The sequence below is a fragment of the Pseudomonas paraversuta genome (assembly GCF_904063065.1).
Taxonomy (GTDB): domain Bacteria; phylum Pseudomonadota; class Gammaproteobacteria; order Pseudomonadales; family Pseudomonadaceae; genus Aquipseudomonas; species Aquipseudomonas paraversuta.
The window spans coordinates 458936-515972 of record NZ_CAJFCL010000004.1; the positions used below are offsets into that span (position 1 = coordinate 458936).

Genomic DNA, 57037 nt, shown 5'->3' on the forward strand with positions numbered 1-57037 from the left:
CCACCTCCGGCGTCGACCCCGCCGCGCGGGATGACTTCTGGCGCCTGTTGATCGAACTGTCCCGCGAGCAGGGGGTGACGATCTTTCTGTCCACCCACTTTATGAACGAGGCGCAACGCTGTGACCGGATTTCGCTGATGCACGCGGGCAAGGTACTGGCCTGCGACACCCCGGATGCGCTGCAAAAACAGTTCCACGGCGACACCCTGGAGGCGGCATTTGTCACCTGCCTGGAAGAAGCGCAAAACGATCCGGCCGCCAACGTGGCAACCCAAGCCGAGCCGCCACCGGCAGCTGCCGTGAATGCACCACCGCCACCGGGCAAAACCGGCTTCAGCATGGCCCGGCTGATTGCCGTCGCCAGCCGCGAATCCAAAGAATTACTGCGGGACAAGGTGCGCATGGCGTTCGCCCTGCTGGGCGCGGTGTTCATGATGGTCATTTTTGGCTACGGCATTTCCCTGGATGTGGAAAACCTCGCCTTCGCCGTGTACGACCAGGATCAAAGCCCCCAGAGCCGCGCCTACCTTGAAGCCTTTCGCAGTTCGCGTTATTTCGAGGAGCACGCGCCCATCCAGAGCGCAGACCAATTGCACGAACGCCTGCAGCGTTCCGAAATCAAGATCGCCCTGGAAATCCCGCCGGGCTTCGGTCGTGATCTTTACGCCGGACGCCAGCCCACCGTGGCCGCCTGGCTCGACGGCGGCATGCCGTTTCGGGCCGAAACCAGCCGCAACTATGTCGAAGCCGTACACTCGGCCAACCTTGAGCAACTGGCCGCACAAAGCAGCCTGGCGCAAAACAAGCAGGTAATGGCCAGGCTGGAAACCCGGTTCCGCTATAACCAGGACGTGATCAGCGTGAATGCCATCGGCCCCGGGGTGATGGCGCTGATTCTCGCGTTTATCCCGGCGATGCTCACGGCACTGGGCATCGTGCGGGAAAAAGAACTGGGCTCGATCACCAACTTTTACGCCACGCCACTGACCCGGCTGGAATTTCTGCTGGGCAAACAGGCTCCCTACCTGGCGGTGAGCCTGGTCAACCTGGCATTGCTGGTGGCGATGAACCGCTGGCTGTTCGGCGTGCCGTTTAAAGGCAGCGGACTCACACTGGCATTGGGCGGACTCTTGTATGTACTGGCCACCACCAGCATGGGCCTGCTGATCTCCGCATTCACCCGCACCCAGATCGCGGCAATCCTGGGCACCATGATCATCACCAGCCTGCCGACCATTCAGTTCTCCGGGCTGATCGTGCCGCGCTCCTCCCTCGACGGATCTGCGGCGCTGATGGGCATGCTGTTCCCGGCCGGACACTTTCTCGACATAGCCGTAGGCACCTTCACCAAAGCCCTGGACCTTCGCCAGCTGTGGCCGCAATGCCTGGCACTGCTGGGGTTCTTTGTCGTGTTCACCGGACTGAGCCTGATCATGCTCAAGAAGCAGGAGGTTTGATGCACAAGCTCTCGCACATCCTGCGCCTGGGTCTTAAAGAACTCACCAGCCTGCGTCACGACAGTGTCTTGCTCCTGTTTTTGCTCTATGCCTTCACCGTAGCTATCTATATGCCAGCGGCCGGCTCGATCATCGGCGTGCATAACGCCAGCGTGGCCATCGTCGATGAAGACCACAGCCAGTTATCGCGCAAACTGGCGGAGTCGCTGCTACCGCCCGAATTCCAGGCACCGCAGGACTTGCCTTACGATCAGCTGGACCAGTCGATGGACAGCGGCCGCTACACCTTTGTGATCAACCTGCCGGCCAACTTCCAGGCCGACTTGCTGGCCGGACGCGAACCGGGCGTACAGGTCAACGTTGATGCCACGGCCATGAGCCAGGCATTTATGGGGGCGGGGTATATCGGCCGGATCTTCCAGCGCGAACTGCTCAACTACACCGGGCAGGCCGATGCCGCGGCCAATACGCCGGCGCTGCTCAGCAGCCGCGCGTTGTTCAACCCCAACCTGGAGGGCGGCTGGTTTCTGGCGGTGATCCAGATCGTCAACAACATCACCATCCTGGCCATCGTCCTGACCGGCACTGCGCTGCTGCGCGAGCGTGAACACGGCACCCTCGACCACCTGCTGGTCCTGCCACTGACGGCACTGGAAATCATGCTCGCAAAAATCTGGAGCAATATGCTGGTGGTGGTGCTGTGTACCTGGATATCGCTGGAAGTCGTGGTGAAATGGGCCCTGGGCGTGCCGCTGGCGGGGTCGTTGACCCTGTTTTTACTGGTAACGGCACTTTACCTGTTTGCCAGTACCGCACTGGGAATCTTCCTCGCGACCCTGGCCCGCTCAACGCCGCAGTTCGGTTTGCTGGCGATCCCGGTGATCATTCCGATGCTCCTGCTATCGGGCGGGAGCACCCCGCTGGACAGCATGCCCGAATGGTTGCAATGGGTGATGCAGTGCTCGCCCTCGACGCACTTTGTGAGCCTGAGTGCGGCGATATTGTTTCGCGATGCGGGGGTAGAAGTGGTGTGGCCGGACCTGTTGGCACTGACCACTATTGGCCTGGTATTTTTCGCCATTGCCCTTGCGCGGTTTCGCAAGAGCCTGGCGTCTTAGTCATGGGACTGAACACATGCCTGCAGACGCCGGGCCCGGGCACTTACTGAACGATTAAATTGTTAAACAGCAAATCCTCGATCATCGGCTTACCGGTCTCTTCGAGCATCACCTGCTGAATCTGTTTCAAGGCCTCCTGGCGCAGCTTCTCCTTGGCTTCAACACTGCCCAGGCTTGCGCTGGTCTGCTGGGTAAACAAACCCACCAACTGATTACGAATCAACGGATCATTGGCTTTCACCGCCTTGGCCGCCTCGGCTCCGGACACGCGCAACGAAATGTCCGCCTTGTACACCTTGAGCCTGGAACTGCCATCGAGCCCGTAGTTACCCACGAACGGCGGGTTCAGGGTGACATAGCTGACCTTGGCAGCGCCCTCTTCGGCTTCTTCTGCAAGCGCCACCATCGGCCAGGACAGGGCCAGCATCAATAAAATCCACGCTTTCACAATTCGCTCCTTGGTACGGGTTGAAGAAGCAGCCGGGGCTGCTTGCACATCTATTTCTGGTTATCGGCCAGTTAGCGCAAAGCCGTAGGGCTCCGATCCTGGCGTGAGACAGATCCGAATAAACGGACAGACCTGCCCTTTAATTTTTTATCCACAGCCCGTTTCTCCAGGCCTGTGGACAGTTTGACCCGTTGCGTCTGCCAAGCGGGCTGTGGAAGGTTTCACCCCCGGGCAACAGGTTCACAAATGAAAGTGCTCTGTGGGATTTTTCCTATAACAGCAGAAAGTAAGGCCTGTCATTTTCAGTAACGAAAATGTAACGTTCGCGCTCGCTGATATAACAAGAAATTTGGAGCTCTTGAATGTTTGCTTTCTTTCGACCTGCCGCACACCAGGCGCCCCTGCCTGAAGAAAAAATCGACAGTACTTATCGACGTCTGCGCTGGCAGATTTTCGCGGGTATTTTCTTTGGCTACGCGGGTTATTACCTGCTGCGCAAAAACTTCTCGCTGGCCATGCCGTACCTGATTGACGAGGGTTACACCCGGGGTCAACTGGGTCTGGCCATGTCCGCGATTGCCATCGCTTATGGTTTGTCCAAGTTCCTCATGGGGCTGGTGTCCGACCGCTCCAACCCGCGCTTCTTCCTGCCCTTCGGCCTGCTGATTTCAGCAGGCGTGATGTTCATTTTCGGTTTCGCACCCTGGGCCACCTCCAGCGTCACCATGATGTTCATTTTGCTGTTTATCAACGGCTGGGCCCAGGGCATGGGCTGGCCGCCAAGCGGTCGGACCATGGTTCACTGGTGGTCGCAGAAAGAACGCGGCGGTGTAGTGTCAGTCTGGAATGTGGCGCACAACGTTGGCGGAGGCTTGATCGGGCCGCTGTTTTTGCTGGGTATGGCCTGGTTCAACGACTGGCACGCGGCATTCTATGTACCGGCTACCGTTGCCCTGCTGGTCGCGCTGTTTGCGTTTATCACCATGCGCGACACCCCGCAGTCCGTGGGCTTGCCACCGATCGAGCAATACAAGAATGATTACCCGGCCGGTTACGACTCCAGCCACGAAGACGAATTCAGCGCCAAAGAGATTTTCGTCAAATACGTGCTGCGTAACAAAATGCTGTGGTACATCGCCCTGGCTAACGTGTTCGTTTATTTGCTGCGCTACGGCGTCCTGGACTGGGCTCCGACTTACCTCAAGGAAGCCAAGCACTTCACCGTGGACACCACTTCGTGGGCGTACTTCTTCTATGAGTGGGCAGGTATTCCGGGCACGCTGCTGTGCGGCTGGATGTCAGACAAGATCTTCCGCGGCAATCGCGGCCTGACCGGCATTGTGTTCATGTCGCTGGTGACCGTCGCCACGCTGGTTTACTGGCTCAACCCGCCGGGTAACCCGAGCATTGACATGATCGCGCTGTTCTCCATCGGCTTCCTGATTTACGGCCCGGTGATGCTGATCGGCTTGCAGGCCCTGGAACTGGCGCCGAAGAAAGCAGCCGGTACTGCCGCAGGCTTTACCGGGCTGTTCGGCTACCTGGGCGGTTCGGTGGCAGCCAGTGCGGCCATGGGCTATCTGGTTGACCACTTCGGCTGGGATGGCGGCTTTGTACTGCTGATCAGCGCATGCCTGTTGGCGATTGCGTTCATGATCCCGACCCTGCGCCACAAGAATGTCGCCAGTGCCGAGCGGGCAACCGACGCTTAAGACAACGACATGCAACGCTTGAGCCGCGCCTCCAGATTCAGATCTGGCATGGCGTGGCTACGCAGGGCGCTTACGGTCTGCTCGACATAATCGCGAGTAGTGCCGTAACGCCCGTTGGCGTTGGCCAGTACTTGGCTGAGTACACCGTCCGACAGGTTGCCCGCATAGCTGGGTAGATGTCGCTCCAGCACAAACCCCAATGCCTGCACCTGACTGCCATCCTCCAGCCGGCAAGTGAGCCAGTGCGGCCGATAAGACGGCACCGGCATTTCACGCAGCCACAGGGCATAGAGCGAGGCATCGAGGTTGTCTTCAGGCAGCCGATAGGCAAAACCGCTGCACGAACCGCCCCGGTCCAGACCAAACACCAGCCCCGGCCATTGCGGCGTGCCACGATGTTCGTGGGACCACAGATACAGCCCGCGATGATAGCCATGCACCCGCCCGCGCTTGCGCTCGACCGCCGAACACTCGGGGCGCCAGATCAGTGAGCCATAGGCGAATAACCAGACGGGGCCGCCTTGATGACAGGCCATGGTGGCTTGCAAGGATTGCTGAAGTTGTTCTGGGGTCAACGGCGCCCCAAGATCGAGTCGCGGAGGGTAATCCGGGTTTAAACACACAGATTCAATTACAGTCATAACTAAGGCTTTTGGATCCTGCTCGCATTACATGATGTAAACGAAAGTAACGACCTGAATGGTATAGCACTAAAAAGCAAATGACTTGCAGGTCCGGACCTGTGGCAACCTAGAAAAACCGGCCTGGCTTATTACACTTGTGTAAGGCGCAGGTTCAGGTAACTGGCACCACAGATCTCTATAGTGTTGCGCCCCAATATAATGACAGAGGCCACCCTATGAGAAAGTCAGGAATCTGTTGCCTGTTTATGTTGGCTCATGCCAGCTTTGCGCTGGCCCAGGATGACACGCAGCAAAAAGACAAAGACTTCTGGTACGTGCAGACCAGTGTCTATACCAGACACTTTTCGCCAGACCCCGAGCACAATAACAATCAGGATCTGATCGGCCTGGAATATAACGACGCTTCAGGCTGGCTTGCGGGCGGAGCAACTTTTCGCAATTCATTTAGCCAGCGCTCTTATTACGCCTATGCCGGCAAACGCTTTGACAGTGAAAACTACCCGGTCTATTTAAAGCTGACCGGTGGCTTGCTGGAAGGCTATCACGGCGAGTATCAGGACAAGATCCCGCTCAATCGCTTCGGAGTTGCGCCGGTGATTATCCCCTCGGTCGGGGCCTATTACGGGCCCGTGGCGGCCGAGCTGGTGTTGCTCGGTTTCAATGCCGCCATGATCACCGCCGGACTGCGGATCTAAGGCTTAAAAACCTGCAGGAGCGAGCTGTTGGAAGCTCGCTCCTGCACAGATTTCAAGGGCGCGGGCAGTAGGCAAATACATCTGCGCGCATCTGGTGCGGGTCCATCCCGGCATTGACCAGTGCATCGAGGGTTCCATAGATCATCGCCGGGGAACCGCTGGCATAGACATGCACCGCCTTCAGATCGCTGATGTCTTCACACACGGCTTCATGCAACAGACCACAGCGGCCCTCCCAGCCACACAGGTCACTGACGACCTTGTGCAGGAACAGGTTGGGAATCTTCTGCCAGGCGTCCCATTCCTCCAGGGTGTAGAAGTCTTCAGGGCGACGCACCCCCCAATACAAATGCACCGGGTGCTGGAAGCCCTTCTCACGGCAATGCTCGATCAGGCTGTGCATTTGCGCCATGCCGGTACCGGCTGCGATCAGGACCAGCGGGCCGTCCGGCAACTCGGACAGGTGCGTGTCGCCAAAAGGCAGCTCAAGGCGGACCATCCTGTTGCGCTGCAACTGCTCGATCAGGCTGCGGGCGCTGTCTTCGCGCACCAGTACGTGCAGCTCAAGATCACGCCCGGAGTGCGGGGCACTGGCCAGGGAAAAAGCCGATTTCTCGCCATTTTCCCGCTCCAGCATCACGTACTGTCCTGCGTGATAACGCGGCGGTTTGCCCGCCGGCGCACGCAAACGTACGCGCCAGACATCGCCGCCCATATCGACACATTCAATCAACTGACACGCCAGGCTACGCACCGGTAACTCTCCCAACGCAAGCACCCCGTCCCACAACACCACGCAGTCTTCAAGCGGCGCTGCCAGGCAGGTATAAAATTCGCCGTGATCGCGGACTTCTCCCGCCTGCTCCACCTGGCCTTCAACCAGCAAGGCCGCACAGACATGACAATTACCATTGCGGCAACTTTGCGGGCATTCATAGCCCAGGCGTTGCGCCGCATTCAGAATCCGCTCTCCAGGCAAAGTTTCCAGCACCGCGCCTGAAGGCTGCAAGGTTACACGCATCAATCTATTCCTAATTGATTCCAGATGTCATCGATCCGGCGTGTGACCGCCTCATCCTTGACGATGACCCGACCCCATTCACGGGTGGTCTCACCCGGCCATTTGTTGGTTGCATCCAGCCCCATTTTCGAACCCAGACCGGAAACCGGCGAAGCGAAATCGAGGTAATCGATTGGAGTGTTGTCGATCATCACCGTGTCACGCTTGGGATCCATGCGCGTGGTAATGGCCCAGATCACGTCATTCCAGTCCCGGGCATTGATATCGTCGTCTGTCACGATAACGAACTTGGTGTACATGAACTGGCGCAAGAACGACCACACACCCAGCATGACGCGCTTGGCGTGGCCCGGATATTGTTTCTTCATGGTCACAATGGCCATGCGGTACGAACAACCCTCTGGCGGCAGATAGAAATCGGTGATTTCCGGGAACTGCTTTTGCAGAATCGGCACGAACACTTCATTGAGCGCCACACCTAAAATCGCTGGCTCATCCGGTGGCCGGCCAGTGTAAGTGCTGTGGTAGATCGGTTTGATCCGATGGGTGATGCGTTCAACGGTGAACACCGGGAAGCTGTCGACTTCGTTGTAGTAGCCGGTGTGGTCGCCGTAAGGACCTTCGGGGGCCATCTCGCCAGGGTGGATCACGCCTTCAAGGATGATTTCGGCAGTGGCAGGCACTTGCAGATCATTGCCACGGCACTTCACCAGCTCGGTGCGATTGCCCCGCAGCAAGCCTGCAAAGGCGTACTCGGACAGGCTGTCAGGCACCGGTGTTACGGCACCGAGGATGGTCGCCGGGTCTGCACCCAGGGCCACCGCTACCGGGAACGGCTGACCCGGGTGTTTCTCGCACCAGTCACGATAGTCCAGCGCGCCGCCACGATGGCTCAGCCAGCGCATGATGACTTTGTTGCGGCCAATGACCTGCTGGCGATAAATACCCAGATTTTGACGGTCCTTGTTCGGACCCTTGGTCACGGTCAGGCCCCAGGTAATCAGCGGCGCCACGTCGCCCGGCCAGCAATGCTGAACCGGCAGCATGGCAAGGTCGACATCGTCACCTTCAATGACCACTTCCTGACACACCGCGTCCTTGACGACTTTCGGGGCCATGGCAATGATCTTGCGAAAGATAGGGAGCTTGGACCACGCGTCTTTCAGACCTTTAGGCGGCTCAGGCTCTTTGAGGAAGGCCAGCAGCTTGCCAATTTCACGCAACTCGCTGACCGACTCGGCCCCCATGCCCATGGCCACGCGCTCAGGCGTGCCAAACAGGTTGCCGAGTACCGGGATCGTATGTCCTGTCGGGTTTTCGAATAGCAGCGCCGGGCCCTTGGCCCGCAGCGTGCGGTCGCAGATTTCTGTCATCTCCAGCACAGGAGACACGGGAATCTGGATGCGTTTCAACTCTCCGCGCTGCTCTAACTGCTGCACGAAATCCCGAAGATCCTTGAATTTCATTGACGTTGGCACCCTCAAAATAGGCGTACATCCTACCTGCTATGGCGTGAGCTGGCAGCTTATCGCTGCTCAGCGGGCCGTATTCACCTCACTCACGCCGGTCAACTCTTGAGCTGCCGCCTCTTCGAACACCGGCGCCAACACTGGCAGCATTAACCGGGCACCCGCCTCTGACAGATGATTGTCGTCTGTGTACAACGAATGACCATCGCGCTGCGCACGACACAGACCCGAGGCGTCGCAAAGCGCCGGGGTCGGATCCAGCACCATGACACCGGCGTCAGCTGCTGCAATTTGCGCGAACAAGCGGTTAATGAATGCTTTTTGCTTGAGGTGGTCGGCCAATGGAAATCCAACGTCGGCTGTCGGTTTATGCAGCATGGCCAGGCGGCTTAGTCGGTACGGCGGATTGAACGGCTGCAGCGGTACATCTTTCATGAGCCAGACCCGATAGCCGGCCTTGCGCAGCTGCTCCACCCTGGCCCGCACGCCGTCAGCAAGCCTCTGCTCGGCAACGGCTGGGTCATAACGGCCATCGGCACCCTTCAGTGCATGGCCGTGATCGCCCTTGGCGTCGCCATACAGGTACAGGCCCCAGCGGGCCACCAGCAACACGTCCGTGAACGGTTCCGTCTTCAGGGCCTGCTCCACACGACGGTTGTAATTGGCACAGCGCTCGCCATGTTCCAGCCCCTCAAGGGGCAAACAGCCCGCCGAACTGGCCAGCATCACGTTAACCCCGTGCTGCCGGGCGTTGGCGTCCAGCGCCGGAATCAATGCCGTGGCATGACTGTCCCCCCAAACCAGCAACTGCGCGGGCTCGAACCCGGAAGCGCTATTGCCGTAGCGGCAAAAAGGCGTATCGGCGGGGCTCTTGTCGTCGGTGATACAGGCCATCAACTCAGGACGCCAGTGGCTGGCATTGGCGTACTGCAACGCATGCTCGGACAAGCGGGACGGCAAACCGTCAGTCCAGCGCAGCGTTTGCCCGGCCAGCCCCAGTACCAGGATACCCAGACCCGCAGCGAGCAGAATCTGACGCCGCCCTGCCAACAATCGACGCTCACGAAACGGGGTTTCGATGTAGCGCCAGGACAAATATCCAAGTACCAGTGTCAGTGCGATCAACGCACCGGTGAGGACGGGACCTGGCTCATCCACGTCGGCATAGCTGGCGAAAACAAACACCGGCCAATGCCACAGGTACCAGGAATACGAGATCAGGCCGAGCCCTACCAGCAGGCGGGAACTCAAAATACGCCCTACCCAGGTGCTGTGATGCTCATTGGCCCAAATCAGGGCAACCACACCCAGCACCGGCAACAGTGCTGCTGCTCCAGGGAACGGGGTGTTTTTGTCGTAAGCGAAAACCGCGACAAGGATCAGTCCGAGCCCGAGCAAGCTTATGCATTGCGCGGCGGCGGCTGTAAGGCGCGTCTTACTGACCGGTGCGACCGCCAGCATCGCGCCAGCCAACAGCTCCCAGGCCCGCATCGGTAACAGGAAAAAGGCCTTTTCAGGGTGTTGCGCAACAGCCCACACGCTTAATCCGAACGAGATCAGCAACACACCAAACAAGGCCAGACGCCAATGCCTGAAGCGACTGGCCAACAGGGTCAGCAGCAGCGGGAAAACAATATAAAACTGTTCTTCAACCGCCAGCGACCAGGTATGAAGCAGCGGTTTTAAATCGCTGGCCACATCGAAATAGCCATCCTGGCGCATGAACAACAGGTTGGAGGCGAACATCACCTGGTATCGAACTGACTGGCCCAGTTGCTCGTAGTCCTTGGGTGCCATCAAGAACCAGCCCACCGCGAGCACGACTGCAATCATGGCGAACAGTGCGGGCAGGATACGCCGCGCACGCCGGGTCCAGAACTCGACGAAACTGAAGCGCCCGGCCTCGCGCTGGCGCCAGATGATCGAGGTGATCAGATACCCCGAGATCACGAAGAATACGTCGACCCCGACGAACCCGCCGGTCAGCCCCGGCACCCCGAAGTGAAACAAGACGACAGCAATGACGGCAATGGCGCGCAAGCCATCGATGTCCCGGCGATATACAAGAGAGCTCATCAATGTCCAAATCCAGAAATATTGTTTTTATTGACCGGTACCAGCCCAAAAGCTTCCTTTTAAATGCAAAAAAATGGCGCCCCTAGGGACGCCATTTTTTAAGACCCGAAAACGTATTACTTACGCTTCATCGACAAGAAGAACTCATCGTTGGTCTTGGTCTGCTTCAACTTGTCGATCAGGAACTCGATGGCTGCAACTTCGTCCATCGGGTGCAACAGCTTGCGCAGGATCCACATGCGTTGCAACTCGTCATCGGCAGTCAGCAACTCTTCGCGGCGAGTGCCGGAACGGTTGATGTTGATCGCCGGGAAGACGCGCTTTTCAGCGATCTTGCGGTCCAGAGGCAGTTCCATGTTGCCGGTGCCTTTGAACTCTTCGTAGATCACTTCATCCATCTTCGAGCCGGTTTCAACCAGCGCGGTAGCGATGATGGTCAGCGAGCCGCCTTCTTCGATGTTTCGCGCAGCACCGAAGAAACGCTTTGGCTTCTCAAGGGCGTGAGCATCGACACCACCGGTCAGTACCTTGCCGGAGCTAGGGATAACGGTGTTGTAGGCACGAGCCAGACGGGTAATGGAGTCGAGCAGGATCACCACGTCTTTTTTGTGTTCGACCAGGCGCTTGGCCTTCTCGATCACCATTTCAGCAACCTGCACGTGGCGGGTTGGTGGCTCGTCGAACGTGGAAGCAACCACTTCGCCACGAACGGTACGCTGCATTTCGGTAACTTCTTCCGGACGCTCGTCGATCAACAGAACGATCAAGTGCACTTCAGGGTTGTTACGCGAGATGTTGGACGCGATGTTCTGCAGCATGATGGTCTTGCCCGCTTTTGGCGGAGCAACGATCAGACCACGCTGACCTTTACCGATCGGGGCGCACAGGTCGATCACACGACCGGTCAGATCTTCGGTGGAACCGTTACCGATTTCCATCTTCATGCGTACGGTCGGGAACAGCGGGGTCAAGTTCTCGAAGAGAATCTTGTTTTTCGCGTTCTCTGGACGATCGTAGTTGATCGTGTCGACTTTCAGCAGGGCGAAGTACCGCTCGCCTTCTTTTGGCGGACGGATTTTACCGACGATGGTGTCGCCGGTGCGCAAGTTGAAGCGTCGAATCTGGCTTGGCGAGACATAAATATCGTCTGGGCCGGCCAGGTAAGAAGCGTCAGCGGAACGGAGGAAGCCGAAGCCGTCCTGGAGAATCTCCAGCACGCCATCACCGGAGATTTCCTCGCCGCTTTTCGCGTGCTTTTTGAGCAGGGAGAAAATCACGTCCTGCTTGCGCGAACGGGCCATATTTTCTATGCCCATCTGTTCGGCCAATTCGAGCAGTTCGGTAATCGGCTTTTGCTTGAGTTCAGTCAGGTTCATATAGGAATGACGTAATCATTTATGGAGGGGGAAATTAAGCTTTTGGCTTAATGAGGCCGCGCCGCAGAGAAGGCGACAGGATCGCGTACTAATTCGATAAGGAGTGCGTCGGCGACGGCTTGCAGGGGGCAGTGGAGAAACCAGTGCGGGGCCGAATGTACCACTTGAGTTTCATAGCGTCTAGTCCCTGAGCCATGAAAAAGCCCCGCATTTTGCGGGGCTTTTATCGACGCTTAAATGTTGGCGTCGAGGAATGCTGCCAGCTGCGACTTCGACAATGCACCAACCTTGGTGGCTTCGACGTTGCCGTTCTTGAACAACATCAGCGTTGGAATACCACGTACGCCGTGCTTGGCCGGGGTTTCCTGGTTCTCATCGATGTTCAGTTTGGCAATAGTCAACTTGCCTTTGTAAGTCTCGGCGATCTCGTCCAGAACTGGCGCGATCATTTTGCAAGGGCCACACCATTCAGCCCAGTAGTCGACCAGTACAGCGCCTTCAGCCTTGAGAACATCGGCCTCAAAGCTAGCGTCGGTGACGTGTTTAATAAGATCGCTGCTCATGGAAGTCTCCGTGGTTGTAAGCAAAAACGTAGCACATCATAGCTGTCATCACCGCGTTCAGGAAGCTGACCCTTGATTGACTCTTACTATAGAGCTGCTTGAGCAAAGGTATCGCCCGTACCTTTGCCCCGGCGCCATCGACGGGACGGGCCCGATTGCGGCGACCCATGAAATGCGCTTCGCCCGGGAAGTCGGGGACAAACGGGGGGTTTATGCATCAGGGTAAAGCCCACGGAGCTGGCGAATTTCATCGGCACCAACCCGCTGCAGGAACGAGCTTGCTCGCGAGCCGTGCAAAGGGATTAACAGCACGCTTCTACAAAAAAGAAGAATCGCACAGCAAAATACGAACCGGCCGGGAGCAGCTAACGTCATTGCTTACGTGCGCCACATCAATGCATCTGATACTACGCGTTGGCGCGAGCGTTTGATCGTGGCACGATGGCGAAGTTATCGACCGAGACCCTTCAACCATGCCCCAATCCCAAAGCAAGAATCCATCCCTGATCGCCGCTATTGATCTGGGTTCTAACAGCTTTCACATGGTGGTGGCCAAGGCCCAGAACGGAGAAATCCGTATCCTGGAGCGACTTGGTGAGAAGGTTCAATTAGCTGCCGGCATCGACGAAGAACGCAAACTCAACGAAGAATCCATGCAGCGCGGGCTTGATTGCCTGAAGCGCTTTGCGCAACTGATCAACGGCATGCCGTTGGGCGCCGTGAGAATCGTGGGCACCAACGCCCTGCGAGAAGCCCGCAACCGCAACGAATTTATCGTGCGCGCAGAAGAGATCCTGGGGCACACCGTCGAGGTCATTTCTGGCCGAGAAGAAGCGCGCCTCATCTATTTGGGCGTATCGCACACCCTCGCCGATACTCCGGGCAAACGCCTGGTCGCTGACATCGGCGGCGGCAGTACCGAATTCATTATCGGCCAGCGCTTTGAACCGCTGCTGCGCGAAAGCCTGCAAATGGGCTGTGTGAGTTACACCCAGCGCTATTTCCGCGACGGTAAAATCACTCCGGCCCGTTACGCCCAGGCCTATACCGCTGCCCGCCTCGAAATCATGAGTATTGAGCACGCGCTGCACCGCCTGACCTGGGACGAGGCTATCGGCTCCTCCGGCACCATTCGCGCCATCGGCCTGGCCCTCAAGGCTGGCGGACACGGCAACGGTGAAGTCAACGCCGAAGGGCTGGCCTGGCTCAAGCGCAAACTGTTCAAACTGGGCGAAGCGGACAAAATCGACTTTGAAGGCATCAAGCCTGACCGTCGTACCATTTTCCCGGCGGGCCTGGCGATTCTTGAGGCCATCTTTGACTCCCTCGAGCTGCAGCGCATGGACCATTGCGACGGCGCGCTACGTGAGGGCGTGCTGTATGACCTGCTGGGCCGTCATCACCATGAAGACGTGCGTGAGCGCACCCTCAGCTCGCTGATGGACCGCTACCACGTAGATCGCGAACAAGCCGCAAGGGTCGAGCGCAAAGCGCTGCGTGCCTTCGATCAAGTGGCCAAGTCATGGGAGCTCAAGGACGGGATCTGGCGTGAACTGTTGAGTTGGGCGGCCAAGGTGCATGAAGTCGGGCTGGATATCGCCCACTACCACTACCACAAACACGGCGCCTATCTGATCGAGCACTCCGACCTCGCCGGGTTCTCCCGCGAAGACCAGCAAATGCTCGCGCTGCTGGTACGCGGCCATCGCCGTAATATTCCCAAGGACAAATTCGCCGAGTTCGGCGCCGAAGGCATCAAGCTGATTCGCCTGTGCGTGTTGCTGCGCTTTGCGATTTTGTTCTACCACATCCGTGGCAATCAGGAAGCGTCGCAGGTGAAGCTGCGTGCCGAGGGCGACCATCTCGAGGTGATCTTCCCCGAAGGCTGGCTGGAGCAAAACCCCTTGACCCAGGCCGACTTCGAGCAAGAAGCCCAATGGCTGACCCGGGTCGGGATTGTTCTGACAGTGTCCTGATCAAGCAAACACTTCTGCAGAAACCAGCTTGCCTGGCGATGGTATCAACGCGGTGCTCAAGAATAACCGCGGCGTATTCATCGCCAGGCTGGCAGGCTGCTGCAGGGCCGGGGCTTACACCGACGGGCCGGTGCTCACCGTCAACACCGGCAGGCTCAGACGCTCCAGCAGGGTTGCCTGGGCACTGCGCGGGTTTTGATTCCCGGTGGGCGTGTTACGAATGTAACGGCCGTCCGATTGCAGGCTCCAGCTGTGGGTGTTGTCCGTCAGATAGCATTCCAGCTCCTTCTTGACCCGCAGAATCAGCTTTTTGCCCTCCACCGGGAAGCAGGTTTCGACCCGCTTATCCAGGTTGCGCTCCATCCAGTCAGCGCTCGACAGGAACATCTGCTCTTCGCCGCCATTGAGGAAGTAGAACACCCGCGTGTGCTCCAGGAAGCGACCAATGATCGAGCGCACATGAATGTTGTGCGAGACCCCCGGAATACCCGGCCGCAGGCAACACATACCGCGCACTACCAAATCGATCCGCACCCCGGCCTGGCTGGCCTTGTACAGCGCCCGAATGATTTTCGGGTCGGTCAGGGAGTTGAACTTGGCGATGATATGCGCAGGTTTGCCCTCCGACGCGAACTGGGTCTCACGGGCAATCATGTCGAGCATGCCCTTCTTCAGGGTGAAGGGTGCATGCAAGAGCTTTTTCATGCGCAGGGTCTTGCCCATGCCGATCAACTGGCTGAACAACTTGCCGACGTCTTCGCAGAGCGCGTCATCCGATGTCAGCAAGCTGTAGTCGGTGTAGAGCTTGGCGTTGCCCGCGTGGTAGTTACCGGTACCCAGGTGCGCATAACGCACGATCTCCCCCGCCTCACGGCGCAGAATCAGCATCATTTTGGCGTGGGTCTTGAAACCGACCACGCCATAGATCACCACGGCACCGGCAGCTTGCAGGCGGCTGGCCAGCTGCAGGTTGGACTCTTCGTCAAATCGCGCACGCAGCTCCACAACGGCAGTCACTTCTTTGCCGTTACGCGCAGCATCCACCAGCGCATCAACGATTTCAGAGTTGGCACCGCTGCGATACAGGGTCTGGCGCACAGCCAGTACATGCGGGTCTTTGGCGGCCTGACGCAACAAATCAACCACCGGGGTGAACGACTCAAACGGGTGCAGCAGCAAAATATCCTGCTTGCTGACGACGCTGAAAATGTTCTCGCTGTTCTGCAACAGCTTCGGAATCGCCGGAGTGAATGGCGTGTATTGCAGCTCGGGATGGCTGTCCAGACCGGTGATGCTGAACAGGCGCGTGAGGTTTACCGGGCCATTGACCGTATACAGCTCGGTCTCATGCAGGTTGAACTGCTTGAGCAGGTAATCGGACAGATGTTTGGGGCAAGTGTCGGCCACTTCCAGACGCACCGCATCGCCATAGCGACGCGAGAACAACTCGCCACGCAGGGCGCGGGCCAGGTCTTCTACATCTTCAGTGTCCACCGACAGGTCAGCGTTGCGGGTCAGGCGGAACTGGTAGCAGCCCTTGACCTTCATGCCCTGGAACAGGTCATCGGCGTGGGCATGAATCATCGAGGACAGGAACACGTAGTTGTCCCCTGTACCGCCGACGTCTTCAGGCAACTTGATCACCCGCGGCAACAGGCGCGGGGCCGGGATAATTGCCAGACCCGAATCACGGCCGAAGGCGTCGATGCCTTCCAGCTCGACGATAAAGTTCAGGCTCTTGTTGACCAGCAACGGGAAAGGATGCGTCGGATCAAGGCCGATCGGGGTGATGATGGGCGCAATTTCGTCGCGGAAAAACTTGCGCACCCAGGCTTTGATCTTGGTGTTCCAGTGGCGGCGGCGAATGAAGCGCACCTGATGCTTTTCAAGCTCGGGCAACAGGATATCGTTGAGGATCGCGTACTGGCGGTCGACATGGCCATGTACCAGCTCACTGATCCGCGCCAGCGCCTGATGCGGCTGCAGGCCGTCAGCGCCCGCCTGCTCACGGGCGAAGGTAATTTGCTTCTTCAAGCCCGCGACACGAATCTCGAAAAACTCATCCAGGTTGCTGGAGAAAATCAGCAGGAACTTCAATCGCTCCAACAACGGATAGGACTCATCCAGCGCCTGTTCCAGCACGCGAATGTTGAACTGCAACTGCGACAGCTCGCGGTGGATATACAGACTGCTGTCATCCAGACCCGGAATGGCAATCGTCGGGTGCGCCGCAGGCGCCTCAGGCACGACAGCGACGTGACCTTGCGGCACGGGCGGGGTCTGAGCGACCGGTTCAACAACCGGCTCGGCCTCTGTAGCAACGAGTTCTGTCTGTCCTTCGGTATTCATTGAGTGTTCCTGTAAGAGCGGGTTTGACTCTCGTAACAGTTAAGCGGCGCGTGCAATCGAGCTGCCAGAATGCCACCAACGCCAGTGGGTTTAAACCGCTCGAAGTCGCTTTATGCGGGCTGGAGCCGAGTTAGAGGGTGATTTGTCGAAATTGTTCTGAGCTATGGCCGCGATCTTCAGTGAGCCGGCCTGCCAGCGACCGTGACTGCCCGGCGTTGCAGAATCGTGGGCCAGCCAGCCGCCACAGGTTGAGCACTCAAAACAGCTACGCGCGATGGTTATATCCACCCGCCATGAACACTAGATGACAACACCAATGATGTAAGTCAAATACACACCATTTGTAGGAATTGTTAACGCCAAGACACATTTCGATACTTTCCTGAATGTCCCTTAAGGCGTAGGCTGCGCGTTCATTTCGCCAGCATCCAGACAATGCTCCAACAATTTCTTCAAGAGTTTGGCTACTTCGCCCTGTTCCTTGGGACGTTCTTTGAAGGTGAGACCATTCTGGTTCTCGCAGGCTTCCTGGCGTTCCGCGGATACATGGACCTCAAGCTGGTGATGATCGTGGCATTCCTCGGCAGTTATGCCGGCGACCAGCTGTGGTACTTCCTGGGGCGCAAGCACGGCCGCAAATTACTGGCGCGAAAACCGCGCTGGCAACTCATGGGCGACAAGGCACTGGAGCACATTCGCAAGCACCCGGATATCTGGGTCTTGAGTTTCCGCTTCGTCTACGGCCTGCGTACCGTCATGCCTGTAGCCATTGGTCTGTCGGGCTACCCGCCGGGCCGCTACTTGCTGCTCAACGGTATTGGTGCAGCCATTTGGGCCATTGCCCTGGCAACCGCCGCCTACCACTTCGGTGCCGTGCTTGAGGGCCTGCTGGGCAGCGTCAAGAAGTATGAGCTATGGGTGCTGGGCGCCTTGCTGGTACTGGGCCTGGGCTTGTGGGCGCGTCGGCGCTTCAAAAATGCCCGTCTGACCAAAAAGGCTGCTCTCGAAGAAAAAATCCGGGCCGCTGAAGAAGCTAACAACCCGCCAGCTGAGTAACCCGGTTTCTGCACATATAGAGACCGGCCACGCTTAACAGGCTGTAGCTGAACAGGCCGGCCCAGCCCAGTGCGCTGGCCGGCCATAGTCCCGCCCACGGGGCGAGCCACAGCAGTGGCAGGTTCAGCGCCAGGCGCAGCCATTCAAGCTTCAGTGCCCAGGGCCGGTTCTCCAGCCCGGCCCCCAGCACAAACAAACCCAGCCCCATATATCCCCACCCCAAAATCAACGCCGTCGGCGGCAAAGTCTCGCCCAGATTCAGCAGATAACTGCCGAGCGCCACATAGACCACAAATTGCAGCGCGATATACAGCTGCTGGCGAGGCGGCAATGCCACTTCGAATTTCTCGAACTGGCTCAGGTCCGACTTGTGCAGCGGGTACCTCGCGGCGACATCCGCAGGCCGCCAACCGGTGGGCATAAACCAGATACGCAACTTGTCCCGCCAGCGTTGGGTGCGCCGCGCATCCGCCAGCAACTGACCATAGAACTGCCAGTTGGCCCACAGCGGATTCCAGCTCTTGAGCGGTGTCGTGACCCCGAAAATCACTGGCTCGGCGTCGTCCTCTTCCTGAAAGGTGCCAAACAGGCGATCCCAAAAAATGAACACCCCGCCGTAATTGCGATCCATGTAGAGAGCATTTTGCGCATGGTGAGCCCGGTGATTGGACGGCGATACAAAGAACCACTCGAACCAGCCCAACTTGGGGATATGCCGCGTGTGGACCCAGAATTGATAGAGCAGATTGAGGGTCGCCACCGTAACGAACACCAACAATGGCACCCCCAAAACGGCCATTGGCAGGTAGAAAATCCAGCCAAATATAAAGCCGGTGCTGGTTTGGCGCAGGGCCGTGGACAGGTTGTAGTCCTCACTCTGGTGATGCACCGAGTGCGCGGCCCACAGCACGTTGCGCTCATGCCCCAGACGGTGATGCCAGTAGTAACAGAAGTCGTAGAATACAAAGGCAAACAGCCAGACCCACAGGCTGTCTTCAGGCAGTTCGGTAATTGCCAGATATTTCAGGGCGACGCCGTAAGTAACCAGTCCTACACCCTTGGTCAGCAACCCGGTGGTGGTCGACAGCACCCCGGTGCTCAGGCTGTTGATCGTGTCTGCAAGGCGATAGGTAGGCATTGCACGCCAGCGGTCGACCAGCAACTCCACCGCGATCAGCACAAAGAAGAACGGCACTGCATACAGAATCAGCTTCATTGCACACCTCACCCCAAGATCAACCAAGCGTAGGCGTTCCCGGGACAACCCCCTATGGCGTCAAACGCCAAATCAGGCGACATTAACGCCACGAACAAGGAGACCCAACATGACCCACAAAAAAGTTGCCGTGATTCTCTCTGGCTGCGGCGTCTACGACGGTGCCGAGATCCACGAAAGCGTCATCACCCTGCTGCGCCTGGACCAGCGCGGCGCCAAAGTGCAGTGTTTCGCACCCGACATCGCCCAGCATCATGTGATCAACCACCTGACCGGCAACGAGATGCCCGAGTCGCGCAACGTGCTGGTGGAGTCGGCGCGGATCGCGCGCGGTGAAATCAAGGATATTCGTGAAGCCAATGTCGATGACTTTGATGCGCTGATCGTCCCGGGCGGGTTTGGCGCGGCAAAAAATCTTTCTGACTTTGCCGCCAGGGGCGCCGAATGCACCGTGCAACCTGACGTGCTGGCCCTGGCCGAAGCCTTTGCCCAGGCCTGCAAGCCAGTGGGGTTGATGTGTATCTCTCCGGCCATAGCCGCCAAGATCTACGGCCCTGGCGTGACCTGCACCATCGGCAAAGACCCTGAAACAGCAGCAGCCGTGGGCAAAATGGGTGCAACCCACAAAGAGTGCGAAGTGACTGACATTGTTGAGGACAAAGCCCGAAAACTGGTCAGCACCCCGGCCTATATGCTCGCCCAATCGATCAGCGAAGCAGCTTCAGGCATCAACAAAATGGTCGACCGGGTACTGGAGCTGACCCACGAGGCCTGATCAGCCCCGCGCCAGCCGGGTCAGGATCCGGTCCAGTGAATTGGCGAACGCCTGTTTTTCGCGTTCGCCATAGGCGCCCTGCCCGCCGCCCATCTGGCCTTGCTCGCGCAGATCAGTAAACAGATTACGCACCGCCAGCCGCTCGCCCATGTTTTGCGGGTCAAACTCCTTGCCCCGCGGGTCCAGCGCGGCCACGCCCTTCTTCACCAGCCGGTCGGCCAAGGGCACATCGCTGCAAATCACCAACTCACCGGGCACCGCGTGCTCTACCAGATAATCATCCGCCGCATCCGGGCCGCTGGGCACCACAATCAGTTTGACCAGCGCGTACGTCGGCTTGACCTGGCTTTGCCCCGCCACCAACACCACCTCAAACTGACGTTTGAGCGCGAATTTGATCACTTGATCCTTCGCGGCCTTGGGGCAAGCATCTGCGTCAATCCAGACACGCATGGGGGAACTCCTTTATCAAATGACTTGCAGGCGCGAGCTGTTGAAAGCTCGCGCCTACAAGATATGGGGGCAATTACGCGGTGTGCACGGGGCGCTTGCCACCCGGCTTGCTGCGGCCGTAGAGCACAATAATCGCCACGATTGCCAGCGCCTGCGCGCCCAGCGAGTAAGCATCGGCATGAATGCCCAGCCAGTCAAACTCGAAGAATGCCACTGGCCGCGTGCCAAAGATCCCGGCTTCTTGCAGTGCTTTGACGCCGTGACCGGCGAACACCACCGACAGTGCGCACAGCAATGCGGCATTGATGCCGAAGAACAGGGCCAGCGGCAATTTGGCCGAGCCGCGCAGGATAATCCACGCCAACCCCATCAACAGCACCAGCGCCGTGGCACCGCCCGCCAATACCGCGTTGTGGCCTGCCGGACCGGCTTGGAGCCACAGGGTCTCGTAGAACAGGATCACTTCGAACAACTCCCGGTAAACCGAGAAGAACGCCAGGATCGCAAAGCCGAAACGCCCACCACCACCGACCAGGCTGCTCTTGATGTAGTCCTGCCACGCTGCCGCATGGCGGCGGTCGTGCATCCACACCCCCAGCCACAGCACCATGACGCTGGCAAACAAGGCCGTGCAGCCTTCCAGCAGTTCGCGCTGGGCGCCACTGACATCAATCACATAGGCCGCCAACGCCCAGGTCGCAAGGCCTGCAACCAGAGCCAGGGCCCAGCCCGCATTGACGCTGCGCACCGCCGATTGCTGGCCGGTGTTACGCAGGAAGGCGAGGATCGCCGCCAGCACCAGAATCGCTTCCAGGCCTTCGCGCAGCAGAATCAGCAAGCCCGAGATAAAGCTCAGGGACCAGCTCAAGCCATCGCTGCCCAATAGCCCGGCGGACTGCTTAAGCAAGGCTTTGGCCGCGTCCAGACGCTGCTCCACCTGTTCGGTGGGCAAGCCGTCCTGCAACGATTGCCGATAAGCCATCAAGGCTTTTTCGGTACTTTTACGCACGTTGCTGTCGACGTTATCCAGCGAACTTTCGACCAGCTCAAAACCTTCCAGGTAAGCCGCTACCGACAAGTCGTAGGCTTGTTCGCGATCACCGGCACGATAGGCCGCCAGGCTTTTGTCGAGGGTTTGCGCGGTGTAATCGAGCAACTGCGCCGGGCCGCGCTTGACCTGTGGTGGCACGGCGCGCTGAGCACGGAAAGTGGCGGTCGCTTCAGGCCCCTCAGCAACCAGCACCTCGTTAGGTGTGAGACGGGCAAGGTCTGCCAGGTTGTACGTCTTGTCCGCTTTGGCAGCCGTCGGATTGACACTCAACCCCGCGATATAGGTCGCCAGGTCCCAACGCTGACGCTCATCCAGCTGATCGGCAAACGACGGCATATCCGTGCCTTCAATGCCCAGGCCCAGGGTGTTGAAAATCCCATAGAGGCTCAGACGATCAAGGCGTTGTGCATCGCGCAGGTTGGCCGGTGGTGGCGTCATGCCGACGCCTGCCGGGCCATCGCCGGCCCCGGTCGGGCCATGGCACACCGAACAATGCTGGGCAAACAATGGTGCACCGCGGGTCGGATCCGGGGTGATGACAGGGGCCTGGCTGACCTCGTAGGCCAGTGCCAGTCTGGCACCCAACTGGCGCGCCTCGCGGGCCACGCTCGCACCATCGGTACGCTGCTCAATGGCTGACTGCAAGGCACTGACGCCCTGCACCAGTTCCGCACGCTCAGGGCGGTGCGGCAAGTCTGCGACCAGACCCTTGAGAACCGTCAAAAACTCCAGCTGTTCGCGGTACTCGGTGTCATCGATGACCTTGCCATCTTCAACTGTAGGCGGGTAATCCGCACCGATGTAGTCGATCAGATGCAGCGCTTGTGAGGCGCCTTCCGGGGAGTTGGCAGACACAGCAAGGCTGCACAACGCGAACACTGGCACTATCAGCCAGGCTAAAAAACGCGAGCGGGCGGTCATTAATAAATCCGGATGGAAATGAGAAGTAACACATTGTTCACTTCCAATGACCGTGACTCAAGATCTTTAGCTGGTGGCGCGGTGCAGCGTCGCCAGAAAGCCTGCCGCACCGACGAACAAACCGGCAAAAGTGCGGTTCATGCGCCGCTGTTGCGTGGGCGTGCGCAGCAAGCGCAGGACTTTCGAAGCCAGACCGGTGTAGCCGGCCATGACGATAAGGTCGACACAAATCATGGTCACACCCAGGGTCAGGTACTGGCTCACCAGCGGTGCACTCGGGTCGACGAACTGCGGCAGGACCGCAAGCATGAATACCAGCGCCTTGGGGTTGCTGACGTTCACCAGAAATCCTCTGAAGATCAGCGCCAGCGGCTTGCCAATGGGGCGCACGGCAGCGTTATCGCTGAGGTCCGCCGGCAATGCACGCCATTGTTTGACCGCGAGGTAAACCAGGTAAGCCACGCCAAACCATTTGATCGCATAGAAAGCGGTGGACGAGGCGGCGAGCACTGCGCCAACACCGGCGGCAATAATCGCAATCTGCAATGCCAGACCCAGTTGCAGGCCCAGGGCGTTCCAGTAACCGCGCCAGAAACCGTATTGCAGGCCACACGACATCGAAGCAATAGCACCCGCACCGGGCGACAGGCTGATGACCCAGCAAGCAGCGAAAAAGGCCAACCACGTTTCCAACGACATCCCACACCTCGGACAAATGCTGTAACAAGTCCTTAAGCTAATGCGCTGGCTGAAAATTGACCACTGATTTTTGTAGTTGGCCGCTACCTGTGGGAGCCGGCTTGCCGGCGATGCTCACGACACGGTCTGACCGGGCTGCTGCAGGGTGCTATCGCTGGCAAGCCAGCTCCCACATCGGGCAGGGTCAAAGATCGCCTTCGCGCCAGCGCCGTACAGAGCGCTGGAAGAACAGGCTGTTGGGCACTTGCACCATGCTGCTGCCACTGCCGGATTCTGCAGGCTCGATCAGGGTGGTGTAGAGCAGGTTGATGGCCACGACCCGGCCTTTGACCCCTGGCTTGTCCAGGGTGTCGAGCAGTTCCACCACGTCGCCAATCCGAAACGGGCCCACGGTGAAGATCAACACCGCACACAGCAGGTTGGACAGCACGCTCCACATGGCGAAGAAGGCAATCGCCGCAACCGCGACAAAACCCGAGAGGGCCGTCCACAGCACCGTGGCCGAAACGCCGAGGCGCTCGAGAACGAAGATCAAGGCACTGCCCATGATGAACCAGCGCAAGCCGCCCCGCAGCGGCATCAGCAGCTGCGGCGGAAACGGATAACGCTCGCTCAGTCGGGTCAGGAACCGGGCCACGATGCGCTGCGAGAAGTACCCCGCCAGCAGGATCAGCAAGATCTGCAGGGCAAGCCACAGCGGTGCTATCAGCTCGGCGGGAACTGGCAAATGCAGGGCTTCCATCAGGACAGTGCTTCCAGCTCGGCCTGCAGGGTTTCCAGCAGCTCCAGGGCTTCCATCCAGCGCTCTTCGAGCTGACCTTCCAGCTGTTTGAGCTTGGCCTGATCGGCCAGCAACTCGCGCAATTCGTCTTTGCGCGCGGCTTCGTAGACGCCGCTGTCGCCCAGACTGGCTTCAATTTTGGCCAGTTTTTCATTGACCTTGCCCAGTTCGCTTTCAAGCTTGTCAGCTTCGCGCTTGTGCGGTGCCAACTGCTGACGCAGCGCTGCAGCAGCCTGACGCTGAGCCTTTTTATCGGTCTTGTCAGGATTGACCGGCGTGTTGCTGGCCGGCGCGTTGCGCAAGCGATAATCAGCCAGCCAGCGGGCGTAGTCTTCGAGGTCGCCGTCGAATTCCTGCACCTTGCCGTCTGCCACCAGCAGGAACTCATCCGTGGTGCTTTTGAGCAAATGCCGATCGTGGGACACCACCAGTACCGCACCGCTGAACTCTTGCAGAGCCATGGTCAGCGCCAGACGCATTTCGAGGTCAAGGTGGTTGGTGGGTTCGTCGAGCAGCAGCAGGTTCGGCCGGCCCCAGGCGATCAGCGCGAGGGCCAGACGGGCTTTTTCGCCGCCCGAAAAATTCAGTACCGGCTCGTCGATGCGCGCACCACGGAAGTCAAAACCGCCCAGGAAGTCGCGCAGGGTTTGCTCGCGCTCGGCCGGCGCCAGACGCTGCATGTGCAACAACGGGCTGGCTTTTGAGTCCAGCGAGTCGAGCTGATGCTGGGCAAAATAGCCGACAACCAGGTTCTCGCCTCGGGCCAGACGGCCCGACAACGGCTCCAGCTCGCCTGCGAGGTTTTTGATCAAGGTCGATTTACCGGCGCCGTTGGGGCCGAGCAAACCGATACGGGCGCCCGGGACCAACTGCAGCTTGACCTTCTCCAGGATGGTTTTGTCGCCATAGCCCAAACGGGCATCGGACAAATCCAGCAGCGGGCTGGACAGTTTGACCGCCTCGCGGAACACGAAATCGAACGGCGAGTCGACATGGGCCGCGCTCAGCTCTTCCATGCGTTCCAGGGCTTTGATCCGGCTCTGGGCCTGACGTGCCTTGGTGGCCTGGGCCTTGAAGCGGGCAATGTAGCTTTCCATGTGCGCACGTTGCGCCTGCTGCTTCTCGTAGGCCTGTTGCTGCTGGGCCAGACGCTCGGCACGGGCGCGTTCGAAGGCGCTGTAACCACCGCGGTAAAGGGTGATTTTGCGCTGGTCAACGTGGGCGATGTTGTCGACCACGGCATCGAGGAAGTCCCGATCGTGGGAGATCAGCAGCAAGGTGCCCGGATAATTCTTGAGGAAGTCTTCGAGCCACAGGATGGCGTCGAGGTCCAAGTGGTTGGTCGGCTCATCGAGCAGCAACAAGTCGGACGGGCACATCAAGGCCTGCGCCAGGTTCAGGCGCATCCGCCAGCCACCGGAGAAATCGGCTACCGGCCGATCCATCTGTTCGTTGGTGAAGCCCAGCCCGGCGAGCATTTTGCGGGCGCGGGCATCGGCAGTGTAGCCGTCCGCGCTGTCCAGCTCGGCATGCAGGCGCGCCTGTGCGGCGCCATCCTCGTCGGCTTCGGCCTTGGCCAGGTCGGCCTGCACCTGGCGCAGGCGCAAGTCGCCATCGAGCACGTAATCGATCGCGATGCGGTCGAGGGTGTCGATTTCTTGCCGCATGTGGGCAATCCGCCAGTCGGCCGGCAGCAGACAATCCCCGGAATCAGGCGTCAACTCACCCAGCAACAAGGCGAACAAAGTGGATTTACCGGCGCCGTTGGCGCCGACCAGACCGGCTTTGTGGCCGGCGTGCAGGGTCAGCTCGGCGTCTTCTAGCAGACGTTGCGGGCCACGCTGTAAAGTCAGGTTCTGAAGTCGGATCATAATGGCGGCGGAGTCTACCAGCTTCCCTCTCAACTGGCGCGAATTGCACTATGCAGACTGACCTGTGGAATTACTGTTTGAACCTCTATGCCCGGCCCGGGGTAGAGCAAGCGTGTCTGAGCCTGCAAGCGCAGGGCCTGGATGTGTGCCTGTTGCTCTGTGCGGCCTGGTTGCAAGAGCGCGGGGTGGCTTGCAGCGAAGCGCGCCTTGAACATTTAAAAGTCTGCGCCGGGCCATGGCAACGCGAAGTGGTGCAACCGTTACGCCAGCTGCGGATCCGGTGGCGCGATGCGGCCGCACAGGATGATTCGCTGAGCGCGCTACGCATGCAAGTCAAGGCTTTGGAGCTGGAGGCTGAGCGTACGTTATTGCAACGCCTGGAGGCGGCAACACAAGGCTGGTCGTCAACCCGGTCCGGGGACAATTGCGACTGGTTGAACAAGATGGCGAGCAGTGCCAGCCATCCTGATTGCGACGCGCTGCACAGGCTGCGCGCCGCAATCAACCGCGCTTAGGAAGCGCTGGAGGGGGTTGTAGCCGGGGTTGCTGCAGGTGCCGGAGTTGGCGCCGGCGCAGTGGCCACTGGTGCCGCAGCGGGGGTTGTAGCCGGTTTGGCAGCAGTGGCGGCCGGCTTGGCTGCCACAGGCTTTTTAACAGCCGGTTTGGCTGGTGCCTTGGCGGCTGGTTTAACCACAGGCTTGGCCGGCGCTTTGGCGGCTACGGCAGGTTTGGCGGCAGCAGGTTTGGCGGCGGGCTTGGCCGCTACGGCAGGCTTGGCTGCTGGTTTGGCCGCAGGCTTGGCGGCAGCGGTTTTGACCGCAGGTTTGGCCGCGACTTTGGCAGGGGCTTTAGCCGGTGCTTTGGCCGCTGCCGGCTTGGCCGCAGGTTTTGCAGCAGCTGTTTTAGCGGCTGCTGGCTTGGCGGCAGGGGCTTTGGCTGCTACCGGCCTGGCCGCAGGCTTCACTGCCGGCTTTTGTGCAGGCGCTTTGGCGGCAGGTTTGGCGGCTGCTTTAACCGGAGCCTTCGCGGAGGATTTAGCGGAGGCTTTTGCTGCCGATTTTTTGCTCGACGCTGCAGGCTTGGCATCGCGAGTCGACAGGGCTTTGCTTACTGCCTCTTTGACCCGGCCAATGCCCTGGGCCAGTTTCAGGCTTTCCTGGGCATCGCGTTTGAGCTGCAAAATGTAGGTACGGGTTTCGGTCTGACGATCCTTGAGTGTATCGAGCAGATGCTCGAGCTCTTTAACCCCAGCCTTGGCTTTGGACTGCGCCTTGGACTTGCCTGCGTTAGCAGCGTCCTGCAGTTTTTCACGCGCCTTGTGCAGTTTTTCCTGAGCTTTGCCGCGCTGTTTTTCAAGCTTGGCGAGCAGTTTCTCAGCATCAGCCAACGCTTGAGAACAAGCGTTTTCCAAATGCTCAAGCAGACTGCCTGAGAGCTGTTGGAGCAGGTGCAACGGCGTATTAACAGGCTTCTTGTTGGCCGACATGGTTTACCTCCTGGCTGAAGTGAGTGCGGCTCATACTAGACCTCTGTAGTAAGCGCCGCTAGGGCATGTTGACACTAACGATAGCTGTGGGTTGCATGGCACTGAGAAACTTGTGCCAGATCAATCTTTAAGCTGCGCCCCGAGTAATTTTGTCGGGTGGCCAAACGTTTTTAAACCCCGAATAAAATCCGGAGTGCGCGCGTCGGCGCTGGCATAATCCCCCGCACTTCAGGCCGGAGAGTGCCCATGCCGCGTTACCTATTCTTGACGTTGTTGTGCCTTGCCCCTTTGACCCATGCGGCCACAACGCCAGGCTCCGATGCTGCCCATGACCTCGCTTACAGCATGGGCGCAAGCCTGGGTGAGCGTCTGCGTCAGGAAGTCCCCGAACTGCAACTGCAGGCGTTGATCGAAGGTCTGCGTACGGCTTACCAGGGCAAACCGCTGGCCTTGAGTGATGAGCGCATCGAGCAGATCCTCACCCTGCATCAGGCCCAGGCCGAAACCGCGTCAGCCCGCCCGCAGAGTGAAATGGCACTCGGCGCCGAGCGTGACTTTTTGTTGAAGGAAAAACAGCAACCACAGGCACGGGAGCTGGCTGACGGCATCATCCTCACCGAGCTCAAGCACGGCACAGGAGCCAGACCCGGCGTACAGGATTCGGTGTTGGTGAACTATGTAGGGCGGCTACCGGACGGCACCATATTCGACCAGAGCACTCAGCCTCAGTGGTTTCGCCTGGACAGCGTTATCGCGGGCTGGCGCAGTGCGCTGGTGCAGATGCCGGTCGGCGCCAAGTGGCGGCTGGCAATACCTTCCAGCCAGGCTTACGGCACAGAGGGTGCGGGAGATCTGATCGCGCCCTACACGCCCCTGGTATTTGAAGTCGAGTTGCTCGATATCAGAAAGTGAGCGGCCCATAACGAAAAATGGCGCGCCATGCGCACCATTTTCAACCCCGCCCCACCTAAGCCTCGATGGCTTGAACTTCTTCTTTTTGCTTGTGCGCGTTGTGCAGCACTTCAATCAGACAGTCTTCGAGTTCAAACCGCTCATGTAGCAGCTCTCCAAGCACCTGGAATTTCGCCGCCAGCTTTTCGCAGTCCGGACGGTGGTCCTTGCCATCGCATTGGTCGTTAAAATCCAGCGCGGCTTGTGTAATGGCTTCAAGTCTTGGGTAAATGGTACTGGCGACTTCAAGGCCTTTATCGTCTTCGAACGCTTTGGCTTCGTCGTTCAGCTGCTCATAAATTTCGAAATGGCCTGCCGAAACGTAATCTACCAATACCTGGCAAAACTCCTTTTGGGTTTTACGCTTGGGATTGGAAGACCTTTGCTCTACATCGACGGCATCGTAAGCCTTCACAAGTTCGCGGCGCTCATGCAACCAGTTATCAATTAGCTTGTGGACGCCATTAAAACGTTCCTGAGCACTCTGACATCTTTCTAGCATGACGGTCTCTCTTCCCTTGTGGGCCCACGCCGCCTGACTGTAGCCAGGCCTGTCTGAACCCAAATGTGCAAAGCGCACCGGTATTGGGCGGCATAATTCCAATAATGCGTGCGGGCCAGATTATGCCCGCACGGCAACTGCTTCAAGGTACCCACGAGAGAATGTTCATACAAGCGTTTAATACTTACTGCTACTCCGGGTCGCAGGCGCACGGGGTTTGCGATAGTAAATCGAGCTGACGACCTGAAAGCCGCCAGCGATACTCAAGCCGACAAAGGCCAGCAGGCTTAGCTCGGGAATGCTCAGATCAAGCACGGTCCAGCTGATGTGTGCGCATACATCGTTTCCCCGATAGATCATCGAGAATATTTCATTCAGGGACAGGTCGCGCCAGATACTGGCCAGATCGGGTTGGCAAAACATCAGCTGTTCGGGCGCCAGACGTTGCATCAGCACCTGTCTCAGTGCGCTCGCAGCGCCACCCAGGGCCAGCAGCATGGACGCAATGGAATAGCCCCACATGCCCGCACGACGCGGGCCATGCACATAGCCCATCAGGTTGACCAGGCATATCCCCAGCAAAAAGCCGCGTTGTGCCTGGCATAACAGGCAGGGCTCGAGCCCCACCCCGTATTCCAGGAACAATGAAGCGCCCATGGTCAAAGCCGCGGCCAGAAACACTAAAAGAAAAATGAACCGTGAGCATGCCAGGGACATGGCTTTTCCGTAACAAAATAGACAGTCGATTACGGTAGATGAAAGCCATCAGCCCTTTCAAGGTCGCCCGCTAGGAACTGTCCGAAAGAACGTACGCAATTGCCAATAGATCAGGTAATCCTTACGAATGGGCTTCGTAAGACATGTCAGCCAGTGTCGCGCTATCTGACCTGCAACGTCCGGCTTGCGCCCATGCGCAAGCCGGACTGCGCCATTTACAGGCTGGTGGCCGTAGCCGGCAAAGGCAGCGCCAGCAAACGCTCATCCAGCAGATTCAAACCTTCCTGAAACAACTGGTTGCTGCGTGTCGTGTCGCCCAATTGCGCCAACAGTCGCGCCAGCTCGGCACAGGCTTCAGGGTTGCGCTCGATTTTCAGGCTGCTTTCAAGATAGTCCCGCGCCTTGCCCCACAGACTGTTTTGCAGACACAAACGACCCAGGGTGAGCAGTAAACTGGCGTCGCCGGGATGCGTCTTGAGCCAGCCTTCTGCAGTCTGCAACTGCTTCACTGGATCGCTGCCCCGCAGCAGGCCATAGAGGCGCACCAGATGGCTGTCGTAGTTGCGCTTGAGCGCTCCACGCAGGACTTCCTCTGCCTCGGCTTGCGCACCCAGACGGCGCAATTGCTCAGCGTATGCCAGCACCAGAGCGGGCTCCTGGCGCTGGGCTGAAGTGAGTTGTTGCCAGGCGCGCTGAAGCGATTGCAGCCCTGCTTCGCCTTCGGTTTCGCGCTGAGCCGCGAAGCTGAGATTCTTGCCCCAGGCACGACGCTCCAGTTCCGCCAGCTCACTGGCCGGCAGCACCTTGTCTTTGCGTAACTCGGGCAGTAACCGGATCAGTGCCGTCCAGTCACCACGCTGTTGATACAGGCGCTGCAACTGACGCAATACCTGAGCATTGTGCGGATGGCGCTCATGCATGGCCTGCAAGGTGGTCAACGCACCTTGGGTGTCAGCGCGATCCATCTGCAACTGGGCATGACTCAGCGCTATCGCCAGTTCGGCCTGGGGTTGACGCTCCAGAGCACGCTCAAGCAAGTTGTCGCTCTCTTCGTAGTGCCCCAGCTCGCTGGCTGCCCGTGCCGCCCCCAGGTAGTACAGCAAAGGCTGGCGCTCGGCTTCGGCGGCGCGTGTCAGGTGTTTCTGGGCACTGGCCCAGCGCCCTTCAGCGAGGTCAATTTGCCCATTCTCGATGGCAATCTGCGTGCGCCGGCTGCGGTTGCGCCGCGACCACGGATTGACCAGACCGGTCGACGCCGTGACCAGCTCGACCAGCAGCTTGATGCCCCAGACCAGCAACCAGAGCACCACCAGCAGCGCCAAAGTGGCCCATAGGCTGGATTCGTAACGGAAGCTTTTGTAGGCGATTAATACGTAGCCCGAGTCTTCGGCGATTGCCAGGCCGATGCAGGCCGCAGCTGCAATCAACAAAAACACAATCACATAAAAGCGTCTCATGGGCTGGTCTCCTGCGCCGGGTTGGCAGCCGCCTTGCCCGGCTCATCAGCATTCACGTTGCGACGCTCAAGATAGGCCTGTACCGCACTCAAGGTGCCAGCAAGATCCGGGGTTTTCACCGTGACCGGTTGCTTGCTCAGCTCAATCACCTGTTCAAGGATTTTTTTGCTTTGCGTATTGTCCGGATTGAAGTTGCCCTTGAGCACTTCTTGCGCTTGCGCCAAAGCCTGGGCGTAGACCGCTGCCTGGCCGTTCAGGGCGGCCCACTGGGCCTGTTCCAGCGCCAGACTCAGGGCCAGGCGCACCTGCGTCAGGCTCTGACCTGCCAGCAGCGGCCGCACATTTTTATCGGCGTTGAAATCAATGCGGATGTAGTGCGAGATTTCATCCCACCATTGCGCCCAGCGGCTCGCACCATCGCCATCGGCCGTAAGGCCCAGCAGCGAGTCGCCAGCATCCTTGTATTGCGGAGCCAATGCATTGAGGTCTGCCACCTGATCGCGCAAGGCGCCCAGCTTCAGGAACAGCCCGGTACGGTCCGGCTGCTCAACGCTGCGCAATGCGGTCAAGCTTTTGGCCAGCTGTTCACGTGCGGCGAAAGAGCCGGGGTCATTCTGCTCGCGAAGAATGTCATCGGCGCCCTGCACCAGTGCCTGTGCGCTGCTGATGTCCTGCAATGCCGACAAGCGCAGGCTGGCCAGGCGCAGCAAGTGCTCGGCCTCGGCCAGACGCCAATCCTTGCGGCTGGCGCCCAGTACCGTCTCCAGGCGCTGATTGAGGCGCTGTTGATCGCCTTGCAACTGCACGACCAACTGGCGCTGGTTATCCAGCTCGCTGGCGGATGGCAGCTGGTTAAGGCGCGTCAGCAGGACTTGCTCGGTTTGCTTGATCGACAGTGTTTGTGCCGACAGGGCCTGGACTTCGCCCAGTTGTTGTTCGGTGTTGGTTTGCAGGTGACGCACCTGCCACACCCCCCAACCGCCGACAGCCACACCGGCGGCACCCAGCAGCAGTGCAACCACGGCCAGGCCATTGCCCCGACGCTCCGGCGTCGTAACAGGCTTTTGAGCCAACGCTTCCGGCGCCGGCTGCACGTGTTCTTTTGGCACGACTGTATCGCTATCGCTCACGTATCCATCCTTTGCATTAGAAAGCGGGTACGGGATGCTCCCGTAGCGCCGCCAGCAAAGCCGTGGCACTTGCGCCACGACAATCCACAACGTTTTTCGCCCCTGCGCTGCGCGCTATCTCGGCAACCCGAGGGCTTGGAACAAACAACGGTAAACGTGCCAACCCGGGCCAGGCAAGGCCCGACAAGCGGTGTAAATGTTCAAAGCCCTGCCCACTGCTGACCACCAGACCGTTCAGGCGTTCCACTTTGACCCGCTCGGGCAGTACCTGCGCCGGGTATGACGGCAACTCTCGACGGTAAAGTTCAAGGTAGTCGACCCGGGCACCCAGACCTCGAAGGCGGTCAGCCAGCAGCTCTCTGCCGCCCTCGCCACGCAGGATAAGAACCCTGGGATCAGCACACCCGACTGCCTGGATAAACACCGGCAGCGCCAACAGGGCTTCGCTGTCGTCACCGCTTTGAGGGTAGCTAACATCAAGGCCGTGGTCGGTGAGAATCTGCGCCGTGGCGGCACCGACGCTGAACCACTTTTGAGCGGGTGCTTGCCGCCAGTACTGCTTGACCAGCGCAACGCCAAGGCGGGCCGCCGGCTTGCTGACCACAATCACCGCGCAATAGCGGTCAATATTGGCAATCAGCTCCAACTGCTCATCAGTCAGCGCCAGCGGATGGATAGCCAGCAAGGGCAAGCTGCTGCTGAAAACCCCGGCGGCGGCCAGCTCGCTCGCCAAAACCGCCGATTCGTCAGCGGGCCGGGTCAGTAACAAGCGCCAGCCTGTCACTCGTGCCCTGCCTCACCATATACCGCCTGCAGAATGGCACCCGCTCCTTGAGCCAGCAGATCTTCAGCCACCTGTACCCCAAGCTCCGTAGCGGCACTTTGCGGGCCACGCGCCTCGGCGCTCAGGAGCAGTCCTCCGCCAGGGTCGCCCACCAGACCCCGGAGCCAGACCTGCTCACCTTCGAGCACCGCATAGCACGCAATCGGGACCTGACAGCCACCGTTCAAATGCTTGTTCAGCGAGCGCTCGGCAGTGACCCGCACAGCCGTGTCGGCATGGTGCAGCGGCGCCAGCAAGGCGTGAATTTCAGGGTCGCTGCTGCGGCACTCAATACCGACCGCGCCCTGCCCACCTGCCGGCAGACTGTGCTCAATGCTGATTGGCGAAGTGATGCGATCTTCAAAGCCCAAACGAATCAGTCCCGCAGCAGCAAGAATGATGGCGTCATATTCACCCGCATCCAGCTTGGCCAGACGGGTATTGACGTTACCGCGCAGGAAGCGGATTTCGAGGTCCGGGCGACGGGTTAAAAGCTGGGCCTGGCGGCGCAGGCTCGAGGTGCCGACAACACTGCCCTGGGGCAAATCGTCGAGGCTGGCAAAGGTATTGGAGACAAAGGCATCGCGCGGGTCTTCGCGCTCACAAATGCAAAACAGGCCCAGACCTTCAGGGAAGTCCATGGGCACGTCTTTCATCGAGTGCACTGCGATGTCGGCTTCGTTTTCGAGCAAAGCCGTTTCAAGCTCCTTGACGAACAGACCCTTGCCGCCGATTTTCGACAGTGGCGAGTCCAGCAGCTTGTCGCCACGGCTGACCATGGGCACCAGCGTCACCACAAGAGCCGGGTGAGCCTGCTCCAAACGGGCTTTGACGTATTCGGCCTGCCACAGAGCCAGGGCGCTTTTACGGGTAGCGATGCGGATTTCGCGAGAGGACATGGATCAATCCGTACTGAAAAGATACGGCTGATAATAACAGCTCAGCCAAAACAGCTTTGACTTGTATCAGAAGTACCCGGCCTCCCTGGCCCAAAACCCGGCCCCGCGCCTGTTGGCGCGGGTTAGAGTTGCTGCATCATTTTGCGAACACCCGCTACATGCCGGCGGCTGACAATCAGCGCATCGCCATTCAAGCCCCTGAGAAACAGCTGGAAGTGCCCCAGCGGCGTTCGCTGCAGACGCTCGATCCGGTCACGGGCGACCAACGCATTACGGTGGATCCGTACGAAGCGCTGACCAAACTCGTCCTCAAGGGCTTTGAGTGGTTCGTCGAGCAGGACTTCGCCGCCTTCGTGGCGCAAGGTCACGTATTTATGGTCAGCAATAAAGTAAATCACCTGGTCGATAGGAATCAGCTCAATCCCTTTACGGGTTCTGGCACTGATGTGACTGCGTGGGCCACTGCCGGTTTGCGCGGCAGGACGGGTGAGGGCCGCCAGTTGAACGCGGTTGGGCCGGTGCGCCTCTTTCAATGCAGCACCCAGGGCTTCGGCGGTTGCCGGCTTGAGCACGTAGCTGACACCGCTCTCTTGCAGGGCCTGCAGGGAAAATTCGTCAGGGGCCACGGAAAAGACAACCGAGGGCGGTAATTCGCGCTCACATAATTTGGCTGCAACCTGCAGCCCATCGAGCCCCGGCAGGCGGATATCAAGTAACACGACATCCGGCTTGAGGTTTTCGATCAGGCTCAATGCCTCTTCGCCATGAGAGGCGCCAGGCTCCAGCAACGTGTAACCCCCGAGCGTACGGAGCACATCGCTCAAGTGCTCGCGGGCCAGAGGTTCGTCATCAACGATCAGGACATTCATATAGCGCTGTATTCCTGCGTGAGTCTCGCACAAGGATAGCGTAGACAGGTGATGTGACGGCTGTCACGGCGATCCACGCTAAGACTAGCGAAAAGGCCAAAAAGTGCCGCAAACCTCGCAGCAAAAAATCACCTGCATCTGTTGCTCGATTTAATACCGGATGCGTCTGGCATTCTACAAAGACATGCAATGACTCATCCATACGAGCAACTGTAGACGGTTGCCAAGACGAAAGTACTCAATCAATACATTTCGTTCCGGTATTTGTTTATACCTTACTTCCCCTGAAACCTGCCGACCTGGGTCAACGCCACGATTGGCAACCCTGTTATGATCTGCAGTAACTTTCTGTGTAACTCCCCTCAGCCGATTACGAGCGAATCCATGAGCACCGACAAGACCAATCAGTCCTGGGGCGGCCGCTTCAGTGAACCCGTCGACGCCTTCGTTGCGCGCTTCACTGCCTCCGTCACTTTCGACCAGCGCCTTTATCGTCACGACATCATGGGCTCCGTGGCCCACGCCACTATGCTGGCCAAGGTCGGCGTGCTGACTGATGCCGAGCGTGACAGCATCATCGAAGGCCTGAAAACCATCCAGAGCGAAATCGAAGCCGGCACCTTTGACTGGCGCATCGATCTGGAAGACGTGCACATGAACATCGAAGCGCGTCTGACCGACCGCATCGGCGTAACCGGCAAGAAACTGCACACCGGACGTAGCCGCAACGATCAGGTCGCCACCGACATCCGCTTGTGGCTGCGCGACGAGATTGACCTGATCCTGTCTGAAATCACACGTCTGCAAAAAGGTCTGCTGGAGCAGGCCGAGCGCGAAGCCGAGACCATCATGCCCGGCTTCACTCACCTGCAAACCGCCCAGCCGGTGACATTCGGTCACCACATGCTGGCATGGTTCGAGATGCTCAGCCGCGACTATGAACGTCTGGTCGACTGCCGCAAACGCACCAACCGCATGCCGCTGGGCAGCGCGGCACTGGCCGGTACCACCTACCCGATCGACCGCGAATTCACTGCTCAGTTGCTCGGCTTTGATTCCGTGGGCGGTAACTCGCTGGACAACGTGTCCGATCGCGATTTCGCCATCGAGTTCTGCGCTGCGGCCAGCATTGCAATGATGCACCTGTCACGCTTCTCCGAAGAGCTGGTGCTATGGACCAGCGCCCAGTTCCAGTTCATTGATCTGCCAGACCGCTTCTGCACCGGCAGTTCGATCATGCCGCAAAAGAAAAACCCGGACGTACCGGAACTGGTTCGTGGCAAAAGCGGCCGTGTCTTCGGCGCTCTGATGGGCCTGCTGACCCTGATGAAAGGCCAGCCACTGGCCTACAACAAGGACAACCAGGAAGACAAGGAACCGCTGTTCGACGCGGCTGACACCTTGCGCGACTCGTTGCGTGCGTTTGCAGACATGATCCCTGCGATCAAGCCCAAGCACGCGATCATGCGTGAAGCGGCATTGCGCGGCTTCTCGACCGCCACTGACCTGGCCGACTATCTGGTTCGCCGTGGCCTGCCGTTCCGCGACTGCCACGAAATCGTCGGCCACGCCGTGAAGTACGGCGTGGAGACCGGCAAGGATCTGGCTGAAATGAGCCTCGAAGAACTGCGCAAGTTCAGCGATCAGATCGAAGACGACGTCTTTGCCGTACTGACCCTGGAAGGCTCGGTCAATGCCCGCGACCACATCGGCGGCACTGCACCTGCACAGGTCAAGGCTGCGGTTGTTCGTGGCAAGGCACTGCTGGCCACTCGCTAACGCTATAACCGCTGCTGCAGGCAGCGGCTACAAGGTTTTGCGGGTTATAAAAAAACGGGCGCCATTTGAGCGCCCGTTTTTTATTGCCCTGCAAATCCCGGCAGGGTTATTTCTTGCTGCTGATCCAGGCCAGAAATTGCGGCATGGCCGCTTCCTTGTCGGCCACAATCCGCTGCACGTGGGGGTTGCGCTGCAGACGCTCCAGCAGTGCCCGGGCTGCCGGATGCTCTGCCAGCAGGTCCAGGCCGAACACCTTATGGCCAACAGCACAGGCCAGATCGACGCTGAACACAAAGTAAATGTCCGCCAGACTCAGCGTGTCACCTGCCACATAAGGCGCGAACTTGCCGTGTCGGCCCAGAGCAGCAATGCCCTCCAGCAACTCGACCCGGGCTTTGTCCCTGATCGCCTCGGGCACTTGCATGCCAAAGAAGGCTTCTCCATAACAGGCGCGCGCCGGCAATTCGATATACAACTCGATTTCCTTGGTCAGCGCCAACACCTGGGCACGCTCAAACGGATCGGACGGCAGCAGTTTTTCCCCCTGCTGGGTCTGTTCCAGGTATTCAAGAATCACACTGGTTTCGTTGATGAAGCCCTGATCGACGCCCAGCACCGGGACCTTGCCACGCGGACTGATCGCAAGTGCCTGCGGGGTCTGTCCGGCAAAAAACGGGACTTCTTCGAATGGGACGCCCTTCTCCAGCAACGCCAGCTTGACCATGTTGTAGTAGTTGCTGACTGCGAATCCATAAAGCTTGATCATTACAAAGCCTCCAGGCCGTATCGGGGTTGGCAGCCGTTGTTATAGAACTTCGCCGCTACACTGGCTAGCAGCATCAGCCACGTGAATACAGTTAGACTGCCCGCCTTTACTTGAGGAGCCTGCCCATGAGCGAGCCAGTTGATATCGATAACGACGAAGAAGAGTTCGCCGAATCCACACTGATCCAGGCGATTGAAAACCAGATCGAAAGCGACAACCCGCCTGCAGCCAAAGCCACGTTCAACAAGTTGACGCTGGTGGGCTACGAACGCGAAGAAATCCTGCAGATGATGGCCCACGTGCTGGCCGTAGAGATTGACGCGATCCTCGAAGAAGATCGCGCCTTCAACACCGAGTGGTACGAAGCAGCCCTGCGTGCACTGCCGACCCTGCCACCCGAGAAAAACTGAGTCGCGGCTCAGGGCCCAATGGCGGGGGCTCGCTGCCAGTCCAGTTCACTGGCAGGCATCGGGCGCCCAAACCAGTAGCCCTGGCCCAGATCACATTTCAAGTCGAGCAGGAACTTCGCCTGCGCGGCTTGCTCGATACCCTCGGCATGTACTTGCAGGCCCATGCTTTGCGACAACGCGATGACCGCCCGGACAATGGCCACATCGTCATTGTCATCCGGCAGCCCCGCGACAAACCCCTGATCGATCTTGAGTTTCTGCACAGGCAATTGCTTGAGCCGCAGCAGTGATGAAAAACCCGTTCCAAAATCATCGATGGCCAGTCTCAAACCCAGCTTGCGCAAACGGTGCATCTGCTCAAGGGCCCCCTGGGAGTCCTCCATCACGGCACTTTCAGTGACTTCCAGCTCCAATAACGCCGGGTCCAGACCGGTATCGGCCAGCACCGTGGAGACCAGGTTGTACAGCTCGGGACGGGCAAACAACCGGCTGGAAATATTGACCGCGACAAACGACAACTCTACCCCGGCAGATTGCCACTGACACATCTGCCAACAGGCCTGTTCCAATACCCAGGCGTCGATTTCGGCAATCAGCCCGGTACGTTCGGCAATGGGAATAAATTCCCCCGGCGCCACCAGCCCGCGCAGTGGATGTTGCCAGCGCACCAGTGCTTCGACGCCGATCAGTCGACTGTTCTGCAGGTCGTGAACCGGCTGGTAGTACACACGCAGCTCTTGCTGCTCCAGGGCCCGGCGCAGATCGCTGGCCACCTCGATCCGGTACTGCGCATGGACGGTCAACTCTTCGGTGTACAGGGCGTAGCCTTCGCGGCCCGATTTTTTGGCCTTGAACAGGGCCGAGTCGGCGTTGCGCAGCAGTTGTTCAGCGTTCACTGCATCATTGGGAAACACACTGATGCCAACACTGGCACTGACAAACAACTGATGTTTATCGATCTCGAACGCGCCCTTCATCAGCTCCAGCACCTGCTGGGCCAGTGCGGCAGCCTGAGTCACCTGGGGACAACTTTCGACCAGCACGGCAAACTCGTCACCGCCCAGTCTGGCCACGGTGAAACCTTTGCCAAACACGCTCTGCAAACGCTCGGCAACAGCCTTGAGCAACAGGTCGCCGACGTTATGGCCGAGGCTGTCATTGATGATTTTGAAATGATCGAGATCGATCATCAGCAACGCACAGCCCGATGCGTGACGTTGTGCCGAGGCCAGCGCCTGTTCGGTACGATCGGTGAACAACAGTCGATTGGGCAGCTCTGTCAGTGGGTCGTGGTGCGCCAGCCGCGCCAGTTCGGTCTGGGATTTTTTAATCGCCGAGATATCGGTAAAGACCGCGACGTAATGGGTGACTTGCCCCTTGGAATCGGTGAGCGCACGCACGATTTGCCACTGCGGGTAGATCTCGCCACTTTTGCGCCGGTTCCAGATCTCGCCTTGCCAGTCACCGTTTTCCTGCAATGACTTGAACACCGCCTGATAGAACTCGGGGCCATGGCGCCCCGACTTGAACATGCTGGGCCGCTGGCCCAGAACTTCTTGTGCCGGGTAGCCGGTGATTTCCACCAGTGCGCGATTCACATGCACAATCACGCCATTGCGGTCGCTTACCAGCACTCCTTCGCGGGTACAGTCAAACACCACTGCTGCTTGGCGCAGACGCTCTTGATCCTGCCGTTGACGCTTCAAGCTGACGCCCTGCCCCAGAAAACCGGACAGGCGGCCAAGGGCGATAAAAATCAGGAAGGTGCTTATAAATGCCCAAACGTAACCATTTATGAGCTGCCAATGGGCCAACTGCGCTGAATCATCGAAATAACTGTTCAATAAATGATCAGTTATTTGCAGCCATAAAACCGATAACAGCCCGTATGACAAGGCCGCGCGCAAGGCATCGCGATAAGAAACCGACATAAGAAAGTCAAAGTACCTACAAAAAAAGGGGGATTATAAAGTAAGAAACATCAAGGCACTCTTATCTGAAAGGGCGACTGGTTTTATCTGGCTGCATGGGGATAATGCATGTTGCAGTTTTTTTTATCTTCCCGAGGGCCAAACAGCCTATGTGGTACAACGGTTTTCTCGACTTGTCAGCCTGGCAGCTGGTTGCAGTCACCCTGTTGATGACCCACGTGACCATTATCGGCGTCACGGTTTATCTACACCGCTATTCAGCGCACCGCTCCCTGGAGCTTAACGGTGGCCTGAAACACTTCTTCCGTTTCTGGCTGTGGCTGACCACGGCACAAAATACCCGCGAGTGGACAGCCATCCACCGTAAACACCATGCCAAGTGCGAAACCGCTGATGACCCCCATAGCCCGGTCATCAAAGGGTTATCGACCGTTTTGCGAAAAGGTGCAGAGCTATATCGCGAAGAGGCGCAGAACCCCGAGACGTTGCGTATTTACGGCAAAAACTGCCCTGAAGACTGGATTGAGCGCAATCTTTACTCGCGCTACAAAATGCTGGGTGTCAGTTTGATGCTGGTCATCGACCTGCTGCTGTTCGGTGCCATCGGCCTGACAATCTGGGCCATCCAGATGATGTGGATCCCGGTATGGGCAGCGGGCGTGGTCAACGGCCTGGGCCATGCAGTGGGCTATCGCAACTTTGAATGCCGCGATGCCGCGACCAATCTGGTGCCATGGGGCATCATCATTGGCGGCGAAGAACTGCACAACAACCACCATACCTACCCCAACTCGGCCAAGATGTCGGTCAAGAAGTGGGAATTTGACCTGGGCTGGGCCTGGATCAAAGTCTTCAGCTTTTTGCGTCTGGCCAAGGTTCAGCGTGTTGCTCCGATCGCCCACCGGGTTGAAGGCAAGGGCAGTCTGGACATGGACACCGCGATGGCGATCCTCAACAACCGTTTCCAGATCATGGCCCAGTACCGCAAGCTGGTGATCGCGCCGCTGGTGCAACAAGAACTGGCCAAGGTTGATCATTCGGTTCGCCACCAGTTCCGCCGCGCCAAGCGCCTGCTGTCGCGCGAAACCAGCCTGCTGGAAGAACGCCATCACCAGCGTATCGAAACCATGCTCGAGCACAGCCACTCGCTTAAAGTGATCTACGAGAAGCGTCTGGCCCTGCAACAGATCTGGCTCAAAACCAGCACCAATGGTCACGACATGCTGGCGGCGATCAAGGAATGGGTACATGAGGCAGAAGCCAGCGGAATTCAGTCGCTGCGCGAGTTTGCCCATCAGCTGAAAACCTACTCGCTGCGCCCTGCAGCGGTGTAAAGGCTACACAGCTCCCGCATGTCCCTGTGTGGGAGCTGGGTTGCAGCTCCCACAAGGGGTTCGATAACTCAGACGCAGCCCTCTGGCGCCTGGATCAGCCGCAACAACTCTGGCGTGCCGACTCTCAGCAAACGTGCCGTTTTGCAGTTGGCCAGTTCACTGATCTCCTCTTCAGTCGTCAATTTCACCATCTGGCCCACAAGGTTCATTACCAGCGCCTCACGGGAATAGACCCCTCCGCCCAAGTGATAAATCGCCGCAATCAACTCTCGCAGTTCCAGCGGCAAGCGCCAGCGTGTGCGCAAGGCCGAGCCATAGGCTGCTCCGAATTCGGCCAGTGACTCGTCAATGACCCTGGTGTCGAGCGCACCACCGGCCAGCTGCCACTCCTGCAAGCAGCGCAACACCGCCAGGTCACCCAGGCGGTGCAGCAGCCCCGCGCAATAGCAGCGTTGATGATCAAGATTGAGCATCCGCGCCAGCGCGTAAGCATATCCGGCCGCACGCCGCGACACGGCCCACTGCTGTTCGGCGTAGTCCGAAAGACAAGGATCACTCAGTTGCCCACGCTGCTTGAGGGTCAGCCCCAGCACCAGATTCATGCTTCGACCCGGACCCAGGCTCTGCAGCGCTTGTGACAGCGTCTGCGCCGGGCTCACAGGGTGCCGGGCCGCACTGTTGGCCGCGGCAATCAAGACGGCACTGATTTGCGGATCGGTCCGCACTTGTTGCTCAAGCAACGCGAGATCCGGTCCGACGGGGCCGATACTGTGTCTGACTGCCGCCTCTGCATCAATCATTAGCGGCGCACCATCGGATGTTGCACGGTGCTGCGCCAAAAAGCGTATCAGGGTCATGCCGGGCGCCAACCCCGGCACCCCACACAAGACTTCTTGCCCGGCACTCAGCAACAGACCTTGCAAGCGCCGGGTCAGCCCACCGATATCCAGCGGTTTCGTCAGGTAGGCCGTGGGGGCCAATGGCAAGACCTCACGCACACTGGCAATGTCGCTGCGATCGCTGAGCAAAATAAACGCCCGCACTGGACTGCTCCGGCGCTGGCGTACCGTGCGCAGCAAGTCCAGACCGCCCATTGCGGGCAGGTCTGCGTCGGCGATCACCAGGTCATAGGTTTTCTGGCTCAACAGGGTGAAGGCCTGCCGACCTTCTTCACACACATCCAGCTGCACATCACAGCGCACACTCAGTACTACGTGTTTGAGCAAATCCCGGGTCCACGGATCAGACTCGGCAATCAGTACGCTCGGTACTGCCATTGAATCTACAACTGTCATGCATTTAGCTCCCGGCGTAAGGCCTGCACCTTAGTCAAAGGCAGCCGGTGGATACACCCGAATGAATCGCTCAAAGCAAAAAAAACCGCCGAAGCGGTTTTTTTTGTCTATCGAGTCACAACTTGCGAGTCAGGACTCAAGCCAGTTCAGCGAAGCACTCTTCGATGATGGCCAGGCCTTTGTCCAGCTGCTCGTCCGGCGAGGTCAGCGGCACCAGCACCCGCAGCACGTTGCCGTAAGGGCCGCACGACAGCAGGATCAGACCCTTGTCACGTGCCTTGGCAACGATTTGAGCCACGGCGGCTGCGTTTGGCTTATGCGAATCACCGCCTTCGAACAACTCGACGGCGATCATTGCGCCCAGCGCACGGACATCACCGATGACCGGGTGCTTCGCCTGAATGGCCTTCAGGCCGGTGACCAGACGCTCGCCAACTGCCTTGCAACGGTCCAGCAGGTGCTCTTCTTCAAACACTTCGAGCACTGCCAGCGCAGCCGCGCAAGCAATCGGGCTACCGGCGTAGGTGCCGCCCAGGCCGCCTGGAGCGATGGCGTCCATGTACTCGGTCTTGCCGCATACACCGGCCAGCGGGAAGCCGCCAGCGATGGATTTGGCGAATGTGGTCAGGTCGGCAGTAACGCCCATTTGTTCCATGGCGAAGAAAGTGCCGGTGCGGCCAGCACCGGTTTGCACTTCGTCCGCGATCAGCAGGATGCCGTGCTTGTCGCACAGTTCGCGCAGGCGGGCCATGAACGCTTTCGGAGCCACGTAGAAACCACCTTCGCCCTGTACCGGCTCGATGATGATTGCAGCGATATCTTTAGGCTCAGCGTCATTTTTGAAGATGCGTTCGATGCTGGCGATGGAATCGTCAACGCTGATGCCGTGCAGTTCACACGGGTAAAGGGCACGGAAGATACCGCCTGGCATCAGGCCCATGCCGGCCGAGTAAGGCACGACTTTACCGGTCAGGCCCAGGGTCATCATGGTGCGGCCGTGGTAAGCACCGGTAAAGGCGATCACACCGGCACGGCCAGTGGCAGCACGGGCAATTTTCACGGCGTTCTCGACCGCTTCGGAACCGGTGGTGACCAGCAGGGTTTTCTTGTCGAAATTGCCCGGCACCTTGGCGTTGATTTTTTCGCACAGCTCAACGTACGGCTCGTAAGCCAGTACCTGGAAGCAGGTGTGGGTCAGCTTGGTCAGTTGCTCTTGCACGGCGGCAATGATTTTCGGGTGCAGGTGACCGGTGTTGAGTACTGCGATACCGCCGGCGAAGTCGATGAACTCACGGCCTTCTACGTCAGTAACCGTGGCGTTCTTTGCCGACTCGGCGAAGATCGGGTGAATCTGGCCAACACCGCGCGGGACAGCGGCTTCACGGCGTTTCATCAGGGATGCGTTGGTCTTGTTGCTCATAGTGTCCTCATTCGCCGCGAATCAAACGGCGTGGTTCAAGGCTGACGCGCCAGGGAGACAGCAATGCCAGCATGCGATGATCGACTGGCATGGGGCTCCCGGCCACAGAAATTAACGATTTGAAACACAGAGGGGGCAGCGCTCTCGTGCCCCTCCTGCTGAACCACCCGCCGGGTTAGATGCCCAGGCAGAGATATTTGATTTCCAGATAGTCTTCGATGCCGTACTTGGAACCTTCACGGCCCAGGCCCGAGGCCTTGATGCCGCCGAACGGTGCGACTTCGTTGGAAATCAGCCCCGTGTTGACGCCAACCATGCCGTATTCCAGGGCTTCAGCCACACGGAACACACGGCTCAGGTCACGGGCATAGAAGTACGACGCCAGACCGAATTCGGTGTCGTTGGCCATCGCGATCACTTCGGCTTCGTCTTTGAAGCGGAACAGTGGCGCCAGCGGACCGAAGGTTTCTTCCTTGGCCACGGCTGCGTTTTTCGGCACGTTGATCAGAATGGTCGGCTCGAAGAAGCTGCCTTCCAGGCTGTTACCACCGCTCAACAGAGTGGCGCCTTTGCTCAGGGCATCGGCAATGTGCTCTTTGACCTTGGCTACGGCCTTGTCGTCGATCAGGGGGCCTGTGGTGGTGCCTTCGTCCAGACCGTTACCGATCTTCAGCTTGGCCACCGCCACTTTCAGTTTTTCGGCGAACGCGTCGTACACCGAGTCCTGAATGTACAGACGGTTGGCACAGACGCAGGTCTGGCCGTTGTTGCGGTACTTGGAAATGATCGCGCCTTCGACGGCCTTATCCAGATCCGCGTCGTCGAACACGATAAACGGCGCGTTGCCGCCCAGTTCCAGCGAAACTTTTTTGATGTCCTTGGCGCATTCAGCCATCAGTTGACGACCGATTTCGGTCGAACCGGTGAAGGACAACTTGCGCACGATCGGGTTGCTGGTCAGCTCGCCGCCGATGTCGCCAGCGCTGCCGGTAACTACGCTCAGCACGCCTTTGGGGATGCCGGCACGATGCGCCAGCTCAACCAGGGCCAGGGCCGAGAACGGGGTTTGCGAAGCAGGCTTGATGACCATGGTGCAGCCAGCGGCCAAAGCCGGGCCTGCTTTACGGGTGATCATCGCGGCCGGGAAGTTCCAGGGCGTGATTGCAGCCGTCACACCGATAGGCTGCTTGATCACGATCAGGCGCTTGTCCGGCTGGTGACCCGGGATCACGTCGCCATAAATGCGCTTGGCTTCTTCAGCGAACCACTCGATGAACGAGGCAGCGTAGACAATTTCGCCCTTGGCTTCGGCCAGTGGCTTGCCTTGCTCCAGAGTCATCAGGCGACCGAGGTCATCCTGATTTTCAATCAACAGTTCAAACCAGCGACGCAATTTGGTTGCACGCTCTTTGGCGGTCAGTGCGCGCCAGGCCGGCAAGGCCTTGTCGGCAGCTTCAATCGCGCGACGGGTTTCGGCTGCGCCCATTTTTGGCACGGTACCGATGATTTCACCGGTAGCCGGGTTGTTGACCTTGATCGTCTGACCACCGTCCGCATCCACCCAAGCACCATCGATGTAGGCTTGTTGGCGGAACAACTGTGCGTCTTTGAGCTGCATGTTGGCTTTCCTTAACAGCACCGCGCAGGCGCGGAGCGAATTATTGATAGTAGAAAGGCGCCATGGAAGGCTGCCGTCAGGAAGTCATTCACTGCCAAAGTATCTAAATAACGCACTAAATTTTAGCCGTGCGGTTCAGCACTCAGACAAGAGCGTTTGAAATCTCAAACGAATCCTAGGATCAATGGGGGTAAAGGACAATAGGCTGTTCGAAAAAAAGAACAAGCGGCTGTCTATTACCCATTTTTCCCCCGGCATCCATTAATAGCCCAAAACGCGTCCGGAAACACCTGACGAATCAGCAGCATGGACGGACGCCACACAGATGAGTATTATGGCGCCCGCATTGCACCAGTAGCTCAGCTGGATAGAGTACTGCCCTCCGAAGGCAGTGGTCGTGGGTTCGAATCCCGCCTGGTGCACCATCTTCTTTCCCTTGTATTACAAGGGATAGCGCTACTGACAAAAACCTGTCCTGGTCCTGAAAGTCGTTTTAGCCAAAAATTTTCCACACTTGAACGTGGCGGGAATGGTCGAAATGGCAACCATCAGGAATCGCGGCGAGTATCAGTGGTAAGCGCAGATCCGTCGCAAGGGCTATCCAGCCCAACGCAAAACCTTCGAAACCAAATCCGACGACGCTCAAGCCTGGGCACGAATGATCGAAAGCCACCTTTCTGATTCAACTCTCGAATGTGCGCGTGCGAAAAACCGAGAACGAATAGAGCGGCAACATCGTCACGATGTCAGCGCTCGATTTGCCGAGCGCATCGTGTCTTTGGCCTGCTTCAGTTGAACTGATATCTACTTGCCATGTATCCCCAGCGGCTATGTCGGTCATAGGCCTGCTCCGGATAGGTGAGTAATGGCTCCATCAGCCCATTGGGTGTCGAACACTGCATGAAGCCGCGCCTGCGTGCTGATCACCTCCGCCGGTCTCAGCGCTTGGCTGAACGCGTGGATAACCAGATCATTGGTTAACAGCTCCAATTGATGATAGGTGGGAGCCAGAAAAAACCACCACAACCAGCAAAAGCGCGCCGACCGGCAAACACCCCGCCGCCCATGCCACTCGAAATAGCCCCCATACCAGTCTTATGCCGCCTCCTGAATCAGTGAGTGGAGGCAAAATAACTGAAAATCAGATATAGCTTGATCAGCCGCACCTTGCCCGGATACGGCTATGAACAAGGCTACTTATCACAGGTGTTTAAATTCTTCTTTCAGCAACTCGGAAAACTTATCTTTTGCACGATGAAATTCAACGTTTTTGTTCGATATGAAATAATTTTGCACAGGCAATAAATCTTCAAACATATATTCACTTATACTTCCGAACCGCCCGAACTGCTCAAACAAACCTTTCGGAACTAACGACACGCCTGCGCCGGAACTTACGCACCCCAGGATTGTGCCATAACTGGCTATGCTTGTTATGGGGATTGATACTTCATGCCTCTCCAGCCAACTTACCAACGCCTTCCTGTAAGGGCATCCTTCAGGCCACATGAATATATCAGTGCCACTCAAGTCCTGCGGCTCATTTATCCGCCCCGCAGCCGGAGAGGCGATCAAGACCAACTCCTCCTTGTAAATCTCAATGATTTCAAGATCCGGGTGCTCAGGCCTGACAGCGATGATTGCTCCATCCAGTTCATGGCTGACCACATCGTTTGATAATTGCGACCAATCCCCCGTACTAAACTGCATTTGTACAGAAGGATAGAGCTGATGGAACTTTGATAAAAGCTTGGGCAACCTGCCTGTGGCGGATGACTCTATAGCGCCAATTTTCAAGTTTCCCGACGGCGCTGCGGCGGGATCGAGGGCTCTTTTTGATTCCTCACTCAAAGACAGGATCTTGTTAACGTAGCCAAGAAACAACCGCCCGGAAGGGCTGATTACAAGCCCCCGGCCTTTCCTTATAAATAACGAGACCCCGAGTTCTCTTTCTAAATGCTTGATTCTGTTTGTGATGTTTGACGGAACACAGTGCAACAGTTCAGAGGCGCGGATAATGCTTCCTTGATCGGCCACTGCTTTGAACATCGCTAACTGAGACAACTCCATGTCATTGCTCACTTAAAGTGAATGATGGAATAACTATAAGTCACTTGTTGCAAGCATTCAACTCGTTTAATTTGTAGATGACGGTATGTACGGTTACATGACCGCAGCGTTTGGTGCCACGGCCTGGGTTGAAGACAAATATAAAATACGCGAATGTAACGAATTTTCAGAGTTTCTGTACAACACCGGCGTAGCAAAACATAAGGCAGCTTTGAGTTCAGCCGAGCATAAATACTCAATCATGGAGGCGATGATGGTTTCTATCGCTTCAGAGATTTGGAATACTCGAGAGTACAACTTCATTGCCCAATACATAGAGGACAAGCTACTCACCCTCGATCCTTCTCTGAAAACGAACACTCAGAGTTTGCGTAACGCTAGAGGATAGGTCATGGGACATTCTGGTGAGGTGGAAAACAAGCATGGCTTGCATGCTTTAGCTGCAGCACAAGCATATGCTCGAACGGCCGATATAACTTTCAAGTTGGGTCGACTGAAAGGAACTATGCTCAATTACAATGAAAGAGCAGGAAACGCTTTTGCGGCTATGCACCAAGCCCTGACCTCATAGAGCCAGTTTCTATAGCCAGAGGGATATACCGATTATCTTTCTTCAAACGAGCCATAGGCTAATCGGTATATCTCGAAAAATGCAGAGCTCAAACCAAGAGAAATGTCATGGTTTATTGTTGGAAATTTAAGTTGCACAAGGATCCATTATATGGATCTTGAACAAACTTTGATCGCGCTAGGTTTTTTTGCCTTTTGCGGCGGCTTGATAGATGCTGCAGTCGGTGGTGGCGGGCTTGTACAACTGCCGGCACTTTTACATGCCCTCCCTCAGCAAAGTCTAGCTACTGTTTTCGGAACTAACAAACTGGCTGTTTTGGCGGGCAATTTATCTTCCATATTCAGCTATGTAAAGCGAATAAAAATCATGTGGAAGTTAATGCTTCCCACCATGCTTTCCGCATTTCTATTTGCCTTTCTTGGTGCCTTCTCAGTATCTATCGTGCCAAAAAAACTAATGGAGTTTGTTGTTTTTTTCATTCTGATAGCCATGGCCATTTATACTTTCACGGAAAAAAAATTAGGCTTGGTGGCTTCTAATAAACATTGCGGATCAAAGGAGATTATCTCAGGGTTTTTTTTTGGTGGTCTCATTGGTTTCTATGATGGTGTCTTTGGACCTGGCAGCGGTAGTCTTCTGCTTTTTATATTTGTAAAATTTTTTGGCTTCGATTTTTTAAACGCATCGGCCTCTGCAAAACTGGTTAATCTGGGTACGTTTAGCGCAGCGCTTATGTTTTTTGTTCCGTCTGGCAACGTCTTATGGACTATCGGCGGTGTAGTTGCTCTGTGCAATATGGCAGGTTCTCTCACCGGTGTTTTCTTGGCACTCCGTTACGGAAGCGGCTTTATCAGGATATTTTTCCTGATTCTGCTTATATTTTTGATAGGCAGAATGGGCTTGTCTCTATTTTCGTAGGGGATAAGCTCAAGCTTTAATCCCTGCGGCCAGCCACTCGCTTCGACTGATCACCGGCTGGGGGTATGACTCGGATCGATCCTCCGGACACATGCAACCCGACAAAGCCCGCCCTGTGCGGGCTTTGTCGTTTCTGCCTGCCGTCTCTTCTCATGCTGTGGCTGCCCCGGACATTGCCGGCAGGACGGTTCAGTCCTATCGTTCCCCGGTCCTGCTGAAGCTGCACGCCAGCAGCCTCAATCGCACAAAACAAGGAGCGAAACCATGAAGCAAGCCCTGGCCACCAAGGACCGTGTGCGAATCCAGCAAGTTGAAGTGCTGTCGGACAACTGGTACGTGCTGCGCAAGACCACCTTCGACTTCCAGGGACGGGACGGGATCTGGCGAAAGATGTCCCGGGAGACCTATGACCGTGGTAACGGTGCGACGATCCTGCTGTACAGCCCGCTGAAAAAAACCGTGGTGCTGACCCGCCAGTTCCGCTTCCCCGCCTTCGTCAACGAACATGACGGCATGCTGATCGAAACCTGCGCCGGACTGCTGGACCAGGATGATCCACACACCTGTATCCGTAAGGAAACCCAGGAGGAAACCGGTTATCGCATTGAAAATGTACGCAAGGTGTTTGAAGCGTTCATGAGCCCCGGTTCGGTTACCGAGCGCCTGCATTTTTTTGTCGGGGAATACTCTGACCAAGACAAGGTCAGCGAGGGTGGAGGCCTTGAAGCCGAGGGCGAGGAGATCGAAGTTCTGGAGTTGCCTCTGGACGACGCACTGGCAATGATCGACACGGGAGAAATCAAGGACGGCAAGACCATCATGCTCTTGCAATACGCGAAGCTGCACGGACTTGTGGATTGCTGAGTTTTTCACTTCGGGAGATTGCTTATGTATAGCCATATCCAGATCGGCGCGCGGGATGTACCGGCGCTGGCAGTCTTTTACGACGGGGTGCTGGCCACTCTGGGCCTGGTGCGCATTGTTCATGATGATGAAGACCGCGGGCCTGCGGGTGCGGGCTGGCAGCGCCCCGGACTTTACTGGCCGCAGTTTTACATTCAGTCGCCGATCAATGGTTTGCCCGCGACCTGGGGCAATGGTGTGCAGGTGAGTTTTGCCGCGCACTCGATCGAGCAGGTGCAAGCGGCCTGGGATACGGCCTTGCGCCTCGGCGGCACGGATGAGGGTGCTCCGGGCAACCGGCCACAATATGGCGACGATTATTACGGCGCCTATTGCCGTGACCCCGAAGGCAACAAGCTGTGCTTTGTGTTTGCCAGGTCGATGGCCATTGCGTAGGAGCGAGCTTGCTCGCGATCTTTCAGCCAATGGAAAAGATCGCGGGCAAGCCTGCTCCTGCAGATCAGCGGGGTTTACAGGTGGTCGGGGCCACTGCCAAAGCGGGTCATCATCACGTTGATGAAGTCTTCAAGGCTCATTTTTTGACCATTGAAATCCACTTCCCCAGCGGCATAGTTGAGGGATGCCAGGATGTTGTTGCCATCCACTTTTGCCAGGCCCGTTTGCACGGCCATGACACCCGCCATTTCGCTGTTGGCGCTGGCCATTTTCGCGATGGTTTGCGGGTCGGTCTGGCCGGCCAGTTGTGCCTGAACGGCGGACAGGTCGGCAATCATGGGTTTGGACAATTGCAGCTTGGCGTCCAGGGAGGTCAGCGTTTGCTTGGTGACTTCGATAGGCGGCTGCTCGAACGAAGTCGGCTGAGCCAGGCTCACGGCAAGGTTGAACTGACTTTCGCCATTGGTGGTTTTAAGGGTGAGTTTTTCCAGCGCCAGCTGTGGTTTGGCCGCCAGCAGTTTTTCGACCTCGGCTTGCATCTGCGCTTGCTCTGCCGGGGTCAACTGCGCCATAGGCATTGTGCCGTCGGCTTGAGGCTCGAATTTGGTTTGGTAGATCTGCAACAGCGATTGCATGGCCGGAATGTCCAGGCTGCTGGCCGTCATGACCATTTGCGCGCTGCCCACCGGTTTGTCGTCCAGGGTGATGTCGCCCACGTTGTACGACAGACGCCCTGACATCAGGCTGCCGTTGGCAGAAGCCGAGCCGGCATATTCGAAGTTTTTGATCTTGGCCACCGACTGGCGCTCGCCAAAGGTCAACTGGCCCTCACTCAGCTCCAGCACGTTCTGCCCCAGGTAGAAGCCATAGCTGCTTTTGGTCAGGTCGCTGGCCAGGGTCAGACCATTGAGCTCGACGCGAACTGGCGGTTGCCCGGGCGTGGCGGCCTGAAGCACCAGATGGTCCATGTAGCCTTTGGCCTTGAGGTTTATGCCCTCGGCATCTGTCTGGCCATCCATGGTCAACCCGGAGAAGCTGATGCTGGAGTTCTCGTCAACTTGGGCTTCAAACGGCAGCAGCTCCATGCTCCCGTCAACCGAGCGGTTGTAGCCCAGGGTAACCTGGCCTTTGAGCGGAGACTGGTCCTTGGCGGCGGCGAACCATTTTTCGGTGTACGGGGTTTTTTGCAGCGAATAGTTGCTGGTCGCCATCACTGGCATCCACTTGAACGTCTTGATCCGCGACCATGGCAACGGACCATGTTCGATATTGTCCACAAACAGCAGTTCTACCGGTTGGGCGTCCGGGCCTGCGGCGGCGTCCTGCAGATTCACACGGTAGTGCGCAGTGCTGCTGTACAGGTGGCGGTCAAGGGAAACCAGTTCGATAGTGCCGTGGGTGGTGGTGCCTTGCAGCTGGGACGCCAGTTCCTTGTTGGCTTCCTGGATCGAGGTCTTGAGTACATCCTCAAGCTTGGTGCCGGTGTACCACGCGCCTGCGGTGTTCAGGGCACCTGCAATAACAACAATCCCTACCAGTACGCCTAATGGTTTATTCATTAATTGACCCGTTCAATGTCCGTTGTGTTGAAAGATATGCGGTCTTCAGCAAGCCCGTCATAGGCCGAAAAGTGCAAGCAGGTTAACACTGGCAACGGGCTGGACGCTGTTTTTCGGCACCGTCCGATATGGCGCAGATCACGCGTAGCGCAGCTCCATTTCGTCGAGTTGATGATCGAAGCTCTTGAGGCTGGCGCTCCAGGTATACACCAGCACTTCCAGCTCGTGGTCGACCGAGGTTTCGCCGACAGCGTTGAGTGATATGCCTGAGTAATCCAGTTGATAGCGTTCCCGGGCCATGGCTGAGGCTACATCTGAAAGCGCATGGGCGTGGTCGAGCCATTCACGATCCTCAGGCGCCAAGGCCCTGTCGAGTTTCAGACATTGGGATTTCAGGGCCTCGAGGCTTTTTTCCAGCGGGGTGCCGGTGAGTTCACCCATGAATTCCTGGAAGGTGCGGCCCGGCTGCCAGTAGCTGCCCCAGAAATAGCGGTCGAATACGGTTTCAACCCGGCGCAGCGCGACTTTGGTGTCCCAGATCATGACCCGCGTCTGGCCCTTGTCTATTTGCCGCTGCTGGATTTGCCTGGTTTGCACCGACGCCCAGGCCACAACGACGATGGCCAGCACGGCGATCAGGGCACTGGCACTGTCGAGGAAGACCATCGCCTTGTCGATCTGGTGCGCCAGCATGATGCCGTAGAAGTAAGTCGCAGAGAGCAGCACCAGGGCTGCGACTGCGCACCAGAAACCGGGAGCATATGGATTTTTCATTATTAGTATCCCCATCAAGCACTGCTTGCGCGATGGGGAGGACTTGAGACCCGCGTATGCCCTGAACCATCGTTCCGATACCGACCCTTCAAAGCATAGCAACCCTGTCAGGGTTTAGCGTGCTCCGGGGCTTTCGCCTGTGCATTTTCCCAGCCGCCACCGAGGGCCAGAAACAAGTCGATCTGGCTCATGGCAACCTGGGTGTTGGCGGTGGCCAGTTGCGCTTTCACGTCGGTGTAAGTGCGGGTGGCTTGCAGGTCTGCAAGAAACGATTCACGCCCGGCGAGGAAGAACTGGTGCGTTTGCTCGGCAGCCGTTTTAGCCGAATCGCCTGCCAGGGCCAGGGCATCCCGACGCTGGAGCAAGGCGGTGTATTGCACGAGACTGGTCTGGGTCTCACGAATGGCGTTAAGCACCACGCCGTCAAACCTGGCCAGCGCGCCCTGGGTCACCGCCTCGGCTTCACGAATACGGGCCCGCGAACCGTTGGTCGGGATGGTCCAGCTCAGCAATGGGCCAAAGCCCCAGCGGTTGGTCGGTGCCGTGCCGAGGTTTTCCAGCAGGCCCACGGTACCCACGGTCGCGCCGATACTGATGTCGGGATACAGCGAACCGGTGGCTACACCGATCTCGGCCGTGGCGCTAGCCAGATGACGTTCGGCCTGACGTACGTCTGGCCGACGCTTGAGCAGCGCTGCGCCGTCGCCCACGGGCAGCAGTTGGGCGATGTGTGGTAGCTCTGCGCAATCGGCAACGCCGGCGGGCAGTTGGTCGAGGGGTTTGGCAATGAGCATCGACAGGCGAAACAACCCTGCCTGACGCAGCGCCTGGTAGCGCGGGAGTTCGGCGCGTAATGATCTGAATTGAGTTTCGGAACGCGTTACCTGGGTTTCGTCGCCCCGGCCCGCATCGCGCAGACGCTGTGTCAGCTGAGTACTCTGCGATTGCAACTGCAGCGACTCTTCGGCGATATGCCGTTCTTCATTGGCCGCGCAAACTTGCGTATAGGCGCGCACCACGTCGGCTACCACTGTGATACGTGCGGTATCGGCTGCCGCCTGGGTTGCGTCGGCATTGGCCTGCGCCGCTTCGATACCGCGTTGCAACGTGCCCCACAGGTCGAACTGATACGAGGTGCTGAGGCCAAGGTCACCGACGTTGGCTACCGGGACCTTGTCCGTCAGCAGGAAGGCTTCACCGGACTCCTGAAGACGCTGGGCGCCCGCCTTCGCCGAACCGCTCCAGCCACCCGCAGACTGCGCCTGTTCAACTTGAGCCCGCGCCCGCGACAGGTTGGCCGCCGCCACGCGCAGATCCGTATTGGAAGCCATGGCCTGGCGCACCAGCTCGTCAAGTCTCGGGTCCTGATACAGTTTCCACCAGTCGGCCGGTACAGGCGCCGACACCACGTTCGCGCCCTCACCCGCCAGCTCGCCCTGCAAATCAGGACGCTGCATGGCCGAGTCCTTGGGCAGGTGGTAATCCGGCCCCAGCATCTGGCAGCCGGACAGCAGCAAGCCCAGCCCCAGGGCTGCCAGGTGGACCGCTTTCATTGCGCAGCCTCCTGCGCCGGTTTGTCTTTGACCTTGTCCGCGACGATCGAAACGGTCGCGGTACGCCCGGCGATCATGCGGAAATCGGCTGGCACATCATCAAACACGATGCGTACCGGAATCCGCTGCGCCAGCCGCACCCAGCTGAATGCCGGGTTGACGTTGGGCAGCAGGTTCTGGCCGCTGGTGCGGTCGCGGTCTTCAATACCGGCCACGATGCTTTCGACATGGCCACGCAAGCGTGCATTGTCGCCGATCACGCGGATCTCGACGCTCTGACCGACATGGATGCCGTCCAGTTTGGTTTCTTCAAAATAGCCGTCGATATGGAACGAGCTGCTGTCGACAATCGACAGCACGGGCTTGCCGGCCGTGACGAACTCATTGACCCGGGGAGCGCGGTCGTTGACGTAGCCATCAACCGGGCTGCGCACGACGGTGCGATCCAGATTGAGCTGCGCGCTGTCCACGGCGACTTCGGCTTCAGTCAGGGCTGACTGCGCACGCAGTTCCCGGGACTGGCTTTCTTCAAGCAGCTCGCGGGCTACCAGATTGCCCAGCCCGCGGTTGCGTTTGCTTTCGCGCTGGGCCTGGGCCAGCGTCTCCTTGCGATCGGCAACCACTGCCTGGGCCTGGCGCAAGGCCAGACGGAAACGCTCCTGATCGATGATGAACAGCACCTGATCACGGGTGACGGGCTGGTTGTCACGCACATCCACCTGCTTGATCAGGCCCGACACATCGGGGGCAATCTGCACCACGTCGGCGCGAATGTGGCCATCGCGCGTCCAGGGGGCAAACATGTAATACATGGTCATGCGCCAGACCACGACGCAGGCGAACGCCACCACCAACAAGGTGAGAACGACACGGCCCAAGGTCAATAGAGGTTTTTTCATGTCATTAGATATCGACTAAACGAATCCACAACGCCGAGTAGCAAAGCGTAGAGACCGACGTTGAATAAAGCCCGGTGCCAGACCAGGCGGTAAAAGTGCATACGCGTCAGGAGCGCGTGAACCAGCAAAAACAATATGTAAGTGATGCCCATCAGCACCAGGAGCGTGGGCAGAAACACCCCGCTGATATCTACGTCACCGATCATAGCGGCGCTCCGTCAATGCCATGGGCATGGGACTGTGGCAGGTCGTGCTCATCAACGATGAACTCCACACCCGGTAATAGGGCCAGGCGCAAACCGCTCAAGGCATGGAGCAAGTGCACCCGGGCCTCGCCCTCGTCCTGCATTTCGCGGGCGTTAAGCGCACGGCGGGTACGGTCCAGGGTCATTTGCAGACCATTGGGCATTGGCAGGCGTTCACCGGCCTTGAGGCAAGCGCTGAAGTACTCCCCCACCTCGCTGACTACCTGGCCCAGCAGGCGTTGCCGCTCGCCGGTGACCCGGGGTGAGTAGGCCAGCAAATCCAGGAGGTTGAGCGCCACTCGCAAGTCACGCAGGGCGCTGCCTGTGTCCTGGCCGGTCATCGCCAGACGCGGCAGGTGCTGCATCAGCCGATCAAGCATTTGCGCGCCCATGTGCCGGTGCTCGGCCAGGGTTGCGGGCCGGGTCAGCGTGACGATATCGCGCCAGCTGAAACGCGTCAGGCGTTTAGCCGCCAGTTCGGCGCCAAAGGGGCGGGCGATAAGGGTCCAGACGAAAGCAAAGAGCAGGCCGATGGGGCCGGCCAGGTTGGCGTTGATGAACACCATGAAGTCTGCGTCGTAGGCCCCCTGAATGCTGATGAATGAGGCCGTGTTGACGATGGTCAGCAAGGTCCCCAGGTAAAAGCGCGGCTGTACCGTCAGCGTACCGACACAGATAAAGGGCACGGCGAACGCCAGGACCAGCATCGGGAAATCGTGCAGGTTGGGCAGGATCACAAACAGGTACAGGCTGGCGAACAGTACCGACAGCGAGGTCCAGAAAAAGAACCGGTAGATCTGCGGCGCCGGGTCGTCCATCGCGGCAAAAAAACTGCAGGCCACGGCCGCCAGAATCACCGCGCTGGCGCCGTCCGTCCAGCCGAGCAAGATCCACAACACCGAGGCGACAACAATTGCCGTCACCGTGGAAAATGCGGAGTAAAGCATCAGGCCCCGATCCAGAAACGGTGTCAGCCGGCCCAGGCGCCAATGCCGGTAAACCGCGCGCCAGATATCCTGACTGCCCGTTGCAATCGCCTGTTGCAGGCTACGGCAGTCTTGCCACAAATCAATCCACTCGCCCAGCCGGTAGAGCGCATTGGAGAACACCAGCTGGCGTCGCTCATCCAGCGCTTCGGCACTGGGCTGCAAGAGTTCCAGTTCATGGCGCAGAGCCTTCCAGGCCTCGACAGGGGCGCCTTCGCGAGTGCTTTCGAGCCAGTCCCGGCTTTTCGCCAGCAAAGGCGCTATTTTGTCCACCAGCTCGGGGGTACGCCGCTCCAGGGCATACAGCGCGTCATCCAGCGCGTCGACCACCGGCAGCAGGTTGATCATGCGCCCGCGCAGTTCTTTGGTGTTGCGCACGGTCTGCGGCAACGCACCTTCGTGGGGCAATTGACCGATCATCAACTCCAGGCTGTTGAAGGTTGCCACCATAGATGAGCGCAGGCCGCTGGCTTTACTCGGCTCTACGTCGCGGGCCAGAAAATGCTTGCTGTAGCTGGCGGCGTCGCCAAACCACTTGGCGGCGGAATCAACAAACACCGGGGCCAGCCGCCGGGGCCAGAACATGCTGCCCACCACGGCCGCACAGACAATCCCGAGGAGGATTTCTTCGGTGCGCGAGACAGCGATGTCGAATACGTTGAGCGGGTTGTCCACGATCGGCAAGGCGATCATGGGCATGGTGTAGCCCGCGAGCATGAAGATGTAACTGTTGGCCGTGCGCAGGTGCAGCGACAGGAACAACAGGATGCCGGTCCAGAGCGCGACCACCAGCACCAGCAAAAACGGGGTTTGTACAAACATGGGTACAAAAAATACCGCCGCCGAAGCACCCAGTAGCGTGCCCAGGGCGCGGTACACGGCCTTGGAACTGGTGGGGCCGACGAAGGGGCTGGAGACGATGTAGACCGTGGCCATTGCCCAATAGGGTCGGGGCATTTCCATCCACAGGGCGATGTACAGCGCGATCATCGAGGCGGCAAAGGTGCGCACGCCATAGAACCAATCGCGGGCGGGCGGCATGCTGCTGA

51 protein-coding genes, 1 tRNA gene and 1 pseudogene (2 of these 53 cut by a window edge) are annotated in these 57037 nt (G+C 58.3%); 17 read left to right on the forward strand and 36 right to left on the reverse strand.

Going from position 1 to position 57037, the window contains the following annotated elements; genetic code table 11:
* Both rbbA and JQ845_RS10975 read left to right on the forward strand, forming a co-directional pair.
* Positions 1-1457, forward strand: the 3' portion of a protein-coding gene (gene rbbA, locus JQ845_RS10970) for a ribosome-associated ATPase/putative transporter RbbA (protein WP_003438315.1). The gene continues 1276 nt to the left of window position 1, outside the view; only the last 1457 of its 2733 coding nucleotides appear in the window; its start codon lies off the left edge, out of view; the stop codon is at positions 1455-1457.
* On the forward strand, positions 1457-2575 hold the full coding sequence (locus tag JQ845_RS10975; RefSeq protein ID WP_010656875.1) for an ABC transporter permease: 1119 nt from the start codon (positions 1457-1459) through the stop codon (positions 2573-2575). Before rbbA ends, JQ845_RS10975 begins: the two co-directional genes overlap by 1 nt.
* Before the next feature lie 43 nt (positions 2576-2618).
* Here the strand turns inward: JQ845_RS10975 and JQ845_RS10980 are convergent, their stop codons facing one another.
* Positions 2619-3023: a flagellar basal body-associated protein FliL gene (locus JQ845_RS10980; protein WP_203008987.1), complete on the reverse strand. Its 405-nt coding sequence runs from the start codon at positions 3021-3023 to the stop codon at positions 2619-2621.
* A 362-nt stretch (positions 3024-3385) separates the two neighbouring features.
* On the opposite strand from JQ845_RS10980, the gene glpT reads away from it, so the two are divergent.
* Positions 3386-4735 carry a glycerol-3-phosphate transporter gene (gene glpT, locus JQ845_RS10985; protein WP_003438307.1) on the forward strand — a complete coding sequence of 450 codons (1350 nt, stop codon included), beginning with the start codon at positions 3386-3388 and terminating at the stop codon, positions 4733-4735.
* Here glpT and JQ845_RS10990 read toward each other — a convergent pair.
* A complete protein-coding gene (locus JQ845_RS10990) occupies positions 4732-5376 on the reverse strand; it encodes a gamma-glutamylcyclotransferase (RefSeq protein WP_003438305.1) in 645 nt (214 codons plus the stop codon). The two genes, glpT and JQ845_RS10990, sit on opposite strands and share 4 nt — an antisense overlap.
* Before the next feature lie 248 nt (positions 5377-5624).
* Here JQ845_RS10990 and JQ845_RS10995 point away from each other — a divergent pair, with 248 nt between their 5' ends.
* Positions 5625-6074, forward strand: a complete 450-nt coding sequence (locus tag JQ845_RS10995; protein WP_010656878.1) for a hypothetical protein — start codon at positions 5625-5627, stop codon at positions 6072-6074.
* 52 nt (positions 6075-6126) lie between these two features.
* On the opposite strand, the gene JQ845_RS11000 is transcribed toward JQ845_RS10995, so the two are convergent.
* The 5 genes from JQ845_RS11000 to trxA form a co-directional block, all read right to left on the reverse strand.
* A complete protein-coding gene (locus tag JQ845_RS11000) occupies positions 6127-7095 on the reverse strand; it encodes a CDP-6-deoxy-delta-3,4-glucoseen reductase (RefSeq protein ID WP_003438302.1) in 969 nt (322 codons plus the stop codon).
* Complete coding sequence (gene ubiD, locus JQ845_RS11005; protein WP_003438295.1) at positions 7095-8561, reverse strand: 4-hydroxy-3-polyprenylbenzoate decarboxylase; 1467 nt, start codon at positions 8559-8561, stop codon at positions 7095-7097. Before ubiD ends, JQ845_RS11000 begins: the two co-directional genes overlap by 1 nt.
* A 69-nt stretch (positions 8562-8630) precedes the next feature.
* On the reverse strand, positions 8631-10640 hold the full coding sequence (locus JQ845_RS11010; RefSeq protein ID WP_203008988.1) for an acyltransferase family protein: 2010 nt from the start codon (positions 10638-10640) through the stop codon (positions 8631-8633).
* A gap of 116 nt (positions 10641-10756) precedes the next feature.
* Positions 10757-12016: a transcription termination factor Rho gene (gene rho / locus JQ845_RS11015; RefSeq protein WP_003438291.1), complete on the reverse strand. Its 1260-nt coding sequence runs from the start codon at positions 12014-12016 to the stop codon at positions 10757-10759.
* Between the two features lie 233 nt (positions 12017-12249).
* A complete protein-coding gene (gene trxA / locus JQ845_RS11020) occupies positions 12250-12579 on the reverse strand; it encodes a thioredoxin TrxA (RefSeq protein ID WP_003438289.1) in 330 nt (109 codons plus the stop codon).
* Between the two features lie 473 nt (positions 12580-13052).
* Between trxA and ppx the strand changes: the two genes are divergently transcribed.
* A complete protein-coding gene (ppx, locus tag JQ845_RS11025) occupies positions 13053-14555 on the forward strand; it encodes an exopolyphosphatase (RefSeq protein ID WP_003438287.1) in 1503 nt (500 codons plus the stop codon).
* Between the two features lie 114 nt (positions 14556-14669).
* On the opposite strand, the gene ppk1 is transcribed toward ppx, so the two are convergent.
* Entirely contained in the window at positions 14670-16904 is a 2235-nt protein-coding gene (gene ppk1 / locus JQ845_RS11030; protein ID WP_003438285.1) for a polyphosphate kinase 1, read from the reverse strand.
* Positions 16905-17339: 435 nt separating this feature from the next.
* Here ppk1 and JQ845_RS11035 point away from each other — a divergent pair, with 435 nt between their 5' ends.
* The gene (locus JQ845_RS11035; RefSeq protein ID WP_003438283.1) at positions 17340-17960 is read left to right on the forward strand and encodes a DedA family protein; all 621 of its coding nucleotides are present in this window, start codon (positions 17340-17342) and stop codon (positions 17958-17960) included.
* On the opposite strand, the gene JQ845_RS11040 is transcribed toward JQ845_RS11035, so the two are convergent.
* Positions 17938-19176, reverse strand: a complete 1239-nt coding sequence (locus tag JQ845_RS11040) for a sterol desaturase family protein (RefSeq protein WP_010656880.1) — start codon at positions 19174-19176, stop codon at positions 17938-17940. The two genes, JQ845_RS11035 and JQ845_RS11040, sit on opposite strands and share 23 nt — an antisense overlap.
* 109 nt (positions 19177-19285) lie before the next feature.
* Between JQ845_RS11040 and elbB the strand changes: the two genes are divergently transcribed.
* Complete coding sequence (gene elbB, locus JQ845_RS11045; RefSeq protein WP_003438276.1) at positions 19286-19951, forward strand: isoprenoid biosynthesis glyoxalase ElbB; 666 nt, start codon at positions 19286-19288, stop codon at positions 19949-19951.
* On the opposite strand, the gene JQ845_RS11050 is transcribed toward elbB, so the two are convergent.
* From JQ845_RS11050 to JQ845_RS11070, 5 genes are all read right to left on the reverse strand, one after another.
* Positions 19952-20404 (reverse strand): YaiI/YqxD family protein, encoded by a 453-nt coding sequence (locus JQ845_RS11050; protein ID WP_003438273.1) that lies wholly within the window; start codon positions 20402-20404, stop codon positions 19952-19954.
* A gap of 73 nt (positions 20405-20477) precedes the next feature.
* The gene (locus JQ845_RS11055) at positions 20478-22376 is read right to left on the reverse strand and encodes a cytochrome c/FTR1 family iron permease (RefSeq protein ID WP_161720003.1); all 1899 of its coding nucleotides are present in this window, start codon (positions 22374-22376) and stop codon (positions 20478-20480) included.
* Between the two features lie 66 nt (positions 22377-22442).
* A complete protein-coding gene (locus tag JQ845_RS11060) occupies positions 22443-23075 on the reverse strand; it encodes a LysE family transporter (protein ID WP_003438269.1) in 633 nt (210 codons plus the stop codon).
* Between the two features lie 184 nt (positions 23076-23259).
* On the reverse strand, positions 23260-23817 hold the full coding sequence (locus JQ845_RS11065) for a mechanosensitive ion channel family protein (protein ID WP_003438267.1): 558 nt from the start codon (positions 23815-23817) through the stop codon (positions 23260-23262).
* Entirely contained in the window at positions 23817-25727 is a 1911-nt protein-coding gene (locus JQ845_RS11070; RefSeq protein WP_003438265.1) for an ATP-binding cassette domain-containing protein, read from the reverse strand. Before JQ845_RS11070 ends, JQ845_RS11065 begins: the two co-directional genes overlap by 1 nt.
* Positions 25728-25777: 50 nt before the next feature.
* Between JQ845_RS11070 and JQ845_RS11075 the strand changes: the two genes are divergently transcribed.
* Entirely contained in the window at positions 25778-26242 is a 465-nt protein-coding gene (locus JQ845_RS11075) for a TIGR02444 family protein (RefSeq protein WP_160626407.1), read from the forward strand.
* Here JQ845_RS11075 and JQ845_RS11080 read toward each other — a convergent pair.
* Positions 26239-27213: an AlgP family protein gene (locus JQ845_RS11080; RefSeq protein WP_203008989.1), complete on the reverse strand. Its 975-nt coding sequence runs from the start codon at positions 27211-27213 to the stop codon at positions 26239-26241. The two genes, JQ845_RS11075 and JQ845_RS11080, sit on opposite strands and share 4 nt — an antisense overlap.
* Positions 27214-27459: 246 nt before the next feature.
* Between JQ845_RS11080 and JQ845_RS11085 the strand changes: the two genes are divergently transcribed.
* Positions 27460-28125: an FKBP-type peptidyl-prolyl cis-trans isomerase gene (locus JQ845_RS11085; RefSeq protein ID WP_003438256.1), complete on the forward strand. Its 666-nt coding sequence runs from the start codon at positions 27460-27462 to the stop codon at positions 28123-28125.
* A gap of 55 nt (positions 28126-28180) precedes the next feature.
* Here the strand turns inward: JQ845_RS11085 and JQ845_RS11090 are convergent, their stop codons facing one another.
* The 8 genes and pseudogenes from JQ845_RS11090 to JQ845_RS11125 form a co-directional block, all read right to left on the reverse strand.
* Positions 28181-28666 (reverse strand): Rsd/AlgQ family anti-sigma factor, encoded by a 486-nt coding sequence (locus JQ845_RS11090; RefSeq protein ID WP_003438254.1) that lies wholly within the window; start codon positions 28664-28666, stop codon positions 28181-28183.
* A gap of 177 nt (positions 28667-28843) precedes the next feature.
* Complete coding sequence (locus JQ845_RS11095; protein WP_010656885.1) at positions 28844-29383, reverse strand: disulfide bond formation protein B; 540 nt, start codon at positions 29381-29383, stop codon at positions 28844-28846.
* Between the two features lie 215 nt (positions 29384-29598).
* Complete coding sequence (locus JQ845_RS11100; protein ID WP_003438249.1) at positions 29599-30840, reverse strand: heme biosynthesis protein HemY; 1242 nt, start codon at positions 30838-30840, stop codon at positions 29599-29601.
* On the reverse strand, positions 30837-31970 hold the full coding sequence (locus tag JQ845_RS11105; protein ID WP_203008990.1) for a uroporphyrinogen-III C-methyltransferase: 1134 nt from the start codon (positions 31968-31970) through the stop codon (positions 30837-30839). Before JQ845_RS11105 ends, JQ845_RS11100 begins: the two co-directional genes overlap by 4 nt.
* A 16-nt stretch (positions 31971-31986) precedes the next feature.
* Positions 31987-32754: a uroporphyrinogen-III synthase gene (locus tag JQ845_RS11110; protein WP_003438244.1), complete on the reverse strand. Its 768-nt coding sequence runs from the start codon at positions 32752-32754 to the stop codon at positions 31987-31989.
* The gene (hemC, locus tag JQ845_RS11115; protein ID WP_003438240.1) at positions 32751-33692 is read right to left on the reverse strand and encodes a hydroxymethylbilane synthase; all 942 of its coding nucleotides are present in this window, start codon (positions 33690-33692) and stop codon (positions 32751-32753) included. The genes JQ845_RS11110 and hemC overlap by 4 nt, the downstream gene beginning before the upstream one ends.
* 122 nt (positions 33693-33814) lie before the next feature.
* Positions 33815-34561, reverse strand: a complete 747-nt coding sequence (locus tag JQ845_RS11120) for a LytR/AlgR family response regulator transcription factor (protein WP_003438237.1) — start codon at positions 34559-34561, stop codon at positions 33815-33817.
* A pseudogene (locus tag JQ845_RS11125) lies at positions 34558-34680 on the reverse strand (sensor histidine kinase); the annotation flags it as partial. The gene JQ845_RS11120 and the pseudogene JQ845_RS11125, both read right to left, overlap by 4 nt.
* Before the next feature lie 265 nt (positions 34681-34945).
* Here JQ845_RS11125 and argH point away from each other — a divergent pair.
* Positions 34946-36340 carry an argininosuccinate lyase gene (gene argH, locus JQ845_RS11130; protein WP_010656887.1) on the forward strand — a complete coding sequence of 465 codons (1395 nt, stop codon included), beginning with the start codon at positions 34946-34948 and terminating at the stop codon, positions 36338-36340.
* 106 nt (positions 36341-36446) lie between these two features.
* On the opposite strand, the gene JQ845_RS11135 is transcribed toward argH, so the two are convergent.
* Positions 36447-37106 (reverse strand): glutathione S-transferase family protein, encoded by a 660-nt coding sequence (locus JQ845_RS11135; protein ID WP_003438231.1) that lies wholly within the window; start codon positions 37104-37106, stop codon positions 36447-36449.
* A gap of 125 nt (positions 37107-37231) precedes the next feature.
* On the opposite strand from JQ845_RS11135, the gene JQ845_RS11140 reads away from it, so the two are divergent.
* Positions 37232-37516, forward strand: a complete 285-nt coding sequence (locus JQ845_RS11140; protein WP_003438228.1) for a hypothetical protein — start codon at positions 37232-37234, stop codon at positions 37514-37516.
* Positions 37517-37524: 8 nt separating this feature from the next.
* Here JQ845_RS11140 and dibA read toward each other — a convergent pair whose 3' ends face one another.
* Complete coding sequence (dibA, locus tag JQ845_RS11145; protein WP_003438225.1) at positions 37525-39447, reverse strand: phosphodiesterase DibA; 1923 nt, start codon at positions 39445-39447, stop codon at positions 37525-37527.
* Positions 39448-39596: 149 nt separating this feature from the next.
* On the opposite strand from dibA, the gene desA reads away from it, so the two are divergent.
* Positions 39597-40781, forward strand: coding sequence for a delta-9 fatty acid desaturase DesA (gene desA, locus JQ845_RS11150; RefSeq protein WP_003438223.1), 1185 nt, complete (start codon positions 39597-39599; stop codon positions 40779-40781).
* Positions 40782-40849: 68 nt separating this feature from the next.
* Here the strand turns inward: desA and JQ845_RS11155 are convergent, their stop codons facing one another.
* The 3 genes from JQ845_RS11155 to gabD form a co-directional block, all read right to left on the reverse strand.
* Positions 40850-42076, reverse strand: coding sequence for an HDOD domain-containing protein (locus JQ845_RS11155; RefSeq protein ID WP_203008991.1), 1227 nt, complete (start codon positions 42074-42076; stop codon positions 40850-40852).
* Between the two features lie 136 nt (positions 42077-42212).
* Positions 42213-43496, reverse strand: coding sequence for a 4-aminobutyrate--2-oxoglutarate transaminase (gene gabT, locus JQ845_RS11160; RefSeq protein WP_003438216.1), 1284 nt, complete (start codon positions 43494-43496; stop codon positions 42213-42215).
* Positions 43497-43671: 175 nt separating this feature from the next.
* On the reverse strand, positions 43672-45114 hold the full coding sequence (gene gabD / locus JQ845_RS11165; RefSeq protein WP_003438213.1) for an NADP-dependent succinate-semialdehyde dehydrogenase: 1443 nt from the start codon (positions 45112-45114) through the stop codon (positions 43672-43674).
* A gap of 348 nt (positions 45115-45462) precedes the next feature.
* On the opposite strand from gabD, the gene JQ845_RS11170 reads away from it, so the two are divergent.
* Positions 45463-45539 (forward strand) — tRNA-Arg (locus tag JQ845_RS11170).
* Positions 45540-45796: 257 nt separating this feature from the next.
* Here the strand turns inward: JQ845_RS11170 and JQ845_RS11175 are convergent.
* Together JQ845_RS11175 and JQ845_RS11180 are read right to left on the reverse strand one after the other, a co-directional pair.
* Positions 45797-45955, reverse strand: coding sequence for a hypothetical protein (locus tag JQ845_RS11175; RefSeq protein WP_158525128.1), 159 nt, complete (start codon positions 45953-45955; stop codon positions 45797-45799).
* Between the two features lie 359 nt (positions 45956-46314).
* Positions 46315-47184, reverse strand: coding sequence for a LysR family transcriptional regulator (locus JQ845_RS11180; protein WP_161719990.1), 870 nt, complete (start codon positions 47182-47184; stop codon positions 46315-46317).
* Between the two features lie 97 nt (positions 47185-47281).
* Between JQ845_RS11180 and JQ845_RS11185 the strand changes: the two genes are divergently transcribed.
* From JQ845_RS11185 to JQ845_RS11200, 4 genes are all read left to right on the forward strand, one after another.
* Positions 47282-47572, forward strand: a complete 291-nt coding sequence (locus JQ845_RS11185) for a hypothetical protein (RefSeq protein WP_203008992.1) — start codon at positions 47282-47284, stop codon at positions 47570-47572.
* A gap of 333 nt (positions 47573-47905) precedes the next feature.
* Positions 47906-48673 carry a sulfite exporter TauE/SafE family protein gene (locus JQ845_RS11190; RefSeq protein ID WP_203008993.1) on the forward strand — a complete coding sequence of 256 codons (768 nt, stop codon included), beginning with the start codon at positions 47906-47908 and terminating at the stop codon, positions 48671-48673.
* A 264-nt stretch (positions 48674-48937) separates the two neighbouring features.
* The gene (gene nudK, locus JQ845_RS11195; RefSeq protein WP_003438202.1) at positions 48938-49537 is read left to right on the forward strand and encodes a GDP-mannose pyrophosphatase NudK; all 600 of its coding nucleotides are present in this window, start codon (positions 48938-48940) and stop codon (positions 49535-49537) included.
* A gap of 24 nt (positions 49538-49561) precedes the next feature.
* Entirely contained in the window at positions 49562-49972 is a 411-nt protein-coding gene (locus JQ845_RS11200; protein WP_003438199.1) for a VOC family protein, read from the forward strand.
* A gap of 74 nt (positions 49973-50046) precedes the next feature.
* On the opposite strand, the gene JQ845_RS11205 is transcribed toward JQ845_RS11200, so the two are convergent.
* From JQ845_RS11205 to JQ845_RS11230, 6 genes are all read right to left on the reverse strand, one after another.
* Positions 50047-51531, reverse strand: a complete 1485-nt coding sequence (locus JQ845_RS11205) for a YdgA family protein (RefSeq protein WP_203008994.1) — start codon at positions 51529-51531, stop codon at positions 50047-50049.
* Between the two features lie 138 nt (positions 51532-51669).
* Positions 51670-52305: a hypothetical protein gene (locus JQ845_RS11210; RefSeq protein WP_003438193.1), complete on the reverse strand. Its 636-nt coding sequence runs from the start codon at positions 52303-52305 to the stop codon at positions 51670-51672.
* A gap of 107 nt (positions 52306-52412) precedes the next feature.
* Positions 52413-53858 carry an efflux transporter outer membrane subunit gene (locus JQ845_RS11215; RefSeq protein WP_003438190.1) on the reverse strand — a complete coding sequence of 482 codons (1446 nt, stop codon included), beginning with the start codon at positions 53856-53858 and terminating at the stop codon, positions 52413-52415.
* Positions 53855-54757, reverse strand: a complete 903-nt coding sequence (locus JQ845_RS11220; protein ID WP_127195652.1) for an efflux RND transporter periplasmic adaptor subunit — start codon at positions 54755-54757, stop codon at positions 53855-53857. The genes JQ845_RS11215 and JQ845_RS11220 overlap by 4 nt, the downstream gene beginning before the upstream one ends.
* Complete coding sequence (locus JQ845_RS11225; RefSeq protein WP_003438187.1) at positions 54754-54963, reverse strand: DUF1656 domain-containing protein; 210 nt, start codon at positions 54961-54963, stop codon at positions 54754-54756. The genes JQ845_RS11220 and JQ845_RS11225 overlap by 4 nt, the downstream gene beginning before the upstream one ends.
* Positions 54960-57037: the 3' portion of an FUSC family protein gene (locus JQ845_RS11230; RefSeq protein ID WP_003438184.1), read on the reverse strand. It continues 13 nt past the right edge of the window; the window shows 2078 of its 2091 coding nt (coding positions 14-2091); its start codon lies off the right edge, out of view — the gene reads right to left on this strand; it ends in the stop codon at positions 54960-54962. Before JQ845_RS11230 ends, JQ845_RS11225 begins: the two co-directional genes overlap by 4 nt.

Bases quoted from the DNA above. Each gene is read 5' to 3' on its own strand.
- argH (WP_010656887.1), top strand. From the start codon at position 34,946: ATGAGCACCGACAAGACCAATCAGTCCTGGGGCGGCCGCTTCAGTGAA.
- JQ845_RS11050 (WP_003438273.1), bottom strand. From the start codon at position 20,404: ATGCGTGTCTGGATTGACGCAGATGCTTGCCCCAAGGCCGCGAAGGAT.
- JQ845_RS11185 (WP_203008992.1), top strand. From the start codon at position 47,282: ATGACCGCAGCGTTTGGTGCCACGGCCTGGGTTGAAGACAAATATAAA.
- gabD (WP_003438213.1), bottom strand. From the start codon at position 45,114: ATGCAGCTCAAAGACGCACAGTTGTTCCGCCAACAAGCCTACATCGAT.
- JQ845_RS10995 (WP_010656878.1), top strand. From the start codon at position 5,625: ATGTTGGCTCATGCCAGCTTTGCGCTGGCCCAGGATGACACGCAGCAA.
- JQ845_RS11070 (WP_003438265.1), bottom strand. From the start codon at position 25,727: ATGATCCGACTTCAGAACCTGACTTTACAGCGTGGCCCGCAACGTCTG.
- JQ845_RS11140 (WP_003438228.1), top strand. From the start codon at position 37,232: ATGAGCGAGCCAGTTGATATCGATAACGACGAAGAAGAGTTCGCCGAA.
- JQ845_RS11220 (WP_127195652.1), bottom strand. From the start codon at position 54,757: ATGAAAAAACCTCTATTGACCTTGGGCCGTGTCGTTCTCACCTTGTTG.
- JQ845_RS11120 (WP_003438237.1), bottom strand. From the start codon at position 34,561: ATGAATGTCCTGATCGTTGATGACGAACCTCTGGCCCGCGAGCACTTG.
- trxA (WP_003438289.1), bottom strand. From the start codon at position 12,579: ATGAGCAGCGATCTTATTAAACACGTCACCGACGCTAGCTTTGAGGCC.
- JQ845_RS11135 (WP_003438231.1), bottom strand. From the start codon at position 37,106: ATGATCAAGCTTTATGGATTCGCAGTCAGCAACTACTACAACATGGTC.
- JQ845_RS10990 (WP_003438305.1), bottom strand. From the start codon at position 5,376: ATGACTGTAATTGAATCTGTGTGTTTAAACCCGGATTACCCTCCGCGA.
- JQ845_RS11095 (WP_010656885.1), bottom strand. From the start codon at position 29,383: ATGTCCCTGGCATGCTCACGGTTCATTTTTCTTTTAGTGTTTCTGGCC.
- JQ845_RS11225 (WP_003438187.1), bottom strand. From the start codon at position 54,963: ATGATCGGTGACGTAGATATCAGCGGGGTGTTTCTGCCCACGCTCCTG.
- JQ845_RS11035 (WP_003438283.1), top strand. From the start codon at position 17,340: ATGCTCCAACAATTTCTTCAAGAGTTTGGCTACTTCGCCCTGTTCCTT.
- hemC (WP_003438240.1), bottom strand. From the start codon at position 33,692: ATGTCCTCTCGCGAAATCCGCATCGCTACCCGTAAAAGCGCCCTGGCT.
- JQ845_RS11175 (WP_158525128.1), bottom strand. From the start codon at position 45,955: ATGACCGACATAGCCGCTGGGGATACATGGCAAGTAGATATCAGTTCA.
- JQ845_RS11010 (WP_203008988.1), bottom strand. From the start codon at position 10,640: ATGAGCTCTCTTGTATATCGCCGGGACATCGATGGCTTGCGCGCCATT.
- JQ845_RS11205 (WP_203008994.1), bottom strand. From the start codon at position 51,531: ATGAATAAACCATTAGGCGTACTGGTAGGGATTGTTGTTATTGCAGGT.
- JQ845_RS11210 (WP_003438193.1), bottom strand. From the start codon at position 52,305: ATGAAAAATCCATATGCTCCCGGTTTCTGGTGCGCAGTCGCAGCCCTG.
- JQ845_RS11190 (WP_203008993.1), top strand. From the start codon at position 47,906: ATGGATCTTGAACAAACTTTGATCGCGCTAGGTTTTTTTGCCTTTTGC.
- JQ845_RS11055 (WP_161720003.1), bottom strand. From the start codon at position 22,376: ATGACCGCCCGCTCGCGTTTTTTAGCCTGGCTGATAGTGCCAGTGTTC.
- JQ845_RS10975 (WP_010656875.1), top strand. From the start codon at position 1,457: ATGCACAAGCTCTCGCACATCCTGCGCCTGGGTCTTAAAGAACTCACC.
- JQ845_RS11215 (WP_003438190.1), bottom strand. From the start codon at position 53,858: ATGAAAGCGGTCCACCTGGCAGCCCTGGGGCTGGGCTTGCTGCTGTCC.
- JQ845_RS11040 (WP_010656880.1), bottom strand. From the start codon at position 19,176: ATGAAGCTGATTCTGTATGCAGTGCCGTTCTTCTTTGTGCTGATCGCG.
- JQ845_RS11000 (WP_003438302.1), bottom strand. From the start codon at position 7,095: ATGCGTGTAACCTTGCAGCCTTCAGGCGCGGTGCTGGAAACTTTGCCT.
- JQ845_RS11180 (WP_161719990.1), bottom strand. From the start codon at position 47,184: ATGGAGTTGTCTCAGTTAGCGATGTTCAAAGCAGTGGCCGATCAAGGA.
- dibA (WP_003438225.1), bottom strand. From the start codon at position 39,447: ATGTCGGTTTCTTATCGCGATGCCTTGCGCGCGGCCTTGTCATACGGG.
- elbB (WP_003438276.1), top strand. From the start codon at position 19,286: ATGACCCACAAAAAAGTTGCCGTGATTCTCTCTGGCTGCGGCGTCTAC.
- desA (WP_003438223.1), top strand. From the start codon at position 39,597: ATGTGGTACAACGGTTTTCTCGACTTGTCAGCCTGGCAGCTGGTTGCA.
- JQ845_RS11085 (WP_003438256.1), top strand. From the start codon at position 27,460: ATGCCGCGTTACCTATTCTTGACGTTGTTGTGCCTTGCCCCTTTGACC.
- ubiD (WP_003438295.1), bottom strand. From the start codon at position 8,561: ATGAAATTCAAGGATCTTCGGGATTTCGTGCAGCAGTTAGAGCAGCGC.
- JQ845_RS11100 (WP_003438249.1), bottom strand. From the start codon at position 30,840: ATGAGACGCTTTTATGTGATTGTGTTTTTGTTGATTGCAGCTGCGGCC.
- JQ845_RS11200 (WP_003438199.1), top strand. From the start codon at position 49,562: ATGTATAGCCATATCCAGATCGGCGCGCGGGATGTACCGGCGCTGGCA.
- rho (WP_003438291.1), bottom strand. From the start codon at position 12,016: ATGAACCTGACTGAACTCAAGCAAAAGCCGATTACCGAACTGCTCGAA.
- gabT (WP_003438216.1), bottom strand. From the start codon at position 43,496: ATGAGCAACAAGACCAACGCATCCCTGATGAAACGCCGTGAAGCCGCT.
- nudK (WP_003438202.1), top strand. From the start codon at position 48,938: ATGAAGCAAGCCCTGGCCACCAAGGACCGTGTGCGAATCCAGCAAGTT.
- JQ845_RS11075 (WP_160626407.1), top strand. From the start codon at position 25,778: ATGCAGACTGACCTGTGGAATTACTGTTTGAACCTCTATGCCCGGCCC.
- glpT (WP_003438307.1), top strand. From the start codon at position 3,386: ATGTTTGCTTTCTTTCGACCTGCCGCACACCAGGCGCCCCTGCCTGAA.
- ppx (WP_003438287.1), top strand. From the start codon at position 13,053: ATGCCCCAATCCCAAAGCAAGAATCCATCCCTGATCGCCGCTATTGAT.
- JQ845_RS11065 (WP_003438267.1), bottom strand. From the start codon at position 23,817: ATGGAAGCCCTGCATTTGCCAGTTCCCGCCGAGCTGATAGCACCGCTG.
- ppk1 (WP_003438285.1), bottom strand. From the start codon at position 16,904: ATGAATACCGAAGGACAGACAGAACTCGTTGCTACAGAGGCCGAGCCG.
- JQ845_RS11060 (WP_003438269.1), bottom strand. From the start codon at position 23,075: ATGTCGTTGGAAACGTGGTTGGCCTTTTTCGCTGCTTGCTGGGTCATC.
- JQ845_RS11080 (WP_203008989.1), bottom strand. From the start codon at position 27,213: ATGTCGGCCAACAAGAAGCCTGTTAATACGCCGTTGCACCTGCTCCAA.
- JQ845_RS11090 (WP_003438254.1), bottom strand. From the start codon at position 28,666: ATGCTAGAAAGATGTCAGAGTGCTCAGGAACGTTTTAATGGCGTCCAC.
- JQ845_RS11155 (WP_203008991.1), bottom strand. From the start codon at position 42,076: ATGACAGTTGTAGATTCAATGGCAGTACCGAGCGTACTGATTGCCGAG.